Origin of the sequence: Bacillus infantis, from assembly GCF_008180445.1 — a bacterium.
Classification (GTDB): domain Bacteria; phylum Bacillota; class Bacilli; order Bacillales; family Cytobacillaceae; genus Bacillus_AB; species Bacillus_AB infantis_B.
Genome location: NZ_VTER01000001.1, coordinates 222632 through 278145, shown reverse-complemented (window position 1 = coordinate 278145; position 55514 = coordinate 222632). Strand labels below are relative to the sequence as shown.

The 55514-nt window shown below is 45.3% G+C and carries 66 protein-coding genes, 2 pseudogenes and 2 riboswitches (2 of these 70 running past the window's edge); of the genes and pseudogenes, 59 read left to right on the top strand and 9 right to left on the bottom strand.

Annotation, left to right across the window (positions count from 1 at the left end; genetic code table 11):
• Positions 1-536 carry the beginning of a transglutaminase domain-containing protein gene (locus tag FZD51_RS01570; protein ID WP_262380618.1) on the bottom strand. It extends 1165 nt beyond the left edge of the window, so 536 of the gene's 1701 nt are visible here — the first part of the coding sequence; it begins with the start codon at positions 534-536; its stop codon lies beyond the left edge, outside the window.
• A 231-nt stretch (positions 537-767) separates the two neighbouring features.
• Between FZD51_RS01570 and FZD51_RS01565 the strand changes: the two genes are divergently transcribed.
• The 20 genes and pseudogenes from FZD51_RS01565 (at position 768) to FZD51_RS01475 (ending at position 19092) form a co-directional block, all read left to right on the top strand.
• Entirely contained in the window at positions 768-2234 is a 1467-nt protein-coding gene (locus FZD51_RS01565) for an aldehyde dehydrogenase family protein (protein WP_148973129.1), read from the top strand.
• Between the two features lie 99 nt (positions 2235-2333).
• Complete coding sequence (locus tag FZD51_RS01560) at positions 2334-3521, top strand: MFS transporter (RefSeq protein WP_148973128.1); 1188 nt, start codon at positions 2334-2336, stop codon at positions 3519-3521.
• 74 nt (positions 3522-3595) lie between these two features.
• Positions 3596-3985 (top strand): CidA/LrgA family protein, encoded by a 390-nt coding sequence (locus tag FZD51_RS01555; protein ID WP_187445584.1) that lies wholly within the window; start codon positions 3596-3598, stop codon positions 3983-3985.
• Entirely contained in the window at positions 3963-4655 is a 693-nt protein-coding gene (locus FZD51_RS01550) for an LrgB family protein (RefSeq protein WP_148973127.1), read from the top strand. Before FZD51_RS01555 ends, FZD51_RS01550 begins: the two co-directional genes overlap by 23 nt.
• Before the next feature lie 75 nt (positions 4656-4730).
• Positions 4731-4934 carry a ChaB family protein gene (locus FZD51_RS01545; protein ID WP_009793247.1) on the top strand — a complete coding sequence of 68 codons (204 nt, stop codon included), beginning with the start codon at positions 4731-4733 and terminating at the stop codon, positions 4932-4934.
• 102 nt (positions 4935-5036) lie between these two features.
• Positions 5037-5471 (top strand): DUF4362 domain-containing protein, encoded by a 435-nt coding sequence (locus FZD51_RS01540; protein ID WP_148973126.1) that lies wholly within the window; start codon positions 5037-5039, stop codon positions 5469-5471.
• 87 nt (positions 5472-5558) lie between these two features.
• A complete protein-coding gene (locus FZD51_RS01535) occupies positions 5559-7157 on the top strand; it encodes an ATP-binding protein (RefSeq protein WP_148973125.1) in 1599 nt (532 codons plus the stop codon).
• Positions 7154-7831, top strand: coding sequence for a response regulator (locus FZD51_RS01530; RefSeq protein ID WP_148973124.1), 678 nt, complete (start codon positions 7154-7156; stop codon positions 7829-7831). The genes FZD51_RS01535 and FZD51_RS01530 overlap by 4 nt, the downstream gene beginning before the upstream one ends.
• A gap of 199 nt (positions 7832-8030) precedes the next feature.
• On the top strand, positions 8031-9035 hold the full coding sequence (locus tag FZD51_RS01525; RefSeq protein ID WP_148973123.1) for a tripartite tricarboxylate transporter substrate binding protein: 1005 nt from the start codon (positions 8031-8033) through the stop codon (positions 9033-9035).
• A gap of 15 nt (positions 9036-9050) precedes the next feature.
• Positions 9051-9509, top strand: a complete 459-nt coding sequence (locus FZD51_RS01520) for a tripartite tricarboxylate transporter TctB family protein (RefSeq protein WP_148973122.1) — start codon at positions 9051-9053, stop codon at positions 9507-9509.
• Positions 9510-9521: 12 nt separating this feature from the next.
• Complete coding sequence (locus tag FZD51_RS01515; protein WP_148973121.1) at positions 9522-11030, top strand: tripartite tricarboxylate transporter permease; 1509 nt, start codon at positions 9522-9524, stop codon at positions 11028-11030.
• Between the two features lie 202 nt (positions 11031-11232).
• Positions 11233-11502, top strand: coding sequence for a 30S ribosomal protein S14 (rpsN, locus tag FZD51_RS01510; protein WP_022544009.1), 270 nt, complete (start codon positions 11233-11235; stop codon positions 11500-11502).
• Positions 11503-11547: 45 nt separating this feature from the next.
• A complete protein-coding gene (locus FZD51_RS01505) occupies positions 11548-11889 on the top strand; it encodes a hypothetical protein (RefSeq protein ID WP_148973120.1) in 342 nt (113 codons plus the stop codon).
• Positions 11890-12189: 300 nt separating this feature from the next.
• Positions 12190-13965, top strand: a pseudogene (gene ggt, locus FZD51_RS01500) (gamma-glutamyltransferase).
• Between the two features lie 65 nt (positions 13966-14030).
• Positions 14031-14513 carry a hypothetical protein gene (locus FZD51_RS01495; protein WP_148973119.1) on the top strand — a complete coding sequence of 161 codons (483 nt, stop codon included), beginning with the start codon at positions 14031-14033 and terminating at the stop codon, positions 14511-14513.
• A gap of 119 nt (positions 14514-14632) precedes the next feature.
• Positions 14633-14776, top strand: coding sequence for a hypothetical protein (locus tag FZD51_RS25995; protein WP_187445583.1), 144 nt, complete (start codon positions 14633-14635; stop codon positions 14774-14776).
• Positions 14777-15126: 350 nt separating this feature from the next.
• Positions 15127-15993: an ABC transporter permease subunit gene (locus FZD51_RS01490; protein WP_148973118.1), complete on the top strand. Its 867-nt coding sequence runs from the start codon at positions 15127-15129 to the stop codon at positions 15991-15993.
• Entirely contained in the window at positions 15990-16907 is a 918-nt protein-coding gene (locus FZD51_RS01485) for an ABC transporter permease (protein ID WP_148973117.1), read from the top strand. Before FZD51_RS01490 ends, FZD51_RS01485 begins: the two co-directional genes overlap by 4 nt.
• A gap of 115 nt (positions 16908-17022) precedes the next feature.
• A complete protein-coding gene (locus tag FZD51_RS01480) occupies positions 17023-17601 on the top strand; it encodes a TetR/AcrR family transcriptional regulator (RefSeq protein ID WP_262380616.1) in 579 nt (192 codons plus the stop codon).
• A 36-nt stretch (positions 17602-17637) separates the two neighbouring features.
• Positions 17638-19092 carry a DHA2 family efflux MFS transporter permease subunit gene (locus FZD51_RS01475; RefSeq protein WP_420886204.1) on the top strand — a complete coding sequence of 485 codons (1455 nt, stop codon included), beginning with the start codon at positions 17638-17640 and terminating at the stop codon, positions 19090-19092.
• A 202-nt stretch (positions 19093-19294) separates the two neighbouring features.
• On the opposite strand, the gene FZD51_RS01470 is transcribed toward FZD51_RS01475, so the two are convergent.
• Positions 19295-19552, bottom strand: a complete 258-nt coding sequence (locus tag FZD51_RS01470) for a YueH family protein (RefSeq protein WP_262380615.1) — start codon at positions 19550-19552, stop codon at positions 19295-19297.
• 150 nt (positions 19553-19702) lie between these two features.
• Here FZD51_RS01470 and FZD51_RS01465 point away from each other — a divergent pair, with 150 nt between their 5' ends.
• From FZD51_RS01465 to FZD51_RS01455, 3 genes are all read left to right on the top strand, one after another.
• A complete protein-coding gene (locus FZD51_RS01465) occupies positions 19703-19951 on the top strand; it encodes a hypothetical protein (protein ID WP_009793267.1) in 249 nt (82 codons plus the stop codon).
• 2 nt (positions 19952-19953) lie between these two features.
• Positions 19954-20229, top strand: a complete 276-nt coding sequence (locus FZD51_RS01460) for a hypothetical protein (RefSeq protein ID WP_148973115.1) — start codon at positions 19954-19956, stop codon at positions 20227-20229.
• Positions 20230-20343: 114 nt separating this feature from the next.
• On the top strand, positions 20344-20541 hold the full coding sequence (locus FZD51_RS01455) for a hypothetical protein (protein ID WP_148973114.1): 198 nt from the start codon (positions 20344-20346) through the stop codon (positions 20539-20541).
• Between the two features lies 1 nt (position 20542).
• Here the strand turns inward: FZD51_RS01455 and FZD51_RS01450 are convergent, their stop codons facing one another.
• Complete coding sequence (locus FZD51_RS01450; RefSeq protein ID WP_148973113.1) at positions 20543-20770, bottom strand: hypothetical protein; 228 nt, start codon at positions 20768-20770, stop codon at positions 20543-20545.
• Between the two features lie 82 nt (positions 20771-20852).
• Between FZD51_RS01450 and FZD51_RS01445 the strand changes: the two genes are divergently transcribed.
• The 4 genes from FZD51_RS01445 (at position 20853) to FZD51_RS01430 (ending at position 22920) form a co-directional block, all read left to right on the top strand.
• The gene (locus FZD51_RS01445; RefSeq protein WP_148973112.1) at positions 20853-21251 is read left to right on the top strand and encodes a hypothetical protein; all 399 of its coding nucleotides are present in this window, start codon (positions 20853-20855) and stop codon (positions 21249-21251) included.
• Positions 21251-21583, top strand: a complete 333-nt coding sequence (locus tag FZD51_RS01440; RefSeq protein ID WP_148973111.1) for a hypothetical protein — start codon at positions 21251-21253, stop codon at positions 21581-21583. Before FZD51_RS01445 ends, FZD51_RS01440 begins: the two co-directional genes overlap by 1 nt.
• A gap of 84 nt (positions 21584-21667) precedes the next feature.
• A complete protein-coding gene (locus FZD51_RS01435) occupies positions 21668-22417 on the top strand; it encodes a hypothetical protein (RefSeq protein ID WP_148973300.1) in 750 nt (249 codons plus the stop codon).
• A 32-nt stretch (positions 22418-22449) separates the two neighbouring features.
• A complete protein-coding gene (locus FZD51_RS01430; RefSeq protein WP_262380614.1) occupies positions 22450-22920 on the top strand; it encodes a GNAT family N-acetyltransferase in 471 nt (156 codons plus the stop codon).
• Between the two features lie 56 nt (positions 22921-22976).
• Here FZD51_RS01430 and asnA read toward each other — a convergent pair whose 3' ends face one another.
• Complete coding sequence (asnA, locus tag FZD51_RS01425) at positions 22977-23960, bottom strand: aspartate--ammonia ligase (RefSeq protein WP_222928605.1); 984 nt, start codon at positions 23958-23960, stop codon at positions 22977-22979.
• Between the two features lie 216 nt (positions 23961-24176).
• Here asnA and FZD51_RS01420 point away from each other — a divergent pair, with 216 nt between their 5' ends.
• On the top strand, positions 24177-25022 hold the full coding sequence (locus FZD51_RS01420; RefSeq protein WP_148973109.1) for a manganese catalase: 846 nt from the start codon (positions 24177-24179) through the stop codon (positions 25020-25022).
• A 76-nt stretch (positions 25023-25098) separates the two neighbouring features.
• Here FZD51_RS01420 and FZD51_RS01415 read toward each other — a convergent pair whose 3' ends face one another.
• A complete protein-coding gene (locus FZD51_RS01415; RefSeq protein ID WP_148973108.1) occupies positions 25099-25365 on the bottom strand; it encodes a hypothetical protein in 267 nt (88 codons plus the stop codon).
• Between the two features lie 222 nt (positions 25366-25587).
• On the opposite strand from FZD51_RS01415, the gene FZD51_RS01410 reads away from it, so the two are divergent.
• From FZD51_RS01410 to FZD51_RS01350, 13 genes are all read left to right on the top strand, one after another.
• Positions 25588-26193: a DedA family protein gene (locus tag FZD51_RS01410; RefSeq protein WP_148973107.1), complete on the top strand. Its 606-nt coding sequence runs from the start codon at positions 25588-25590 to the stop codon at positions 26191-26193.
• 56 nt (positions 26194-26249) lie between these two features.
• Positions 26250-26360, top strand: a riboswitch (TPP riboswitch).
• A gap of 238 nt (positions 26361-26598) precedes the next feature.
• Positions 26599-26709, top strand: a riboswitch (TPP riboswitch).
• A 79-nt stretch (positions 26710-26788) separates the two neighbouring features.
• Positions 26789-27340 (top strand): energy coupling factor transporter S component ThiW, encoded by a 552-nt coding sequence (gene thiW, locus FZD51_RS01405; protein WP_148973106.1) that lies wholly within the window; start codon positions 26789-26791, stop codon positions 27338-27340.
• Positions 27306-28661 carry a solute carrier family 23 protein gene (locus FZD51_RS01400; protein WP_262380613.1) on the top strand — a complete coding sequence of 452 codons (1356 nt, stop codon included), beginning with the start codon at positions 27306-27308 and terminating at the stop codon, positions 28659-28661. Before thiW ends, FZD51_RS01400 begins: the two co-directional genes overlap by 35 nt.
• Positions 28624-29727, top strand: coding sequence for a LuxE/PaaK family acyltransferase (locus tag FZD51_RS01395; RefSeq protein ID WP_148973105.1), 1104 nt, complete (start codon positions 28624-28626; stop codon positions 29725-29727). Before FZD51_RS01400 ends, FZD51_RS01395 begins: the two co-directional genes overlap by 38 nt.
• Positions 29690-31183, top strand: a complete 1494-nt coding sequence (locus tag FZD51_RS01390; protein WP_262380612.1) for an acyl-CoA reductase — start codon at positions 29690-29692, stop codon at positions 31181-31183. The genes FZD51_RS01395 and FZD51_RS01390 overlap by 38 nt, the downstream gene beginning before the upstream one ends.
• Positions 31184-31197: 14 nt before the next feature.
• A complete protein-coding gene (locus FZD51_RS01385) occupies positions 31198-31968 on the top strand; it encodes a 3-oxoacyl-ACP reductase (RefSeq protein ID WP_148973104.1) in 771 nt (256 codons plus the stop codon).
• 74 nt (positions 31969-32042) lie between these two features.
• Positions 32043-32306, top strand: coding sequence for a hypothetical protein (locus tag FZD51_RS01380; RefSeq protein ID WP_148973103.1), 264 nt, complete (start codon positions 32043-32045; stop codon positions 32304-32306).
• A 39-nt stretch (positions 32307-32345) separates the two neighbouring features.
• Positions 32346-32555 (top strand): hypothetical protein, encoded by a 210-nt coding sequence (locus FZD51_RS25990; RefSeq protein WP_187445581.1) that lies wholly within the window; start codon positions 32346-32348, stop codon positions 32553-32555.
• Positions 32556-32813: 258 nt separating this feature from the next.
• Positions 32814-34175, top strand: coding sequence for an MATE family efflux transporter (locus tag FZD51_RS01370; protein WP_148973102.1), 1362 nt, complete (start codon positions 32814-32816; stop codon positions 34173-34175).
• A 14-nt stretch (positions 34176-34189) separates the two neighbouring features.
• Positions 34190-34690, top strand: a complete 501-nt coding sequence (locus FZD51_RS01365) for a GNAT family N-acetyltransferase (protein WP_148973101.1) — start codon at positions 34190-34192, stop codon at positions 34688-34690.
• Positions 34691-34923: 233 nt separating this feature from the next.
• Positions 34924-35169: a hypothetical protein gene (locus tag FZD51_RS01360; protein ID WP_187445599.1), complete on the top strand. Its 246-nt coding sequence runs from the start codon at positions 34924-34926 to the stop codon at positions 35167-35169.
• A gap of 119 nt (positions 35170-35288) precedes the next feature.
• Complete coding sequence (locus tag FZD51_RS01355; RefSeq protein WP_148973100.1) at positions 35289-35909, top strand: YdcF family protein; 621 nt, start codon at positions 35289-35291, stop codon at positions 35907-35909.
• A 15-nt stretch (positions 35910-35924) separates the two neighbouring features.
• Positions 35925-36635 (top strand): Type 1 glutamine amidotransferase-like domain-containing protein, encoded by a 711-nt coding sequence (locus FZD51_RS01350; RefSeq protein ID WP_187445580.1) that lies wholly within the window; start codon positions 35925-35927, stop codon positions 36633-36635.
• A 358-nt stretch (positions 36636-36993) separates the two neighbouring features.
• Here FZD51_RS01350 and FZD51_RS01345 read toward each other — a convergent pair whose 3' ends face one another.
• On the bottom strand, positions 36994-37569 hold the full coding sequence (locus FZD51_RS01345) for a YhcN/YlaJ family sporulation lipoprotein (protein WP_148973098.1): 576 nt from the start codon (positions 37567-37569) through the stop codon (positions 36994-36996).
• 167 nt (positions 37570-37736) lie between these two features.
• Here FZD51_RS01345 and FZD51_RS01340 point away from each other — a divergent pair, with 167 nt between their 5' ends.
• From FZD51_RS01340 to FZD51_RS01310, 7 genes are all read left to right on the top strand, one after another.
• On the top strand, positions 37737-37949 hold the full coding sequence (locus FZD51_RS01340; RefSeq protein WP_420886201.1) for a helix-turn-helix transcriptional regulator: 213 nt from the start codon (positions 37737-37739) through the stop codon (positions 37947-37949).
• Positions 37946-38416: a hypothetical protein gene (locus FZD51_RS01335; protein WP_148973097.1), complete on the top strand. Its 471-nt coding sequence runs from the start codon at positions 37946-37948 to the stop codon at positions 38414-38416. Before FZD51_RS01340 ends, FZD51_RS01335 begins: the two co-directional genes overlap by 4 nt.
• Before the next feature lie 119 nt (positions 38417-38535).
• Positions 38536-39102 carry an RNA polymerase sigma factor gene (locus FZD51_RS01330; protein WP_148973096.1) on the top strand — a complete coding sequence of 189 codons (567 nt, stop codon included), beginning with the start codon at positions 38536-38538 and terminating at the stop codon, positions 39100-39102.
• Positions 39080-40684, top strand: a complete 1605-nt coding sequence (locus FZD51_RS01325; protein ID WP_148973095.1) for a DUF4179 domain-containing protein — start codon at positions 39080-39082, stop codon at positions 40682-40684. Before FZD51_RS01330 ends, FZD51_RS01325 begins: the two co-directional genes overlap by 23 nt.
• 264 nt (positions 40685-40948) lie before the next feature.
• A complete protein-coding gene (locus FZD51_RS01320) occupies positions 40949-42094 on the top strand; it encodes a hypothetical protein (RefSeq protein WP_148973094.1) in 1146 nt (381 codons plus the stop codon).
• A 23-nt stretch (positions 42095-42117) separates the two neighbouring features.
• On the top strand, positions 42118-42573 hold the full coding sequence (locus tag FZD51_RS01315) for a hypothetical protein (RefSeq protein WP_148973093.1): 456 nt from the start codon (positions 42118-42120) through the stop codon (positions 42571-42573).
• A 433-nt stretch (positions 42574-43006) separates the two neighbouring features.
• Positions 43007-43621 (top strand): GAF domain-containing protein, encoded by a 615-nt coding sequence (locus FZD51_RS01310; protein WP_148973092.1) that lies wholly within the window; start codon positions 43007-43009, stop codon positions 43619-43621.
• 100 nt (positions 43622-43721) lie between these two features.
• On the opposite strand, the gene FZD51_RS01305 is transcribed toward FZD51_RS01310, so the two are convergent.
• Positions 43722-44066: a YlbF/YmcA family competence regulator gene (locus tag FZD51_RS01305; RefSeq protein WP_148973091.1), complete on the bottom strand. Its 345-nt coding sequence runs from the start codon at positions 44064-44066 to the stop codon at positions 43722-43724.
• 140 nt (positions 44067-44206) lie between these two features.
• On the opposite strand from FZD51_RS01305, the gene FZD51_RS01300 reads away from it, so the two are divergent.
• From FZD51_RS01300 to FZD51_RS26795, 6 genes and pseudogenes are all read left to right on the top strand, one after another.
• Positions 44207-45043, top strand: coding sequence for an alpha/beta fold hydrolase (locus tag FZD51_RS01300; protein ID WP_148973090.1), 837 nt, complete (start codon positions 44207-44209; stop codon positions 45041-45043).
• Positions 45040-45924 carry a GNAT family N-acetyltransferase gene (locus FZD51_RS01295; RefSeq protein WP_148973089.1) on the top strand — a complete coding sequence of 295 codons (885 nt, stop codon included), beginning with the start codon at positions 45040-45042 and terminating at the stop codon, positions 45922-45924. The genes FZD51_RS01300 and FZD51_RS01295 overlap by 4 nt, the downstream gene beginning before the upstream one ends.
• 14 nt (positions 45925-45938) lie before the next feature.
• Complete coding sequence (locus FZD51_RS26445; protein WP_262380609.1) at positions 45939-46067, top strand: hypothetical protein; 129 nt, start codon at positions 45939-45941, stop codon at positions 46065-46067.
• Positions 46052-46951, top strand: a complete 900-nt coding sequence (locus FZD51_RS01290; protein WP_148973088.1) for an NAD-dependent epimerase/dehydratase family protein — start codon at positions 46052-46054, stop codon at positions 46949-46951. The genes FZD51_RS26445 and FZD51_RS01290 overlap by 16 nt, the downstream gene beginning before the upstream one ends.
• 112 nt (positions 46952-47063) lie before the next feature.
• Positions 47064-47849 (top strand): annotated as a pseudogene (locus FZD51_RS26800) (HAMP domain-containing protein); the annotation flags it as partial.
• Positions 47844-48794, top strand: coding sequence for a methyl-accepting chemotaxis protein (locus FZD51_RS26795; protein ID WP_420886203.1), 951 nt, complete (start codon positions 47844-47846; stop codon positions 48792-48794). The pseudogene FZD51_RS26800 and the gene FZD51_RS26795, both read left to right, overlap by 6 nt.
• 36 nt (positions 48795-48830) lie before the next feature.
• Here the strand turns inward: FZD51_RS26795 and FZD51_RS01280 are convergent, their stop codons facing one another.
• Entirely contained in the window at positions 48831-49166 is a 336-nt protein-coding gene (locus tag FZD51_RS01280; RefSeq protein WP_148973086.1) for a hypothetical protein, read from the bottom strand.
• A gap of 312 nt (positions 49167-49478) precedes the next feature.
• On the opposite strand from FZD51_RS01280, the gene FZD51_RS01275 reads away from it, so the two are divergent.
• Positions 49479-50066, top strand: coding sequence for a DUF2441 domain-containing protein (locus FZD51_RS01275; protein ID WP_148973085.1), 588 nt, complete (start codon positions 49479-49481; stop codon positions 50064-50066).
• A 40-nt stretch (positions 50067-50106) separates the two neighbouring features.
• Here the strand turns inward: FZD51_RS01275 and FZD51_RS01270 are convergent, their stop codons facing one another.
• Positions 50107-50433 carry a hypothetical protein gene (locus tag FZD51_RS01270; RefSeq protein WP_148973084.1) on the bottom strand — a complete coding sequence of 109 codons (327 nt, stop codon included), beginning with the start codon at positions 50431-50433 and terminating at the stop codon, positions 50107-50109.
• 238 nt (positions 50434-50671) lie between these two features.
• Here FZD51_RS01270 and FZD51_RS01265 point away from each other — a divergent pair, with 238 nt between their 5' ends.
• The 4 genes in view from FZD51_RS01265 to FZD51_RS01250 are tightly spaced (at most 12 nt apart) and all read left to right on the top strand, a layout consistent with a single transcriptional unit that may run on beyond the window.
• The gene (locus tag FZD51_RS01265; protein ID WP_148973083.1) at positions 50672-51388 is read left to right on the top strand and encodes a response regulator transcription factor; all 717 of its coding nucleotides are present in this window, start codon (positions 50672-50674) and stop codon (positions 51386-51388) included.
• Positions 51378-52853 carry a HAMP domain-containing sensor histidine kinase gene (locus FZD51_RS01260; RefSeq protein WP_148973082.1) on the top strand — a complete coding sequence of 492 codons (1476 nt, stop codon included), beginning with the start codon at positions 51378-51380 and terminating at the stop codon, positions 52851-52853. The genes FZD51_RS01265 and FZD51_RS01260 overlap by 11 nt, the downstream gene beginning before the upstream one ends.
• Positions 52843-53904: a LolA family protein gene (locus FZD51_RS01255; protein WP_148973081.1), complete on the top strand. Its 1062-nt coding sequence runs from the start codon at positions 52843-52845 to the stop codon at positions 53902-53904. Before FZD51_RS01260 ends, FZD51_RS01255 begins: the two co-directional genes overlap by 11 nt.
• A gap of 12 nt (positions 53905-53916) precedes the next feature.
• Positions 53917-55514, top strand: the 5' portion of a protein-coding gene (locus FZD51_RS01250) for a M56 family metallopeptidase (RefSeq protein WP_148973080.1). 106 nt of this gene lie beyond the right edge of the window; the window shows 1598 of its 1704 coding nt (coding positions 1-1598); its start codon is at positions 53917-53919; its stop codon lies beyond the right edge, outside the window.

Below are 55514 nucleotides of genomic sequence, written 5' to 3'. Positions count from 1 at the left end.
GTGACATCGCGGACGATCTGCGGATTCACATTATGGACCGTGAAAGATGCAGTATCATAATAGTAGTTTTCCTGATCCATGCTCGGAATCTGCACTTTTATCTGATACTCTCCCTCACCGTTGAAGAAGTGCAGTTCCTGCTTAAATTTTCCGTCCTCAATCGCTGTGTAATATTCGTGCTCACTGCCTGCCGGACCTTCTTCAGCTGCATGGACTTTGATCCAGACAAAGTCAGATTTCAGGCTGGCTGATTTTTCAATCGTCCCCTCGATAACCGCCTTTTCATTGACGGTAAATTCCTTGTAGACCGGTTCCTTCAGTTCCAGCCCAACCTCTTCGCTGTAGGAAGTCAATTCAATCGGCTCCAGCTCTGATTCCTTATTCTGATCCTTTGCGAGTTTTTCGTATTTATTTTCCTCCTGCTGGGCAGCCTGCGTTTTGTCTTTATCAGCTTCCGTATTGCTGCAGGCAGAGATGATCAGAAAACTGCTCAATATACTTGATAATAATAAATACCTTCGTTTGTATACCTTCATGCTTTCCTCCTCAGACATTTGTTTCAGTATAGCTTATTTACGGCCGGTGTCCTCCTTAAGTTTCTGGGTATAAACTCCTGATTAAAAAGGTTTGCCAGCTAAGCATATAAGTTGTTATAGCAACTTTATGTGTGTTAAGATTCTAATGCTGCTGATGAAGTAACCCGAAATGTTGCTATAGCAACCTGGTAATCTTTCTTTGCAGTAAGTTTCAGGGAGAGGGAGAGATTTATGGTCAATTTTAAGGATTACACAAAACAATATATTAACGGTAAATGGCTGGATGGGAGCGGCGCCAAAACAATTGATGTATTGAACCCATATGACGATTCCAAGCTTTATACTGTAAAAACTGTAAATGAGGCTGACATTGATCAGGCTATGCTTACAGCTGAAAAAGCACAAAAGAAATGGGCAAAGACAACCCCCGGGGAACGCAAAGAAGTTTTAAGGAAAGTAATTGCCTATCTTGAAGAACATAAAGAAGAAATCATAGATATTTATACTTCAGAAACAGGCGGAACCATTCTTGCGGCCAATATTGCCCTGCAGATTACATTTGAGGAGCTGGAGGAAGCGATCAAGTTTGCAGATGAAGTGAATGTCGTGAACCAGGTTCCGGCAACCATCCTGGGGAAGGAAAACCATGTGTACCGAGTGCCGGTGGGTGTTATCACAAGCATCTCGCCATTCAATTTCCCGCTTAATCTGTCGGTAAGGACAATCGCCCCTGCCATTGCTTTAGGGAATGCAGTTGTGCATAAGCCGGATGTGGCAACAGGCATCACAGGCGGCGTCATCCTGACAAAAGCATTTGAAGAAGCTGGCCTGCCGGCAGGCGTGCTGAACCTTCTGCTGACAGATCCGAAAACAGATGGGACAGGCGACTATCTGCTCGAACACCCAATTCCACGCTTCATATCATTCACAGGCTCAACCGCTGTCGGTAGACACGTCGGGGAAATTGCCGGAAGGAATCTGAAAAAAGTGGCATTGGAGCTTGGCGGAAACAATCCATTCATCGTCCTTTCAGATGCAGATGTCGATCGTGCAGTTGATGCTGCTATCTTCGGAAAATTCGTCCACCAGGGCCAGATCTGCATGATTACAAACAGGATCATTGTTCATAAAGATATCGCTGAAGAATTTACCAATAAATTCGTTGAAAGAGCAAAAGCACTTCCTTATGGCAATCCAAAGGACCCTGCCACTGTCGTTGGGCCGCTGATCAACGATAGGCAGCTGCAGAAGGCTCAGGCAGTCATCGAAGCAGCAATTGCAAACGGCGAGAAAGTTGCGCTTGAAGGACAAAGGGTTGGCAACATCCTGACTCCTTACGTTTTCAAAGATGTGAAAAATGATTCTGCCCTTGCACAGACTGAAGTCTTTTCGCCAATCGCAACGATCATTCCGGTTGAAAGTGATGAAGAAGCGATCAAGATTGCCTCTGAAACAGAGTATGGACTGTCATCATCCATCTTTACGCAGGATCTTGAAAAAGCGCAGCAATATGCACTGCAGATTGACAGCGGTGTGACGCATATCAACGATCAGACTGTTAATGCGCAGCCGGATATTCCATTCGGCGGCAATAAAGCTTCAGGTGTCGGCCGTTTCGGAAATCCTTGGCTCATTGAAGAATTTACGACAACCAAATGGGTATCTGTCCAAAAAACATATCGTGAGTTCCCATTCTAATAAAAGACAGGAATATATCCTATACTATAGGGAAAAGCTCCTCAGATCAATTTGGGGAGCTTTTCCAGCGTTAAATATGTGGAGAAAGATGTGAAATAGTTGGAAAAAGCTCAGCTGTGGACAAAGGATTTTATCTTTATTTCCTTTGCCAGTTTTTTTGTATTTGTGATTTTTTATATGCTTACCGTCACACTGCCGGTATATGTAGCAGATGAACTGCAGGGCGGAGGGCAGGATATAGGGCTCGTTATTACGGTATTCGTGCTTTCTGCGATTGTATTCAGGCCGTTTTCTGGAAAATGGCTTGATACCTTTGGCTCAAAGAAAATTTTGATCATCGGTTCCTCTATTTTCCTGGCTGGATCAATCCTTTACCTTTTTGTAGAATCACCGCTTGTGCTGCTGGTTATCAGGGTCATCCACGGGGCAGGCTTCGGGATGGCAACCACCGCAACAGGAGCAATTGCTGCAGCTATTATTCCGTCATCCCGGCGCGGGGAAGGGATGGGCTATTATGCCACTTTCATGAACCTTGCCATGGTCATAGGTCCATTCGCGGGGCTGACCATTATAGGAGCAGCGAGTTATACCGTACTGTTCGCCGTTTGCATTGCCTGCTCCTTGCTTGCCTTAATCTGCGGATTGATGTTGGACCTGAAAGAACTGCAAAACGTGCAGACTCAGCAGGCAGCAGCGGTGAAAAACATGAAGCTGTCGGACTTTTTTGAACGTAAGACAGTGCCCATCGGATTTGTTGCTTTTACATTATCTTTTGTCTATTCCAGCGTTATATCATTCATCTCGGTGTATGCGAGAGAGCTGGACCTCGTCCAGGCAGCAAGCTATTTCTTTGTCGTTTATGCCGCGGCTTTATTGTTTTCCCGACCATTCACTGGAAGATGGTTTGATCAATTTGGGGAAAACAAAGTGATCTATCCTTGCATCCTCTTCTTTGGGATCGGTGTCTGGATGCTGAGCCAGGCATCATCAAGCTTTCAGCTCCTGCTTTCAGGAGCATTTGTCGGCATCGGCTTTGGCACGCTGGTATCGTGTTTTCAGACCATTGCAGTGGAAACGGCCCCTGCAGGCAGAAAGGGGACGGCAACCGCGACTTTCTTTGTCTTTTTTGACGGCGGTTTTGCCATTGGCTCTTTTATCCTCGGAACTGCAGCGGCCCAATCAGGCTACAGCATGATTTACACGATAGGAACAGTGATTGTCCTGATTGCTGCAGTCCTTTACTTTATCCTCCATGGAAGGAAAGCCGCCCGCCGGCTAAATGTATAGGATGAAATTCTAAGCAATTTTGCACTTTTTCCTCTATTATAAATAGTAGATTATCTAGTGGAAGAAGGATTAGAATGTTGAAAAATGCACTTATCTTTTTATGGCAGCTTTTTCTGCTGTGGCTTATTTACGCTGCTTCAGATTTTATCGTTGAAATTCTTCACCTGCCCCTTCCTGCAAGCGTACTTGGGATGATGATTTTATTCATCCTGCTGCTTACCGGTGCCGTCAAGGTGAGCCAGATCGAAAAGGGAGCTTCATTCCTGAACCGGCATCTGGCTTTCTTTTTTATCCCGATAGCAGTAGGCCTGATGAGTTACGGCGGACTGATACAGACGAGCGGCTGGCAGCTGCTCGTTATGATTATTGGCAGCACAGTCATCGGGCTGATCGTAACTTCCGGATTGGCAGCTTATTTTTCAGGAAAGGGGGCGGAAAAGGGTGAGCGGGATCACACTCATTAGCATCCTTTTGACGGTCATCGTCTATATCGGGGCAAAGGCTCTTTCCGCCCGGCTGCTCTCCCCATTCGCCACGCCTGTTTTTACAGCTACAGCTGTCATGATCCTTCTGCTGCTGGCTGGAAGGATTCCCTATGAAGAATACACGCCGGCAAAGAATATCATGACCTTTATGCTTGGTCCTGCCACTGTAGCCCTTGCTGTTCCTCTGTATCATAACCGGCTGGTGATCAGGGAAAGATTGAAGCCTGCTGTCATCGGACTGACGGCTGGAACCTTGTCGACCATCACATCGGCCGTACTGCTGGCAAAAGTGCTTGGTCTGCCGGAAAAAATCCAGGCTACCTCTGCCGTCAAAGCCATCACAACTCCGGTGGCAATCGAAGCGGCAAAAATCATCGGCGGAGACCCGCCGCTGGCCGCTGTGTTCGTCATCTCGGCAGGTATCTTCGGGGCCGTCATGGGCTCTGTTATTCTATCTTTTATAAAAATCAGCGATCCTTTCGCAAGAGGGCTTGGCATAGGAACGGTGGCCCACGGGATCGGCACAAGCCAGGCTGCGATTGAAGACCCTGTTCAGGGAGCAGTCTCCAGCGCAGCCATGGGATTCTCCGCCATTCTAACTTCTTTGGTCATTCCCTGGTTATATCCCTTCCTGCAGTTCCTGTTATGATTTCTTCTTCTGGTGTTTAAGAAAATGCCATTCAGGAAAAATACCTAACAGGACAAGAGAAGAGGAGGAATCATCATGCCATACGATAAACTAAGCGAACTGCCGGATTCCGTCAAAGACAATCTGCCGCATCACGCCCAGGAAATCTTCAAAGAAGCCTTCAACTCAGCAAGTGAAGAATACGACGAAGAAGAAACAGCCTTCAAGGTTGCCTGGAGTGCGGTGAAGAAAAAGTATGAGAAGGACGATGATGATAACTGGGTGGAGAAGGAAGAATAGAGGGAAGCTTGATCCTTAGAAAGGGTCAAGCTTTTTTTCATTTAATAGATCAGCTTTCAAATGGTATAATCTGAAATAATCGTATATTTGGAGGGCTGCTTCTTGAAGAAACTCTTCCCTATTTACATATTGCTGCTGCCGCTTCTCCTCCTTGCCTGTCAAACACAAGAGGAACCTGCAGCTAAACTGCCAGACTACAAACCTTCTGAAGATGATATTGTTTCCATGCACGGAGAAATCCAGAATATGGACCGGTTTAGTTCATTTATAGAACATGTGCAACAAGGCAGTGAAGACACCATCAGGGTTGTACGTTACACAGAAGAAGGTGCCCCGATTCTGCATGATCTTGAATATGATGGGCAAGTCATCCATTTTATTCTTGATACAAGAAGAGACGGTTTTGGACCGAGAACGATTGAAGAAAGAGAATGCAGGTCTGTTAATGTAGAGAAAGGGGAAAAGCGGACAGATTATGCCCTTACAGGCTGCGGATGGAGCAAAGAGGACTACAGTATCTTGACCATCTCGAAATAATGGGCGTCCAGTTTTACCAATACATATGAAAACTCTATAAAAAATCATCAATTATATTAGACTACATATACTTCGGGGTGCCAGCTTATGAGAAATAAGAAAGCGGTTACGATGCGCACGAAGATCATCGTATTGATTGTGATGCTGATATCGGGTGTGATAGCCCTTTTGTCCGGGTTATACGCTTATGTGGAATTTGAACAGACAGAAGAAAGCATGGGCAAGCAGGCCCTTTATGTGGCGCTGGCGGTTTCTCATATGCCTGGTGTGAAGGATGCATTTGGGGAGGAAGATCCTTCAGAAAAGATTCAGCCGCTTGCAGAGAAAATCAGGGAAGATATTGGTGCTGAATTTATTGTGATAGGGAATGCGGACAGCATTCGCTATTCACATCCTGATACCGGCAAAATTGGCGGGCGGATGGTCGGAGAAGATAATGAGCGCGCCCTTGAGCAGGGTGAAGCGTATGTATCGAAGGCTACAGGCACGCTTGGACCTTCGATAAGAGGGAAGGCGCCAATAGCGGATGAAAATGGGGAGATTGCAGGCGTCGTGTCAGTAGGTTTCCTTTTGGATGATCTCGAGGAGGAGGCTCTGAGCAGGCTGAAGAAAATCGGACTCATTTCTTTTGGTGCCATCCTCCTTGGTGTAGCCGGCGGGACTTTGCTTGCTAGAGATATCCGGAAAGATATGATGGGCCTGGAGCCGCATGAAATTGCCGCCTTATACCATGAAAGAAGCGCCATCCTGGATTCTGTGAAAGAAGGGATCATCGCTGTGAATCGTGACGGATTCATCACGATGATGAATCCTTCTGCCCGAAGGATTCTCTCTCTCAAGGAAGACGGGGTGAATAAGAAAATCACTGATGTGGTCAAGGGAACGGGCATGAACCATGTATTGGATACAGGTGTGCCGGAAAAAGATGTGGAAGTTCTGCTTGAGGAAAAACCAGTCGTGGTGAACAGGACGCCTATTTTCGAAAATGGTGAGGTTATAGGTGCAGTCGCCAGCTTCAGGGACAAAACTGAAATCAATGAGATGCTCAATACTTTGTCAGAGGTGAGGCGCTATTCTGAGGACCTTCGCGCCCAGACGCATGAATTTACAAATAAATTATATGTGCTGTCCGGTCTGATGCAGCTGGGTCAGTATGATGAAGCGGTCCGCATGATCCAGGAGGAATCAGGGGCCCATGATCAGCAAAATCACATTCTGTTCGAGCAGATCAGGGACAGCCGCCTGCAGGCAGTCCTGCTCGGAAAATTGGCGAAAGCCTCTGAAAAGAAGATAAGCTTTACGATTGATGACAGCTCGGCGGTGGAACCGCTGCCGGAAGGAATGACCATTACCCATTTGATTACCATCATCGGCAATCTGATTGATAATGCTATAGAAGCGACAGATGGGATGCCGGACAGGCGTATTTCCTTCTTTGCTACAGATATCGGCAATGACATAATCTTTGAAGTGGAAGATAATGGCGGTGGAATCTTGCCTGAGGATGAGCAGCGTATTTTTGAAAAAGGCTTCTCGACAAAAGAAAAGGACGGCAGGGGTTATGGGCTTGCTCTCGTCAGCCAGGCGGTCGGGGAGCTGGGAGGAACGATTGAGATGAAGACTGGAGAGGCAGGGACAATCTTTACTGTCTTTCTGCCAAAACAGATAGAGGATGATGGAGAATGATCAAAGCAATTATCGCAGAAGATGATTACCGGGTGGCTGACATCCATGAGCAATTTATAGAAAAAATTAACGGCATCGAGTGTATTGGAAAGGCGTTGAATGCAGCAGAAGCGCTGAAACTGCTTGAAGAAACGGAAGCAGATCTCCTGCTTATGGATATCTATATGCCGGACGAGCTTGGAAGCAGCCTTCTTCCCAGAATAAGAGAGAGCTTTTCTAATATCGAAGTGATCATGATTACGGCATCCAATGAAAAACAGATGGTAGAGGAGTCCTTGAGATACGGAGTGATCGATTATATGATCAAGCCGGTAACCTTTGAACGATTCTCAGAGGCAATCCGCAAAGTGAACAAAAAGAGAGATCTTCTGGAATGCCGGGATAGTGAACTGACGCAGGAAGCAATCGACTATTATTTAAGCAGCAGTTCAGCGTCAGTAGCGGCTTCCGAAAAGATGCCAAAAGGAATCGATTCGCTCACTTTAAGAAAAGTGAAAGAAATTTTGGAGGAAATGACGGAAGGCGTTAATGCAGAAGAGCTTGGAAAGGAAATGGGCGCTTCAAGGACGACTGCCCGCAGATACCTGGAATACCTGGTAGCTTCAGAGGAAGCGAAAGCTGAGCTGGAATATGGGATCGTCGGAAGGCCCGAGAGAAAATATTATCGATTATAGTCTATAGTTCACAAGAGCTGCACCCCTATGTTAGCTGATGGGGGTGCAGCTTTTTTGTGTGCAAATCCGTGAACAAAATGAACAAAAAGCCCGCAAAGTTCTTAACGCTCAATACTTGTTTAATAGATACAAACTTTTCTGATTTTTTTACAATAACAAAAAGAAAACGTTTTCAACCATGGGGAGGAGCATATAATCGATGAAAAAAATGATTCTGGCAGCAGCACTGCTGCTATGCATGGTGATGATGTCAGCCTGCTCAAGCAAGGAAGCTGCAGGCATTTATAAGGATGGCAAATGGATGCCAAGCAGGCCGATTGAAGTTGTGGCAACTGCTGGAGCCGGCGGAGGCTGGGATACCACGGCCCGCATGGTTGCCCAGACGCTTGAAAAGGACGGGCTTGTTGATCAAAGGATGCCTGTCATCAATAAGCCGGGCGGAGGCGGGGCCGTCGGCTGGGCGTATATGATGAAAAAGGAAGGCAACCCTCATAATATCTTTGTCTCGTCACCGCCTATTATTCTTGTACCTTTGAATGGGCAGTCAAAATACGGAGCAGATGACTTTACCCCGCTGTCCAATCTGATTGCCGACTATGCAGCATTTGCTGTCAGGGCCGATGCAAAATGGGATAATCTGAATGATTTGTTTGATGATATGAAAAAAGATCCTTCCAAAATCTCGGTTGTTGGCGTTTCATCTCCCGGAAGCATGGACCATATCCAATTTATCAAGATTGCCAAAGCCGCAGGTGTGGATGTGACAAAAATCAAATATGTTTCAGACCAGGATGGCGGAGCATTGACACAGCTCCTCAACGGAAGTGTCGATGTTTATTCTGCCGGTACTTCAGAAACGATCGAGCAGGTGCGAGCCGGAAAAATCAAGGTGCTTGGAGTAAGCTCTCCGGAAAGACTGAAGGGTGATACACTCGAGGATTTCCCGACAGCCATAGAACAGGGCATCAATGAAACCTTTGTGAACTGGAGGGGCTTCTTCGGGCCTCCTAATATGGATGAAAAGCAAATTCAGTATTATGAAGAAAAGCTAAAAGAGCTGAATGATTCGCCGGAGTGGAAAAAGATCCGCGAGAAATATGGCTGGAATGAGCTTTATATGGACAGCGGCGAATATAAGGATTTTCTAAAGAAAGAAAACGATGAAATGTATAAACTGCTTGATGAGCTGAAGCTGATCAGATAAAAGGGGGAATCATCCATGCTAAAGCCGATCAATCGAAAAATTGGCCTAGTATTAATAGGATTTGCACTGTTTTACCTCATATTGAGCTTCCGGCTGCCAGAATATCCTTATGCAGCAATAGATGCAGACTTTGTGCCAAAAGCTCTCGGGCTCCTGCTTCTCCTGCTTTCTGTACTGCTGTTTTTTTCTAAAAAGCCCGAGACGGCAGAAGAAAAGAAAAAACGGAAGATACCGGAAGGCGAAGCCAAGACACTGCTTACAGTCTGCGCATTTATTTTGGTCTATATCTTCTTTTTTGAAATGATCGGATTTGTGGTCATGACGGCTCTTTTCATTTTTATCACAACCTGGTATCTGGGCTATAAGAAGAAATGGACAAATGCAATTGTCTCGGTCGTCTTTTCGCTGTCCATTTACATGATGTTCAATTATCTGCTGCAAATCTCACTGCCGGCAGGCATTCTGCCATTTTAAAGGAGGGATCTTATGGGTTCGTTTGAAGGATTATTATCAGGTTTTCAGGTTGCACTGAGCCTGCAGGGGATCTTATTTGTATTCCTCGGTGTATTTATCGGTACATTCATCGGCATGATGCCGGGCCTGGGCCCTATCAGTGCGATTGCCATCATGATCCCGGTCACATACAATATGGATCCTGCCATTGCTTTAATGATGATGGCCGGTGTCTATTATGGAGCGATTTTTGGAGGATCATCCTCATCCATCCTGCTGAATGCTCCGGGAGTCTCGGGGACGGTTGCCACCGCATTCGATGGCTACCCGATGGCCCAGCAGGGGAAGGCGGGCAAGGCGCTGGCCATTGCCGCTATTGCATCGTTCTTTGGAGGGACAGTCAGCGTTGTTCTATTGATGCTGTTTTCCCCGCTTCTTTCCTCGGTTGCCGTTTCATTTGGCCCCGTCGAATACTTTGCTTTGATGCTTTTGGGACTGACGGCCATTTCCAGCTTGTCGGAAGGATCAACACTAAAGGCTTTTATCTCGGCTACTCTTGGCGTCATTGTCGTGACCATTGGAATCGATGGGCAGACAGGCACAGCCCGATTTACCTTTGACAATGCCTATCTGCTGGAAGGCATCGATTTCCTTATCATCGCTCTTGGGCTTTTTGCCCTGGCAGAGGTTTGTACATTGATATTTAATAGAAAGAATGCTGCTTCATCGGAAAATGAGAACATCGGCAGCCTGAAAATCACCAGGGAAGATTTCCGTGAGATGAAGGGACCGATGGCCCGCCAGTCGGTACTGGGTTTCATCCTTGGCGTCCTTCCTGGAGCAGGAGCGACCATTGCCTCTTTCATCGGCTATATCAGTGAAAAAAAGCTGGCGAAAAATCCTGAAGAATTCGGGAAGGGCTCCATCAGAGGGCTGGCTGCTCCGGAAACAGCCAATAATGCAGCAACCGGCGGGGCCTTCGTTCCGCTTCTGAGCCTGGGGATTCCGGGGTCCGGTACAACTGCAGTCCTGCTGGGGGCCTTCCTGGTGCTGGGCATCCAGCCGGGACCCCTGCTGGTTCAGGATCACCCGGATGTATTCTGGGGCATTATTGCGAGCATGTATATCGGCAATGTGTTTCTTTTGATTTTGAATCTGCCCCTTGTGCCGTATATAGCTAAGGTGCTTACGATTCCGAGGCCGATGCTGATTTCACTCGTTATAACTTTCAGTATGGTAGGCGTATATGCCTTGAGCTTCAACACGTTTGATTTGTACCTGCTTCTGATTTTCGGAGTAATTGGATTTCTTATGAGGATTTTTTCTTTCCCCGCGGCTCCTTTTATCCTTGCCTTTATATTAGGCGGGATGATGGAGCAGGCGCTGAGGCAGACACTGACTATCTCCGACGGGAGCCTGGCCATCCTGCTGGATCGCCCAATCGGCCTTACATTGATGATCATCGCTGTACTGGTTATGATTGTGCCGTTGTTCCGGAAGAAGAATAAGTCAGGTTCTGCTGATAAATCACATGCTGCATAGTGAAGAGGGAGCTGCCTTTTGGCAGCTTTTTTGTGTTTCCGGGCATGCTGGTTTACACGAAAGGCTGATTCATGGTACGATATGTTTTGTTATAGATAGTAATGGTTACGATTTATCCTTTTCCGATCTCTCTGTTCTATCTTTATTTTATCTTGTTTAAATCGTAATTGTTACGTATTAATTCATGGAGGTATTCGTTAAAATGGCAAAAAAATCAAAAGTAGCAAAAGAGAAAAAGCGGCAGGAGATGGTCGCTAAATATGCTGAGATCCGCAGGGAACTGAAGGAGAAGGGTGATTATGAGGCACTGAGAAGGCTGCCGCGCGATTCCTCCCCGACCCGCTTGAAAAACCGGTGTGAGGTGACAGGCCGTCCGCGCGGATACCTGCGCAAATTTAAAATGTCCCGGATCGCTTTCCGTGAATACTCGCATAAAGGGCAAATCCCCGGAGTCAAAAAAGCAAGCTGGTAATATGATAAACTAAAGGGACAAATCTTACATGGCGGGGTGTTTAGCATGAATGAAAGACTCGTCGATATAATCATAAGGGAGATTGTCTCGGGGCTGCCTCCTGAAGACCGGGATCTCTACCAATATGTCACAAACATAGAGGACCGTCTTGCACAGCAGTCCGAAACCTCCGACCAGTTCATGAGCCTCCTGGTCAAGCACTCTCCGCATAAGCAGGCGGCAGAAAAGTTCAGCCTGGGTGTGACGGAAACCTATCAAAGGATGCAAATGATCGAGCGGGAGATTAACAAGCTGGTTGAAGAACGGAGAACCCGAATGAAGTGGGTAGATCTTACTGATAGGCTTGATGCCAATGGGAAGAGGCAGCTGTTTTTGTTTATTTCTTGAAGAAAGAGCCTGAGGGGGCTCTTTTTTTCGTATATAGGGAACGTGACGGAATGCGGTGTGTGGTTTATTAGCAAGTTTTCCATTTTATTAGCAAGAAATGGATTTTATTAGCAGCTTTTTTTGTATATTAGCAAGTATCGGTTTTTATTAGCAACTCTCAGATTTTCAATGCATTTGGGCCTAACTATTATTTATCTTAATAGGAAAACATATTTAAAATTCTAAATTTTCTGCTATAAATTTGCCAATCCAGCCTTCCTTCTTTTAAGTTAGACATGAACCAACAATAGGAGGGATAAGATGAAAAAAGCCGCCAGTGTTTTATTTGTGTATTTGTCCAGTTTTTTATTGGTATTCGCTCCTCTTGCTGCTGCAGATGCAAAGCCTAAGCAGGACCCCTATGAAAAATATGGAGAAGTTGCCGTAGGTGAGGATGGCATGGTTGCCACAGCCCATCCGCTTGCTTCAGAAATAGGGGCTGATGTATTGAAGAAAGGCGGAAACGCGGTTGATGCAGCTGTGGCAATCCAGTTTGCCCTCAATGTAACTGAGCCGATGATGTCAGGCATCGGAGGCGGCGGATTCATGATGGTGTATGATGGAAAAACAAAGGAAACAACAATCATCAATAGCCGTGAGCGTGCGCCGGCCGGAGCAGAGCCGGACATGTTCCTTGATGAAAAAGGAAAGCCGATTCCCTTTTCAGAACGATCTTCGGGCGGAACAGCAGTCGGTGTACCGGGAACCTTGAAAGGGCTTGAAAAAGCACTGGATATGTGGGGAACCATCCCCATGAAGAAATTAATCCAGCCTTCTATTAAACTGGCTGATAAAGGTTTTCCAATCGATCCGGTACTGGCAGCGGCAATAGAGGATAATAAAGAAAAGCTGTCCCGGTCAGCAGCTGCTGAAGTGTTTCTCCCAGGAGGGGAGCCGCTGGAGGAAGGCGACATTCTGGTCCAGAAAGATCTTGCCAAAACATTTAAGTTAATTCGGAAAGAGGGAAGCCATGCGCTTTATGAAGGGCCGATTGGGTATGCCCTTGCCAAGGAGGTCCAGGATTTCGGCGGATCTATGATGAAGGATGATTTAGAAAAATATGAAGCAACAATAGATAAGCCTGTGTGGGGGGAATATCAAGGCTATCAGATTGCCAGCATGCCTCCGCCAAGCTCTGGCGGTGTCTTCCTCCTGCAGATGCTGAAAATACTTGATGGATTCAATCTCTCCCAATATCCAGTCCGCTCCTGGGAAAAATATCACCTCATGTCAGAAGCGATGCATCTTGCCTATGCAGACCGGGCAGCTTATGCAGGGGATCCGGAATTTGTGGAGGTTCCAGTCAAAGGGCTTCTTGATAAAAACTATATTAAAGAACGGCAGCAGCTGATATCGCTTGAGGAAATGAATACAGACCCTGAAGCAGGCGATCCATGGAAGCATAATAGCGGGAAACCCTATTACAATGCAGCAGCACAGCCTGCAGACAGACAGTATGGAGAAACCACCCATTTTACGGTAGCAGACCGGTGGGGGAATGTGGTTTCCTATACAACAACGATTGAGCAGGTTTTTGGTACGGGCATCATGGTGCCGGGCTTTGGAGTGATGCTGAATAATGAACTGACTGATTTTGATGCTGTGCCAGGAGGGGCAAATGAGGTCCAGCCTAATAAGCGTCCGCTCAGCAGCATGACCCCGACGATCGTCTTTGAAAATGACAAGCCGGTACTGACAGTCGGATCACCGGGAGGGGCGACCATTATAACCTCTGTTCTGCAAACAATCATTCATGCAATAGAGTACGATATGGAACTGAAAGCAGCAGTGGAGGAACCGAGGATCTATACGAATAACCCATCTTCCTACAGATATGAAGAAGGGGTGCCAGCTTCTGCCCTGCAGAGGCTGAAGGAAATAGGCCATCGATTCGGAGAAAAACCAGAAACGATAGGCAATGTCTAAAGCATCCTGATTGATCACAAACAAGGAATATTCAAGGGAGTTGCCGACTCCAGCAGAAGCGGAGCAGCGATTGGGGTTGACCTGAAAGGAAAAGGCAAGAAGAAGCATTAGATACTAAAGGGCTGCGGAATTCCCCGCAGCCTTTTTCTGGTAAAATAGTTGTCGAGGTGATTTTTATGAGCGGATTTATCCATATGGAGGATGAGGAGATCATCTATCATGTTTACAATTTGAACTGGCATCTTCCTATAGAGACGCAAAAAGAAGCGGCTGATATCTTATTACAGCTCCCCGCAGACAAAGTAGGCATGATTATCCCAAAGTATGGCAAAGCCTGCTGGGAAAATGGAGTAGCAGTCATAAGGAAAATAGGCTATCCAAGAAATGAAAAAGCGCTGCAGCGGCTGGCAGGTCTCCTTCAGGACAGGAACTGGCCTGGTGCCCTGGATGCGGTAGAAATTTTCAGGGAACTAGGAAAAGAAATCAGTACTCCTTATATTGAACGGGAATGCGAAGAAGCAATCAGATGCGGGGATCATAACTGGCTGGAGCACCTTTACTATGCGGTTGAAAGCCTGGGCCTGGAGGCTGCGGATTTTCAGAAAGAGGAGACATATGCAGAGATGCGGAAGCGGGCAGAGGAACTTCGGGAGATATAGTGTGTGGACATCTGAGTCACTCTGATGGGGGAGAAGGCCGGTCAGAGTGACTCAAGAAGAGAATATGAGACACTCTGATGGGGGAGAAAGCCGGTCAGAGTGCTTCAAGAGGAGAATATGTGTCACTCAGATGGCGGAGAAAGCCGGTCAGAGTGTCACAAGAAGATGATATTGAGTCACTCAGATGGCTGAGCAAGCCGGACAGAGTGCTTCAAGAGGAGAATATGAGTCACTCAGATGGCGGGGAAGGCCGGACAGAGTGATTCAAGAAGAGGATATGAGACACTCTGATGGGGGAGAAAGCCGGACAGAGTGCCTCAGGAGGAAGATATGAGTCACTCTGATGATAGAAAGCCGAACAGAGTGACTCAAGAAGATGATATGAGTCACTCAGATGGAGAGAAAGCCGAACAGAGTGCTTCCTCTGAAAACATGAATCACTAAGACTGCGGAAAAACCATTCAGTGCCTCAAATAAATCCCCCATGGCGATCACCCCGACATAACAATTCCTCAGTGCCCTGCACTAATCTCAATCTCCTGCATAAATCTCCTCCCGCAGCAACCTCCCATGATATATAATAGAAACCGACTTTATAAAAGAAGGAGTTACTATGGGGACTATTTTTCGCAGCTTGACGAGTGTTCTTCTCATTTTAATTCTGGCAGCGCTTCCGCTTGGGCTCCATAATGGCGATGCGAAGTTGGTATTCAGCATATTTCCTATGTTTGAGGCTGTCAGGAATTTTATCCATGGGCTGCTGTCAGGGGAATCGTGGCAGTATTTGCAAGGAGAGCGGGAAAGGCTGCTCCTTGAGGATTTGATTCCATATTGGCTTTCTTCCTTTATTTATCTGACTGTAAGTGCAATTATTGCTGTCATTCTGTCCGTGGTATTTGGTGTGTTTTTATGGGAAAAAGGGGGCAGGGTGCTGAATGCAGCTCTAGGTTTCATGGGAATGCTGCCTGACTTTATCCTTGTTCTGCTTTTGCAGCTGCTGACGGTAGCTGTTCATAAAGAAACCGGTATAAAGACAGTAAAGGTGGCTTCATCTTCCATGAGTGAACCGGCTATATTTTTGCCGATAATTACACTTGTTATCATTCCCTTGTTCTATCTTCTGCGCTCCCTGTCAGAGCGGAGCCATGAAGTTAAAGGGGAAGACTACATACTGACTGCCAAAGCAAAAGGATTAAGAAAGGGGAATATCTATCTCTTCCATATATTTTCCAATGTGCTTCCGTTTTTGAAGGCCGATCTTCACAAAATTTTAAGCATCATGTTTGGGAATCTTTTCATTATTGAATACTTATATAACACAAGGGGAATCACAGCTCTGCTGTTTGTCCAGCAGATTCAATTTGGGTATCAATATAATCTGGTTATCTTATGCTTGTTGAGTCTTTTTTTACTATATCTCGTTTCTTTATATACTTTAAAGCTATTATTATGGCTGGCTGAAAGGGGGCTGCAGGGATGAAAAAAAGGAGGAATCTTTCTTTAGCCGCAGGTTTATTGATGCTTGCCTTCTTCCTGCTGGCCGCACTAGCCGGGCCTGAATTTGCACCCTATGATGTGAACGAATCAAAAAAGATCGATCATATCATAGATGAAGAAGGAAACAGGAAACTAGTGAGTTCGCCGTTTCCGCCTTCTGCGCAGCATCCTTTTGGGACAGATAAATGGGGTTATGATATATTGACCCTCCTGCTGCATGGTGCTAAATATACTGTTTTCACTGTGTTGATTGTCGCGCTTGTGCGGCTGGTCATAGGAGCAGCATTTGGGATATTTCAGGGGATCCGAACGAAAAAAACGGCCAGGAAACAGTTGAACATTTCATTATTCAGCGGAATCCCTATATTTATCATCATCTATTTCATCATGCTTGGCATCAATATTGAACCTACGCTTTCTCCGCTTCAGCTGACCGTTATACAAGGGGCTCTATTGACCATACTTGGCATCAATGGGGTTTACAATGTTATTTTCAATAAGACGCTTGAGCTTAAAAAAATGGCTTATGTGGAGGCAGCAAGGACGCTTGGAGGCAATAGTTCACATCTTTCTCGCAAACATATCATTCCATCATTGCGGGCTGATTTCTCGGCGATTTTTGTAAATGAATGCATCCAGGTTCTGCACATCATTGGACAGCTGGGTATCTTTAATTTATTCCTGGGCGGAACGGAAAAGCAGTATTTTCCTACCATTTATTTATCAATAACCAATGAGTGGTCAGGCTTAATCGGACAGTCGCGTTCTTTTCTTTACCACTCCCAGTGGATCATTATCTTCCCTCTTGCAGCTTATGTTCTGCTGCTGGTATCATTCTATCTGCTGTCTGCAGGGTTGAAGGATAGGAAAAAACTTAACAGGCCTACTCATATTTAAAAGAGCACATTCAAAGAAATGTGCTCTTTTAGTTTTGTTTTGTTGACTTTCCTCATGATTTCCCATAAATTTATCTAGACCGGTTGTTATAATTTTTTCCGAAAGGAGAATGAATTTGGAGGGTAAGCGAAAGACACGAGAGTCGATTTTGTGTGCGGCATCGAATCTGTTCAAGTGCCAGGGGTATAATGGCACCGGATTGAATCAAATTATAGAGGTAAGCGGGGCTCCCAAAGGGTCGATTTATTATCATTTTCCCGGCGGCAAAGAGGAGATTGCAGTGGAAGCTGTTAAGCATGTTGGAAATGAAATAAAAACGATGATAAAGAAAGAGCTGGCATCTTCTGAAGATGCGGCAGCAGCCTTCCGCTATCATGCCGAAAAAATTGCTTCATATTTTGATGTGCCCCTGAGCCATGAAAATAGCGGCCTGCACATCGGACTGATTGCTTCGGAAACGGCTCTGACGAGTGAGCCAATCCGGCAGGCCTGTCAGGAAACTTACAAGGAATGGCAATCGCTGTACAAAGAAAAACTGCTGCTTTCCGGATTTTCTGAAAAGAGGTCGAAGGAGCTGGCCCTGCTTGTGAGCTCTATGATTGAAGGGGCGGTCATACTTTCGAACACCTATGGAAATGGCAAGCCGCTGCGGAATATAGCTGAACATTTTACATATGTAATCAGAGTCCAGTAAAGCAGCGCAGAAGTTGAGAGGAGAATCATTGTGCAAATTACAAACCAAGGCGCAGCTGCGCCGAATGCATTAAAGGATATCAAAGCGGTTCCTATTATTATTTCTTTCCTGATAGCAGGATTTATCGGCCTGTTCAGTGAAACTGCCCTGAATATGGCAATCAGGGATCTTATTGTGATTTTTGAAACGGATGCAGCTACCGTTCAATGGCTGACAACAGGGTATTTATTGACCCTTGGAATATTGGTGCCGATTTCTGGACTGCTGCTGCAATGGTTTACGACAAGGCAGCTATTTGCAGTATCGCTCGTTTTCTCAATCATCGGGACATTCATTGCAGCAATCGCACCTGTGTTCAGCATCCTGATGCTGGCTCGTGTCATCCAGGCAATCGGGACAGCGCTTCTGCTGCCGCTCATGTTCAATACAATCCTTGTCATCATACCGCCGCATAAGCGCGGAGGGGCGATGGGGATCATCGGTCTGGTCATTATGTTCGCTCCTGCAATCGGGCCGACGATATCAGGATTGATTCTGCAGAATCTGACATGGCATTGGATTTTCTGGATTTCATTGCCGTTCTTTGTTTTAGCTCTCATATTTGGACTATTTTATATGCAGAATGTTTCCACCCCTGCCAAGCCAAGGATCGATCTGCTGTCCATCCTTTTATCAACAATCGGTTTCGGTGGAATCGTATTCGGATTCAGCAGTGCCGGTGAAGGAGAAGGCGGATGGGGGAGCCCGAAAGTTATCATTGCCCTTGTGCTTGGAGTAGTCGGTTTGATTCTTTTCTGTATCCGCCAGACAAAGATGAAGCAGCCTATGATCAATCTTCGCACCTTTTCATACCCTATGTTCAATTTAGGCCTGCTGATGGTGCTGATCGCAATGATGGTCATATTATCATCAATGATCATGCTTCCTCTCTACTTGCAGAATTCACTTCTGCTGACTACATTTGCGGCTGGGCTGATTTTGCTGCCCGGAGGAGTGGTCAATGGAATCCTGTCCCCTGTAATGGGACGCTTGTTCGATAAATATGGTCCCACATGGCTGGTCCGCGGCGGTCTTGTGATTGTCACGATCGTCATGTTTGCGTTCTCCGGAATAACAAATGATACCTCATCCGGCTATATTGTTATGCTGCATATCTTCATGATGGTGGGGATTGCGATGGTGTTCATGCCCGCTCAGACAAATGGCCTCAACGAACTGCCGCCTGAGCTGTATCCTGATGGGACGGCTATCATGAACACCCTTCAGCAGGTAGCAGGTGCAATCGGAACAGCTGTTGCGATTTCCATCATGACAGCTGGGCAAAAGAGCTTTATGGAAGAATCAGCAAACCCTCAGGATCCTGCATTATTGCCGCTCTCATTGACAGCAGGCATCCAGGATGCTTTTATATTTGCCATTTGTGTGGCCATCTTGGGATTGATTGCTTCATTCTTTATTAAGCGTGTCAAGGTTGAGCATCAGGAAAGTTAAATACTGTAAAGCCCGGGATATATTCCGGGCTTTTCCTTTTACAGAAAATAATTTATAGAATATGAAAAAGCACGGATATCCTCTTCCGTGCTTTCTTTATGGGTTTTTTAGCAAAGTAAGAGAATGTAGGGTAGGATCGAGGGGGTTTATGATGTTTATACACCTAACAGAGTCACTCTGCCAGGCGGTTTTTAAAAGAGAATCAGAGATGTTTTTCTGCTTCTTTGATAATTGCGGCAGCAAGCTCTTCCGTGTTCCCTTCGAACATATGGAAATTGAGCGATGACTGAAGGTGAGCAAATTGTTCCTTTAGTTCATCCAGCTGACTGATTTCGGCTGACCAGCTGATGGAAGGTATGGAAATAATGAATCGCTTGTCTTCCGTTATATTCAGGAAGACCTCGGCATATTTATTCCCGGAAATGGTTATTTTCTCGTAAGAGGTTATCAAATTGGTCATCCTTCCCTTATGAGCCGTTTCATCTATTATAACATCATTTGGATGCAGAATCGAATTTTCGGGATGTAAGCTTCTGTTAAAAGCTGCAGGGCCGCGGCACACAAACCTTTCTGATCATGCATATAGTAGCATTACAAGCAGAAAGGAGGGATGGAATTGCCTGTTTCGGTCATTTTTAATCAGGTTAATGTTATTAGCATGTCATCCAATTCCATCATTTCCACGGGGCAGAACAGCCAGCCGGACTGGAACGCTCAAGGGAAATTGAATACTGGAAACGGGGTATATATCAACGCTGCCTCTCTTGGCAACTTCAGCTTTGTCAATGATCCGGATGTTGCGGATACGCCGATTGCCCAGCCGGAAAACATCAATCCTCAGCCTGTCTCCCAGATATAAAGATGAAGTCAGCTTTACGGAATATCTCAATAAAATTCAATAACATTAATATAACCTCCATGGCGGCCAATTCCGGCATCTTTACGGGAGACAATACACAATCCGGATGGCAGGTGAACAGGAAGGATAATACAGGCTTCGGGTCGGTGACGGGAAGCCAGAACGTCTCAGCCTATAATGTCAATATAGTTGATGACAGCGATTTTATGGATGCCTTCTTTTACCGGATTGAAGGTGAGGAAGAACAAGGTCAGGAACAAGGGGATCAAAATCTTTAAGCCATTTCCTATGGCTTTTTATTTTTTCCTTCAAAAGCTTTAGAGCATAGAGGGTCATAATTTCCTTGCCGGCAAAATAAGATTATAAAAAAGTCCGGTTTGAAATGGGGTAGGATGTTGACAACAGTCCAATTCAAAACATTAACAGTGAATCAGATTAAAAACAGTTCCGGAATTTTCTACGGACAGAATACACCTGTATACTGGCAGCATACCGGTAAAATCTCTGAAGGATTTGGCAAAGTGGCGGGAAAAGGGAATAAAATCAGCCGGAATTATACAAGGGTGGCACAAAGCAGAGAAGGTTCATAGCCTACTTTTGGCTTTCTTCTCCCTTTTTGCCTTCTGGCTGGACAAGGTGGAGATTACCCGAAATTTTATTAAGATCTCCCTCTATAGAGCCAAAGCCTGAGGTGCCATTCATATGGGAGGACCAATTCTTCTGTCTGTTTCTGCCCATGAATACGCCAGAGCTGTCAGTGATTTGTCCAATGGAAAGATCGTCAAAATGGATTTTTGCTGTTCCAATCATTTTTTTCATGCTTACTCCTCCCGGTCTTTATGCCTCTTTTACCATATGCCTTCAAAAGCAGAAGATGTGACACTAAAAAGGATGAACTCTTATGCAATTGGATGAAAAAGCTCTGATTACCATATTGGGAAAATTGAACGGCCGCCTTGCTGATATGGAGGGCCGTTTGAAAGAGCTTGAAAAAGAAAAATCCAGCGGGCATAACATCCACTTGGAGATAAATGAAGTGAATATAGAGAGTTTCCAGCTGGATCAGCTTTCTTATTTTCTCGACAGGATTGACGTTAAAAGCTTGAGCGGGATGATGAATCTCGGAAACAGCTTTTACACCCCAGCAAACAAACAGAAGCCGCAGACCGGGAAAAAAGGAAATGCAAAAGGGACTAAAGCAGCAGAAAAAAACAGCGATTATGCCGGCATTCGTATCCTTGTCAACGGAAAAGAGACTCCATATGCTCTGGAAAGCACCACGGGAACGGAGGAACTGTGATGAGATATTTTTCTCCTTTGTTTAAAATCAACAGCATTCATATAGGGTCCATCGAGGATGCTTCATGCGTTAACTTCGGAAACAGCTTTCCAACAGGCTTTACCAGCCTTAAGAAACATAATCAGGGATTCGGCAATGTACTGGGAGACCATAATGATATTCATGATATCATGTCCAGGCTGGAAGAAAAGGATGTAACCGAAGTGTTTTATAAGAACGGAGAAGAAGAGATTCCTGAATGGATAGGGAAGCTTCTGCAGGAAGATGGGGAAGAAGAAAATATGGAGATGGATGCAGAAGAAAGCGATGATTTTAGTGAAACTGGCCAATAGCCGGTTTTTTTATTTTGAATGTAAAAGGAAAACCTTCATTGATTGTCGAATTAAGCAAACGGACAATTAGAGGAGAGTGGCATGATGAAAGCACCTGAAAGCATTTTGTCAGTATGGAAAAGATTCGACAGCTTTCCGATGGAGACGCTTACAAAACTATGGCTGCACCATAAAGGGATAGGGCAAAGGGAAGTTTCCCAGATGAAAGAGCATCGGGAGCAGTTCGGGATCACTGGAAACTGCTTTGATCTTGCCCTGTGGCTGCTTGATGAGTTTGATAAAGAAGGAATCAGGGCCTATCCTGTCGGCAGTAGCTTGCATACGGAAAAGGCGCATGCCGCCGTTGTAGCCGAGGATGATAAAGGCAGCCGCTTTTTATGCGACCTTGGCGACCAGTGGCTGCAGCCAGTACTGATTGATAGAGACACGACAGTTCCGCAAAAAGGGTATTTTCCGGCGGCAGGCATTGAGATTAAAAGCAGCGGCAATGCAGCAGAAATCACCTATCATAGGCCGGGCGGGAAGCAGTCAATGCAGACGTATCATCTGGAGCCGGTCGACAGGGATGAATTTTGGATAGCTGCGGGGCATTCAAGCCGCCAAATACACCCTATACCGCTCTTGGAATGCCGCGTTCCCATAACAGGTGTAACGACCCATTGGGAGTTTTATGATTGGAAAAGTTTTCTCAGCACAGAAAATGGGCTGGTATATGACCCTCCGCTTGAAGAGCTTGATGCATGGGCGGAACGGATTTACGAAAAGACAGGCTTTTGTAAGATTTTTCTTAAAGAATCATTGGAGCTTTATAAGACGCTTGGAGAGGTAAATTAATAATAACATGGTGACTGTTGCCAATGGGGGATATGATGGATATCAGACTTGCGGAAGTAACGGAAGAAAACTTCTTTGATGTAATCAATCTTAAATCAGATGAAGTGCAGGAAACACGAATCCAGATTTATGAAAGGTGGGTAGGGTCGAATGCCTTTTTCCTTGGCGCCTGCCAGGTGTTTGGGTATACGCCAAGAGCTATTTACGATGGCAGCAATTTGATCGGGTTTGCTTCATATGGATTCAGGAAGGAAACAGAGTGGTATGAATTGGTCAGTTTAATGATCGGCCATCAGTATCAGGGCCAAGGATACAGCGGTCCCGTCCTGAAGGCCGTCATTGATGAGATGGCAGAGTCCATGGAGTGCAGTGAAATTTATATCACTGTGATCCAAAACAATGACAAAGCGATAAAAATGTACGAAAAAGCCGGCTTCGTCCCAACCGGAGAGGTAGAGGAAGGGCATCATCCAGAGCCGGTTTATTGTTTGAAGCTGAGATAGCAGTAGTGACAGGCACCTATACCAGTTGGCTGACTGGTATAGGTGCCTGTCACCGTTTATAAAAGAGGGATATTGGCTTCCTGGCATTCCTTCCTGATCCTGCTGTTCCACACGGATGCCTGAACTTCGCCTATATGGGCTTTTTTGAGCAGGAACATGCATAATCTCGACTGGCCGATTCCTCCGCCGATTGTGAAAGGAAGCTTGCCGTCCAAGAGTGCCTTGTGGAAGGGAAGCTCAAGTCTTTCCTCATTTCCGCACTCTTTGAGCTGGCTTCTGAGTGATTTTTCGTCAACCCGGATTCCCATGGATGAAATTTCAATGCTTCTGCCCAGAGGTGCATACCAAAAGATCAGATCCCCATTCAGGCTCCAATCATCATAATCCGGGGAACGGCTGTCATGTTTGCTGCCTGAAAGGAGAGTGCCGCCGATATTCATGATGAAGACTGCGCCCAACTTTTCTGCGATCCTGTCTTCCCGCTGTTTTGCAGGAACCCCGGGGTACAAGTCCTCTAGTTCCTGGGAAGTAATAAAGCTTATTCGCTCCGGCAAAACTGGCACCAAATGTGAGCAGGAAAGGAAAAGCTTTTTTTCTGTTTCCTTGATGCTTTCATAGATGGAAGCAACTTCAGCCGTAAGTGTCTGCTTGTTTCTTTTATTTTTCGATATCACCTTTTCCCAGTCCCATTGGTCTACATAAATGGAATGCAGCTGATCGAGCTCTTCGTCTTTTCTGATTGCCCGCATGTCGGTATACAAGCCTTCTCCTTCTGAAAAACCGTACCGTGCAAGGGCCATTCTTTTCCACTTTGCCAGTGACTGGACAATTTCTAAAGTTTCAGCGAGGTCTTTTGCTTCAATTGTGGCCATCCTCTCGACCCCATTAAGATTATCATTGATGCCGGTCCTGCTTTCAAGAAGCAGCGGGGCTGATACCTTTGTAAGGTTCAGCCTTTCAGAGAGCTCTTTCTCAAAGCAGTCTTTCACATTTTTCAATGCTTTTTCAGTGTCAATTAAGTTCAATACAGGTGCATACAAATGAGGAACAGGCAGTCGGTTATTCATGATGGGCACCTCCGTTTTCACTTTTCTTGCCATGTATATAGGCCGCTTCATACTTTATGTCAGGAAATTTCATTTGTTCCTGTACCACTTTAATGTATATCAGAGTATGATTTATCAAAAAAGCAAGCATGTTTCCCGGCCAATTGGTAAAGCTATCCTTGATACTAAAAGACAAGAGAGGTGACCAGCATGTTTTACCATGTAAAAGAGCTCCAATACAATGCAAAGCCAGAAAAACCGGATGCGGTCTATGCGAGAAAGCTGCAGGAAATCCTTGGCGGTCAATTCGGAGAAATCAGCGTGATGATCCAATACCTTTTCCAGGGATGGAATTGCCGGGCAGACCAAAAATACCGCGATATGCTGCTTGATATCGGAACTGAGGAAATTGCTCATGTCGAAATGCTTTCTACAATGATTGCGCAGCTGCTTGATAAAGCGCCTGTTAAAGAACAGGAAGAAGCAGCACAGGATCCAATCATCAGGGCAGCTATGGGCGGTATGAACGTGCAGCACGCGATTGTTTCCGGCCTTGGTGCGAAGCCGGACGACAGCATGGGATATCCTTGGACAGCCCGCTATACAGTGGCAAGCGGGAATCTGCTGGCTGACTTCCGCGCGAACCTTAATGCCGAATCACAAGGGCGTCTTCAGGCGGTCCGTCTTTATGAAATGACAGAAGACCGCGGGGTCAGGGACATGCTGTCTTTCCTGATCGCCCGTGATACCATGCACCAAAACCAATGGCTCGCAGCGATCTCAGAACTTGAAGCACGGGACGGCAAGGTCGTGCCTGGCACATTCAACCGCCAGCAGGAAAAGCAGGAAGTCTCTTATTCGTTCATGAACTGCTCGAAGGGGACAGACAGTGCAGAAGGCCGATGGGCAAAAGGGCCGAGCATGGATGGCCAGGGGCAGTTCGAATATATTGAAAACCCGGAGCCGATGGGGCAGATCCCAATATTGGCGGCAGGCCCGCTTTATATTCATGGAACAATGCCATCTGGACAGACACCTCCTCCATCCCAATTTTAATTAGGTTAAAAAGACAAGATCCGCCCCTGATCACTGGCGGATCTTTTTTTCGGTTCAGGGAAGTTCTTAACAAAAATTAATAATAAGCCTTCAGCAGCTTTAGCTTCCGATCTAGGACAACGTAAAAATAAGCGGCAGGACTTTTTGCAGGCTGGCATGATTTCATTTTCCTCATGAGTACCCTTAATGATTCTACAGCAGCAGGCAATATAGCTTCCTGGTCATTTTCCATCCCGTTCCTTTTAGCAGCAAGAAGTACTTTATTCCACAATTCTGCAGATGCTTCATCATCCTCCATAAGATAACGTGCCATGCAGGCAAAAGCATCAGGGATAGCTTTCATGGACATCCTCCTCATTAAGAGTCTCCATAAAGTATATGCAGTTTAAGAACGTATGTTCTTGTTTTTGGCCTTGTGCCAGTTATTGTTTGATTATTTCGCAGGATGAGTTATTCTAATTTCATCTGTATTGGCCTGAACCTATAGGAAATTCCTTTTCCTGAAGGGGAGGAATCAGAAGTTGACGTTAATTAACTGATATGCTTTTTCGTCTTGGGAGGTATTATGGAGAACTGGATTAAAGATGTGATTGAACAATTCGGCTATGCAGGAATTTTCCTGCTGATTGCGCTAGAGAACATTTTTCCCCCTATACCGTCTGAAATTATATTGACATTTGGCGGCTTCATGACGGCACAAACAAATATTACTGTTACTGGAACGATTGCAGCGGCTACCCTAGGCTCGACAGTGGGCGCTGCTTTGCTTTACGGGGCGGGCCTTTTACTGAGCCGAAACAGGTTTGAGAGAATGATAGACAGGTGGGGAGGCATACTCCGACTGAAAAAGGCTGATTTGGATAAAGCTTTTGGATGGTTTGACCGCTACGGCTATTGGACAATTCTGATATGCCGGATGATCCCGCTGGTAAGAAGCCTGATTTCGATTCCTGCCGGGATGGCAAAAATGAATTTTCCGCTGTTTCTGCTATTTACAGTCATCGGCACATTGATCTGGAATACCATCCTTGTAAAAATTGGAGCGGCCTTTGGCGATTCATGGGAAACGGCATTGAGGTATCTGGATATGTATTCTAATGTGGTGTATATGCTGATTGCGGCGGCTATTATTGGCGCAGCTTTCTTTTTGTTCAGGCAGAGGAAGAACTGAACATTGTCTTTACTTTTGACAAGAACAAAGTTATGATGATTCTTAATTGGATATTGTATAACTGCTAGGGGTGTCCGCACAGGCGGGCTGAGAGGAAAACCGTTGTTTTTTAACCCTTTGGACCTGAACTGGATCATGCCAGCGTAGGAAAGTAGAATGAGCAGCATTACTTTTTTATGTGTGCAAAAGCCTGGTCCTTCTTTCCATATGGGGACCGGGCTTTTTTATTGGGGGATCAGAAGAGCTGTAATCGCAGAAATTGATTGGAAGCCTACACCAGTTCCTTCCTGATAGATTCCTGTACCAGCAGGAATCTACGGTAAAATGGCCGGCACTTCATTTTAAAAACTCTAAGCAAGGCCGTTAAAGATCTAAACAGCCTTATATCCAAGATAAGTTAATACATAAAAGCACTGGGGGAGCCGGAGGAGTCCGGCTGAGAGTGGGCCTGTTCCGGCCCTGACCCTTATACCTGATCCGGGTTATGCCGGCGGAGGGAAGTGCGGGATTATATGCTTCGGCTGGCAAAGAGCCGGCCTGTTAATCCCTCCGCCTCCATTCCCTCAGTGCAAATTAGCATGGAGGGATTTTTTTTATGGGTAAAACACAAAAATTGACTGCTGCTGCAATGATGGCTGCAGTGGGTACGCTGTCAAGCAGCATGCTGTATATTCCGCTTGGCTTTACAAAAGTATTCCCGGTCCAGCATCTGCTGAATGTGCTGTCAGCGGTATTGCTTGGCCCTTATTACGCCGTGGCACAGGCGTTCTGTATATCGCTGCTCAGGAATCTGATGGGAACCGGCTCAGTATTTGCTTTTCCGGGGAGCATGGCAGGTGCGCTGCTTGCAGCGCTTCTCTACAGCAGGACAAAAAAGCTGTCGATGGCCTTTACTGGGGAAGTGATTGGCACCGGCATCATCGGTGCGCTCCTTTCATATCCGCTTGCCACAATGATCATGGGGCAGAAGGCCGCACTATTCGGCTTTATCCCGCTCTTTATCTTCAGTTCGACTGCCGGAGCCCTTCTGGGAATCATTATTTTGGCTATTCTGAAGAAAAAACGGACACCGATTTTTGAACAGGTCAATTTAAAGGATGAGGAGAATGAAGATGGACGAAAGAAGAACAGAATCCGCCAAGGATGAGTTATTAATAGGATTGGAAGAAAAGCTTCCGCCGGGGAAAACCGTTTTATATGGGCTCCAGCATGTTTTTGTATCGAATGTCTGGCTGGATCCGATCTTTGTGGCAGCTATGATCGGACTTCCATTTGCATTATCGGCCAATATGGTGAACAGCATCTTCATAGCAGCCGGAATCGTCACCTTTATACAGGCAACAAAACTGGTGAGACTTCCGATCATTCAGGGCCCCTCGGCTGCTTTTGATAGCATTATGATTTCTGCAGGGAAAGCGAATGGGCTTGCTGCAGCTACCGGGGGCATCCTGGTGAGTGCCGCCATTGTGTTCCTTTTATCAATAACCGGGGTGCTTGGGCGCTTGAGGGCCCTGTTCACACCAGTCATCTCCGGGACCGTCATTTTCTTAGTCGGGATCTCGCTTGCCGGGTTCACTTTGCATGAATTTCTGGGAGGCTCACCGGGTGATGAAGGTTTTGCCAGTCCATCAACCCTGCTGCTGTCGATAACGACTGCTTTGATTGTCCTTGGCCTTTCTTTGTTCGGAAAAGGGCTTTGGAAGTCTTTTTCGTTTTTGATTGCTTTGATTGCAGGCGATGCTCTTGCTTTTTCGCTTGGAAAAACTGATTTTGCCATGATCAAGGAAAGCGACTGGTTTGGGCTTCCCCAGTTTCTTCCTTATGGACTTACCTTTGAATGGGGAGCCTTCCTGACTTTTTTCATTGCATATCTTGTGGCTGTGATAGAGGCAATGGGCGTTTATCAGGCGTCCTCTGCCATGCTGAAAACAGAGCTGACTGCCAGAAGTATCCGCGGCGGTTTTTCAGGAGAGTCTGCAGGCTCTTTTGTGTCAGCCTTGATCGGCGGATTTCCGACTACAGCTTATGCGCAGAATGTAGGCCTGCTGCGTTTGACCGGGGTCGGCTCAAGATACCCGGTCATGGCGGCAGCTGTCATTTTCATGGTGCTCGGGCTTGTGCCTAAAGCGGGCGCACTCCTGGCTCTGACGCCGGCCCCTGTTGTCGGCGGAATCTTCCTGCCGGCTGCCGCAACGCTGGTGTTCACAGGAATTTCAATTCTGGCAAAGGCGGAAGCTACCCAAATCAACTATATGATTGTCGGGCTTTCCATGCTGCTGGCCATCTCACTGCCGGCATATGCGGTGAATGCGTCAGGAATTGCAGGGACATTCCTGACGAACAGCATCTTAATCGGAGCATTCACTAGCATCTTTCTTCAGCTGTCTTTAGTCAATCTCCCAAATCTGTTTAAGAAAGGAGCGGCAAGTGATGAAAGAAGAATCGATCAGTTTGATAGCGGAAATTAAAGATTTTATCGAAGCCGGAAATGATTCTGAGGAGAGGTTTGGCAGGCTGGCGCTGAAACTTTTCCGCTACCAGTATGAGAATAACGTATTCTATAAAAACTTTTGCCAGGCAAAAAGGAAGACTCCCTTTACAGTGCACACATGGGAAGAAATTCCCCCTATGCCGGTTCAGGGTTTTAAAGATCTGACACTAACCTGCGAACCGGCTGAAGAGGCAGAGGCAGTCTTTATGACAAGCGGGACGACCAATCCTGATGCTAAGGGTAAGAACTTTCATCCTGATTTATCCTTGTGGGATCTCTCCATGAAAGGCCCTTTCAAAAACTTTGTACTGCCTGACCGGGAAAAGATGGCCATTTTTGTACTGTCACCATCAGATGAGTATAACAAAAACTCTTCTCTCTCCCGCTACCTTACCAATGCTGTCTTTTATTATGGCAATGAGTACAGCCGCTTCTTCCACAATGAAGAGGGCCTCGACTTTCAGGGTGCAGCAGAGTCGCTCGGCCGGATGGCAGAAAGGGGAGAGCCTGTCCTGATTATGGGGGCGACATTTGCTTTTGTTCATTTCTTGGATTATATGAATGAAATGGAACAGTCTCTCCTTCTGGCTGAGGGAAGCAGAATATTTGATACTGGCGGGTTCAAAGGCCAGGCAAGGGAAATAACGCCGGAAGAAATGACTGCTCTTTATAAACGTTTCTTTGGAATAGAAAAGGATATGCAAATCAATATGTACGGCATGACGGAGCTCAGCTCTCAGATTTATGATCAGACGATTCTTTCCAGGCATTTGGGGAGACAGGGATTAACCGATAAAAGCGGTCCAGCTTGGCTGAAGACGAGAGTGCTGGACCCAGCCACTTTTGAACCGGTAAAAGAAGGAGAAGCGGGAGTGCTTGCACACTATGACCTGGCCAACTGGAATTCCTGCCTGGCTGTCCTGACGGAAGATCTTGGGTTAAAAACGGGGTACGGTTTCAAGCTGCTCGGGAGAGTAAAGGGTTCTGAGGCAAGAGGCTGCTCCATTGCAGCCGATCAGCTTCTCTCAAAGGGCGGCCGGTAAGGTGGCGGATACAGTCGATATCTACCTTTTGCCGTCATCAATCAAGCCCGCTGTTGTAAAAGAGAAGATTTATAACGCGGAAGGAGAAACTTTCTCGCTCAGATATCCCCAACTCAGCGGCGAAGAAATGAAACATGCAATTGAAGCTGTACTGGAAAAGCGCAGTCAATACCTTAAGGATTTGCCGGTTTCAAGCATTATCAGCAAAATTGATGCAGCGGTCCAGCTATGGCTGGATCCTGATTATCATCTGAGAAAGTTAGCCGAAAAGCTCCTTCCTGCCGTTACAGGCTATGACAGTGAAATGATCCGGCTGGAGCTGAAAAGGTATATGAGGACATTCCGGAAAAAAGAGCTCTTGCGCTTCCTGGAAGAAGAATTTGATTCTCCGGAGATGCTGGACGAATTCCGGCCAAGAAAGTCGGGAGGACTGAGCAGGGCTTACGGGCCAGACCTGATTTTTCACGTGTTTTCCGGCAATGTTCCGGGTGTCCAGCTATGGAGCCTGATCATGGGATTCCTTATGAAATCTGCACACCTTGGAAAAACTTCTTTTTCTGAGCCTGTCCTGCCGGTTTTATTTCTGAAATCCCTGGCAGAAATAGATGAAAGTCTTGCAGAGGCCGCAGCGGTTCTTCCATGGCATGGCGGGAATTCCCAATTGGAAGCGCCGGCTCTTGAATCAGCCGAAGCTGTCATTGTATATGGATCAGACAAGACAGTAAATAGCATTAAAAAGAGGCTTCCGGAAGGAAAGCGACTTCTGGCATATGGGCATAAAATCAGCATCAGTATGATCGGAAAAGAAGCTTTAACTCCTGATCTGTATGCGAGGACAGCCCGCAGGCTTGCGGAAGACATCTGCATCTATGACCAGCAGGGCTGTCTCTCTCCGCAATCCGTTTACATAGAAGAAGGAGGGACGGTTGAGCCCCGGCGTTTCGCCCAGCTGCTCGGCTCAGAGCTTGCCCGGTACGAAAAAAAACGGCGCAGGTCCGTATTATCAGAAGAAGAGCACCTGTCAATCCAAAGAACAAGGGGAAAATATGAACTGGAAAGACTGAAAGGCAGCAGAACCACAGTTTATAAAGATAATATGAATACAGGCTGGACAGTGGTTTTTCATGAAGGAAGCGGTTTTGAAGCTTCTCCTTTGAATAGATTTGTTCATATTTTTTCTGTCCCGGAACTTGAAGGATGCATAGGCAATCTTCAGCCATATAAAAAGTATATGCAGTCATGCGGGCTGGCGGTCCTGCCTGATAGGCTAATGGATATATGCGCCAAACTCGGTGAGGCCGGAATCAGCAGAATCTGCCCGGTCGGCGAGATGAACAGGGCAAAGCCTGGCTGGCATCATGACGGAAGCTTCAATCTGCTGTCGCTTGCAAGAGTCATAGATATTGAAAGAAATGCAGAAGAAGATATGGAACGCTATGATCCGGATGTTGAATAGGAGGAGGGGAAACTATGCTTGTAAAAAACAAAGTGGTCCTTGTTACCGGTGCGAGCAGGGGAATCGGCAGAGCAATTAGCAGGAAGATGGGTTCTGAGGGAGCTTTAGTCATCCTTAACTATCTTTCCAGCAGGGAGGCCGCCGAGTCGGCTGCAAAGGAAATAAGGGAGTCGGGCGGCCAGGCTGCTGCCATGCAGGCAGATGTAACTGATGAAGAGCAGGTCAGCAGGATGATGGACGATATTATCGAGAGTTATGGGGGCATCGATGCTGTCATTAATAATGCCTTAAGCCATTATTCTTTTAATCCCAAGAAACGCAAGGCAGCCTGGGAGCTTGAGTGGGACGACTATAACCGTCAGTGGGAAGGAAGTGTCCGCGGCGCTTATAATGTATGCAGGGCAGCCATTCCCTTTATGAAAGAGCAGATGAGCGGTAATATTGTAAATATAGCGAGCAACCTTGTAAGTTTTCCAGTGATTCCCTATCACGACTATACAACCGCCAAGTCAGGCTTGCTCGGGTTTACCAGGAATCTTGCAAAGGAGCTTGGCTGTTTTGGAATCACTGTCAATGCAGTTGCCCCAGGGCTGACCTATCCGACCGATTCGAGCGCCGGGACAAAGGAGGATGTAAGAAACAGTATTATTGAACTCACTCCGATGCAGCGCCTTGCAGCACCGGAGGATATTGCAGATGCTGCCCTTTATTTCGCATCCCCGCTCTCAAGCTTTGTGACAGGTCAGTGCCTGTATGTCGACGGCGGCCTGGTCATGGGCGGATGAAACTTTTTAACATCTTGTCCGTATAATAGTCAGAGGACATATAATCAAGATCTTGTTAGAAAGAGAGGAAATCTATGATTCCGATCCTGCTGACTATTATACTCGTTATAGGTTTGCCTATTTCTATACCAATTTTAATGAAAAAAAGAAAAGAAGCAGGCGTTACCGGCTTCAAAAGTGCCCTGACATCCATCTGTTTCTTCCTGATTGCCATTGTCAATCTTATTTCGTACTGGATGGGCTGGCTTGGGATTTTCAACTGGATGATGACATTTATCCTGCTGCTGGCCGGAGCCTATTTCACAAAATATCTGCATCCGGCGGGAACTGGGAATTAGCAGGGGGGAAGGCATATGCAATGGAAGAAATATTCATGATTGGCTCCGTGGGCACTGCTTGCGAGTATAGGCATGCTCTTGTATGCCCCTTTCCGCAGCTTTGCCATCCTGCCGATCATGATTATGTGGGTTTTCTATTATTTGTGGATCTATGTTGAGAATAAGAACACAGCAGCAGGCTTTTTTGCTTATAAATGGGGGCAGTTGATTTCCGTTCCAGGCACTTCGCTTTCCGCGGGGCGGCGCTGAGCCTCCTCTTCGCTTCGCACATGCGGGGTCTCAGCCCTGCCGCTGTCTCCCGCAGGAGTCTGCGTGCCTTCCACTCCAATCAACAGGCTCTAAAACTTGATTAGCAAGAGCTATCCTTACATTTGTAAAAGCTATTTCAACAGCAGCCTGTCTTTCTTTGCCACAGGACATTTTCAAACAATTACATATTTTCCGCCCGCTGGTGCTTTCTTTGGCTTATAATTATCCTTGTGACTTTCATTACCAAGGAGTACCAACATGAATCAGACTTTTACCGTTAAAGAAAAAATTAAACAAATCTTCATTTTATTGATCCCAATCCTGATTACTCAGCTTGGGATGTTTTCAATGGTTTTCTTCAATACCATTATGTCAGGAAAATATAGTGCATCCGATCTTGCGGGAGTGGCTATCGGGTCATCGATCTGGAATCCGGTATTTACGGGGCTAAGCGGTATCCTGCTGGCTGTATCGCCAATTGCCGCTCAGCGATTTGGTGAGAAAAAGCCTGGGGAGGTTGCATCAGTTGTCAAGAACGGCATGTATCTTGCCGTCATGATAGCACTGGCTGTCATTGCGGCCGGTTTTTTCCTGATAGGCCCGATTTTGGACAGAATGAATTTGGAGAGCGGTGTTGAACAGACAGCAAGAGGATATCTGATTGGTTTGAGCTTTGGGATTATCCCCCTATTTTTGTTCAATGTCCTCCGGTCTTTTATTTATGCTCTAGGAAAAACGCGCGTTGTCATGGTGATTCTTCTGTGTGCACTTCCTGTTAACTTCTTCCTGAATTTTGTCCTGATCTTTGGTTATTGGGGCTTTCCGGAGCTTGGCGGGGCAGGGGGAGGCTATGCTACTGCTGCCACCTATTGGGTAATACTTGCGCTGACGATTTTCATAATCAGGACACAGCAGCCATTTGCGGTGTTCAAAGTATTTTCTAATATGGGTGACTTCTCCTGGATTCAATGCAAGGAGATACTGAAAATTGGCGTTCCAATGGGATTGTCGATCTTTTTTGAAACGAGCATGTTTGCGGTTGTGACGATTCTGTTGAGCCGCTTCAGTGTGGAGACGCTTGCTTCCTATCAGTCGGCACTCAATATCGTTTCCTTCCTTTATATGATTCCAATCAGCATTTCGATGGCACAGACTGTACTGGTCGGATATGAGGTAGGAGCTAAGAGGAATAGAGATGCGAAGGCATACAGCTGGATCGGCATCTATTTGTCCATCGTCATTGCCCTTGTCACCGGCCTTCTGGTTGTCCTGTTCCGCTACCAGGTTGCAGGCTTTTATTCCAATGATGCGGCAGTGATTTCGCTGACGGCACATTTCCTGATTTATGCTCTATTTTTCCAGATTTCAGATGCCATCCAGGCAACTGCCCAGGCAGCTTTAAGAGGCTATAAGGATGTTAATCTTGCATTCATCATCACGCTTGTTGCCTACTGGCTGATCTGCCTCCCCCTCGGATATGGGCTGGCCCATTATACGAGCCTCGGTGCCCCAGGATATTGGATCGGGCTTACCGCCGGTCTTTTGGCAGCAGGCATCTGCCTGTCAGCAAGGCTGATTTATATTCAAAAGAAAAAATTCGCTCCAGCTGAAGGGGTATAATGGGAGGGAATGACATGAAAGTCCGCAAGCTTGAACCAGAGGATGGAGAAGCTTTTGCCGAGCTTATTAAAGATGTGGAAAATGAATCGTCATATATGCTGTATGGTCCAGGGGAACGGAAAGTTTCCGCAGACATTCAAAGAAAGATGATCGAGGCGCTTTCCAGCCGGGATAATGCCGCCATTTTCGCAGCAGAAGACAGCGGCCGCCTGGCGGGCTATTTGATTGTCAATGGCGGAATGGCCGGCAGGGTGCGCCACTCTGCTGCCCTTGTTATAGGCATTAAAAAAGACTTTCGGGGACAAGGAATTGGCTACAGCCTTTTTCAGAAGCTTGACAACTGGGCGAAGGAAGCCAGCCTGCACAGACTTGAGCTTTCAGTCGTCAGTAAAAATGAAAGGGCGCTTGCGTTATATAAAAAAGCTGGATTTGAAATTGAAGGTGTCAAAAAAGACTCATTATTCATTGATGGGAACTATCATGATGAATATATAATGGCAAAGCTTTTAAAATAAGGTCTGGCAAGAACCTGTCTTTTCAGCAGGTTCTTTTTTAAATTGTCCTGAAACAGGAATTTATAATTTTTGCCTCTAATCCTGGGTAAATGTCTATTCAACGAGGCCTTCTCTGACATATTCTAGACTGAAACCTATACGATGAGGGGGCTTGACATCTTTGTTGCTGCCCCTCATATGGAAAATAAAGATAGAATATGAGAGGAGAAGGCATGATGAATCAACAGCAGTTTATGTATCGCCCTGAAGCAGCAGCTTCTCATGGAGATTTGAGCCGCTTTGGCTTTGGCCGTCCAGGCTTTGGCAGATTCGGCTTCGGCCGTCCGTTTGGATTCGGTTTTGGCCGTCCATTTGGCTTTGGTTTCGGATTCCCATTCCTGGGAGGGTTAGCAGGAGGCCTGCTATTGGGAAGCGCTCTCGCCGGACCGTATGGATACGGCTATCCTTACCCTTATCCGCCTTACCCATACTATTATTAAAAATGGTTTTAGGCGGGACGGCGGAAAAGCAGCCCGCCTTTCTTACATAAAATATAAATATGACAGGAATTTCAGAGAGGCTGGAGAATAATATACTAGTGAATAAAGAGGGGCAATCCATGAAAACATTAATATCAAAGCTTGATTTCAATCAGTTATCAGACAGGCAGATTGGTGATCTTCTTTATAAAAATACCGCGGATGACAAAAAATCGGGAGAATGCATATTCGTCCTGGGAAGCAGCAAGGCTGTTGAATACAGACTGCCAAAGGCGCTCGAGCTGTATAACAGCGGCAGGGCAGGCAAGCTTCTTTTTTCCGGCGGAGTAGTCTGGGCACCGTCCAGGCTATGCGAGGCAGAGCTTTTAAAAGAGAAAGCACTGGCACTTGGTATCCCGGCAGCAGATATTTTAATAGAAAATCAATCTCTCCACACAAAGGAAAATGTGCTTGCTTCACTGCTGGTCCTTGACCGGGAATTCAATCTCCACAAAATAAAAAGGATATTGGTTGTTACAGCTTCCTGCCATATAAGAAGGGCATATCTGGCCATGAAAACCTATATGCCGGACTGGATAGAATACTCGCTTTGCCCTGTGGACGACATCCATACAAAAGAAGGGAACTGGCAGCTGTCAGAAGGAGGCAGGCTGAGGGCAAAGGGGGAAGCGGAAAAACTGATCTACTATGTTAAACAAGGCATCATAACAGACACTGAAGTTGAGATATCAGATTCTTAAAGAGAGGAAATGAAAATGAGGCAGATCATCGCAATAGGAGGAGGAGGATTTTCCATGGAACCTGAAAACCTCCTTCTTGATCAATATATCATTGGGCAGTCGCAAAATAAGAAACCAAAAATATGCTTTCTGCCAACGGCAAGCGGAGACCAGCAAAATTACATAGACCGATTTTATGAGGCTTTTGAAAAAATGGAGTGCATACCGGCCCATCTGTCGCTGTTTGAGCCAAACTTCAATGATGCTGAAGAATTTTTGCTTGGACAGGATATCATCTACGTTGGAGGCGGGAATACCCGCAATATGATGATTCTTTGGAAAGAATGGGGACTGGATAAGCTTCTGTTGAAATGCTATCAAAAAGCAATCATTTTGGCCGGCATAAGCGCAGGAAGCATCTGCTGGTTTGAAGAAGGCCTTACAGATCCTCTTAACGGACCGCTGTATCCCATTAAAGGTTTGGGCATCCTAAAAGGCAGCCATTGCCCCCACTATGACGGGGAGAATAAGAGAAAGCCAGCTTACAGAAATTATATCAGGGAAGGGCTCATGAAGCCCGGCTTTGCAGCTGATGATGGGGCTGCACTTCATTTTGTGAATGAGAAGATTTATAAAACGGTCAGCTCCCGAAAGAAAGCCAGCGCTTATTATGTAGAAGTCAATGATAACAAAGCTGAAGAAACAAAACTCGATTGCATTTATCTGGCAGACCTTTCCTATACATGAGTGGCTTCTTTTGATGGCCGTCATGCATTAATTGCACCATGATCTATACATGAGTGGCTTCTCTTGAGGGTTGTCATGTATTGAATGGGTCTCTTTTTATACATGAGTGGCTTCTCCTGAGGGTTGTCATGCATTGAATGGTTCTCTTTTTATACATGATCGGCTTCTCTTAAGGGTCTTCAAGCATTGATTAGGCCTCTTTCTATACATGAGTGCTTCTTTTATATGCCATGATGTATCGACTGGCTCCCTTCCTATCTTTCAGAGTGACTCAGTGCAAATAGGAAATACTATTGTTTGAACCCTGCAAAATCAAATAAAATCGCCCGCTTCCTATTTGGAAACGGGCGATTTACTGTTATCTTGATTCAGGGAATATTCTTTGCACTGTTTCGGAAAATTGATCAAACAATCCTCTAACAGGTTTTCCATTCTGAATGTCATCCCTATACCCGCGCATACGTTCCATGAAATCAGGATTGCTTGAGACAAACACTTCATTGATATTCTGATCTGCTGCCTGAACCTGATCAGAAACCTTCTTTTTCATTTCATCATTAACATCACCATTTTCCCCATTTGCGAGATTTACAGCTGCATATGCCTTGCTTCCGGCTGTAATGACTACCGCCTTATCAACTTCTTTCATAGCTTCAACCTTCTGCTGGGCATCTTCGGAATTACGAAGATTTTCATGATCGCTGTCATTTTGCCCATTATCTTCCAGTCCATTGTTATACTGCTTGTTGTTATTCTGTTCGTCGTCCAATAAGTTATTGGCATCGTCGGTTGCATCGCTGTCTGTGACATTCCTCATGGATAATGTGCCAGATTGGCCGTCTTTTCCATCCTGGCTGCCCTGGTTGGATGAGGCACAGCCAGTAATCAGCACAGACGCAGCAGCGCCTATTAAAAGCCATCTTAATTTTTTCATTCTAATACCTCCTAATTTTTATTCATGAGTAATTTTTCCAAAAACATAAATGTTATACATTTATTAAGAATAATGTTAAATAGGCTTTACATAATGTAAACTCTTCTATACAATTGACTTAATTGATGTTAAGTTGACTTAACAAGAGACGGTGAATGAGGTGTTTTATGGAAATCGGCAATCGTGTCAAAGAACTTCGTGCGAGAAACAGCTGGTCACAGGAAAAGCTGGCGCAGGCTTCAGGTGTGACGAGGCAGACAATCGCAGCGCTTGAAAAAGGGGATTATATCCCGTCCCTGCTGCTTGCCCTGAAGATATGCGAGGCATTCCAGCTGAAGATGGAAGAAGTATTTTGGCTATTAAAGGAGGAAGAAAAATGAAAACGAATCGGACAGTCTTATTAAGTTTTGTTTTATATGCCTTATTTGCCTGGGCTATGATAGCAATGTACGATGCCCAGACCCAGTTTGCAGAAGTGCTGCGGAATCCTGAGCCGCCCTGGTCATTGACGATTAATATCACACCGGTTGCCGTTTTTTTGCTGATAGGGGGTTTGATCAGCTGGTTCCTTTACAGCAAGAATAAGAAAAAGCGGTCAAGTATCGGTGCTCTGCTTCTCCTGCCGCCTGAGTTCGAGGAACAGGACGAACGGGAAAAAATGATGACTGCCAGAGCCTGCAGAAGCTCCTATATCTCCCTGTATTTTGCGGTGCCGTTTACTGCAGCCCTTATGCTCTTTTATCCTTTGCTCGAGGATAAGATCCCTTTCTACCCGATTCTGGTCATTCTGCTGATCCCGGCCATTCAGATGCTTTCTTATTATCTGTCGATACGAAAAAGTCTGTGAAGAATAGCAAGGCAGCTGCTAATATCCTGCAGCTGCTATTTTTTTTTGCAAAAACTTGAGATTTTTTTACCATAGTTTCCGTTATTATAGAAGAATCGGAAAAAAGGCGGGAGATACATATGGAAGAGGAAGCAGTGTGGATAAAGCAGGTGCTGGCAGGAAACAAGCAGGCTTACGAACATATCATTAACAAATACAAAAATCCTTTGTATGCAACGATACTCAGGATGACAAAAAACCCGCAGGATGCCCAGGATCTGGTCCAGGAGGCATTTATCAAAATTTATCATCAGCTTGGCAAGTATGACCAGAAAGGGGCTTTTTCAAGCTGGATGTACAGGGTAGCGGTGAATCACTGTATGGATGAATTCAGGAAGAAAAGCTCTCAGATCAAGCAGGCGGAAATGAGCGAGGCCTCTGCCATCAACACAAAGCACCCGGAAGTGATTCTTTTGAAAAAAGAGAAAAACAGGCAGATGGAAAAGCTGATCGGCACATTGCCGGAGGATGAAAGGATCATTATTCTCCTTCGCTATGCCAATGAAATGCCATATGAGGAAATCGCAGAAACGACCGGCATTCCCTTATCGATGGTGCGGAACAAGCTTCACAGGGCCAAAAAGAAAATGAGGGAAACAGTCAAAAAACAGGGAGGCTTTTATAATGAATTGTCCAACGGCGGATAAAATTTCCCAATATATCGATCAGCTTTTGAACGAAAAGGAATATTCGGAACTGAATCGGCATATCGCAGGCTGCCCGTCTTGTGCAGAAATTGCTGTAATATTTGAGAATGAAGCTGAATTTATGAAAGAGACACTGCAGACACCGAAGCTTCCTGACGATTTTGCTGAAGGCATCATTGGGCAGCTTGAATCATACAAACCAAAAAGGAAGTATGTCCCGGGGAAACGGATGGGCGCAGCGGCAGCCGGACTGCTTCTTGCTGCAGGAATCAGCACGGTCCCTGGCTTTGCAGACTGGGTCGGAGGGTTATTCTCTTCCAGTGAGGTAGATGACGGGCTGAGGATGGCATCACAGGAAGGACTTGCGAGCCGGGTGGATATCGCAGCAACGGATAAAAACACAACATTTAAAATAGAGGATGTAGTCGCGGATACATCAAGAATTGCACTCTCTTTTAAAGTTTTGGATTCAAATGGCAAACCGCTTGATACAAGTCTCGACATGGAGGAAACTGGAAACAGCATTGCGGCCTATGACCAGGACGGCAAAGAAATCGAAGGATATGGGATGGGCTGGTCAGAAGGCTCCGAGTATGGATTGATAGAGTTTTCATTAAGGGATATGAATGACTTGGAAAAGGTTCTCGTTAAAGTCGATCTTAAGGAGCTGAACGGAAAGCAGGGGAACTGGAATGTTGAAGTGCCTGTTGACTTGAAGGAAAGGCAAAAGTATACGAGCAGGCTGGCGCTCGATCAGCACAGCACCACTTCCAATGGAGTCTCCATTAACCTCAAGGAAGTGCAATTTGCTCCTTCCTCAAACGAGCTGATTTATGAGACAGCTTTTACGAAAGAGGAAAAAGCTGACGTGGAAACCAGGATTAAAGGCCTTGAAGAACAGTTTGGCAAGGAAAATGTCGGAAGGTTCTCTGGATTCGGTACCGCGATTCAATATCATATTGTGAATGATAAAAATGAAGCCGTTTATAAGCATAATACCTTTGCTGAGGGGCAGGGCCATCCAAGCGATGTGGGTTCTATATCCGGATCCGGCAAAGATCTTGACGAACTTGGGGCAATGCGCTGGAATGAATCATTCATCCCGCAGAAAGATAGAAGCAGCTATACCCTTGTACTCGATGGCGTAATCAAAACCCTGCCAGCCGATTTTTCCATTAAGATTAAACCTGACGATCTCAGGAAGAAACCCGTCAGCTTTGAATACGAAGGCAATCACTTAACAATTAAAAAAGCAAAGAAAAAAAATGATTACTCGCTGCGTAAGTCACTGCTGCCAATCCAAAAGGAATCCTATTTCGAAATTGAGATGGAGGGCGGAAAAGAAGTGCCTTCCGCTGATTTTGGATCATGGGTGATGACGGATGAAAAAGGAAATGTCTATCCCCTATTTCATAGCGGTTCCATTTTAGACGAAAAAGACAAAAATGGACGTTTCAAAACTACGCTCGACCTTAAAGCATATGATCTGGACAAAGCACCGGAAGAACTGACATTGCATCTCACTTCAGTAACCAGATATTATAAAGCAGAACAAGAATGGAGAGTCCCGCTCTTTAAATAAGTTTGTAAGAAAGCAGGCTCGTATAAGCCTGTTTTCTTTTTTGAGTAATTATGAGAAAATTTGCAACTTTCCTAAAGTCTGTACGTATATAAAGTATCTTTATTATGTTGTACAGCTACAGGGGGGATTTTCTTGGAAGAGAAAGGTACAAAGAAATGGACAAAACGGCAGCGTCTTATTTTATGGGGGTCCGCAGCAGTGATGATCATTATGGCTATGCTGTATTTTGACAGAGAAAAAGTTTATAAGGAAGAAAAGCCGCCGATGCCGGTGATCACAGTTGGAGATACAGAGGTGCAGGCAATCATGGGTTCTTACCGGTGGAATGACGGACTGGTGGAGAGAGAGATGAAGGATATTACCAAATCTCTGAAAAATCAGCATGTATACGAGAATGAGGAAATGAAGGTTGAATTTCCCGATGAAGCTGACAGCCCTGTTTTTATAGGAAAAAGCACTCTGATGCCTAACGGAAAAAAATTCCCGGATATATTGCCGAGTATAATGGGAGAAAACGGCTTAATCAGTGAAGGTGAGGGAATTAAAACAGCAGTTCTACAGGCATATTGGAAGGATGGAAAAACGGCTGAGTATTATCTTCCTATTAAAGTTGAAAAACAGCCACAGATAAAACCTTATTTTCCAAGGTCTAAAGGCCAGTATTCCATTGTGGTAACAGAAAAAGAGGCCACGCTGGAAAAAGATCTGGAGTTAAGAGGGAAGTTATCAAAGCAGTATCCCTCTGCATTTATAACAGTAGGGGCGTATACAGATTTACAAAGAGCGGAAGAAGAGCTATCGGAATTAAATATTAAAGAAGTACCTTCCTATATATTATTGGACGAGGAAGGAGAAGTATTCCGCAGCAAAGATATCGGGTTAATGGAAAAATATATAGATGAAAATGTACTTCCTCAAGCAACCAGCCAGGAAGGTATTGTAACCGAAGTCAATCGTGAACTGGGCTTTATAAAAATAGATGGGGTTCCGTTTTGGATTGATAACGGAGCAAAGTATCATACAGGCCAGAAACTTGCATTTAATGCGAGATATCCAGAAGACGGTCAATTATGGTTTCCAATTCTGGAAGAAGTCAGGGTTCTCGAGGAACAGGATAAAATCTTTTATGGCAGTAATTGGATGTCGAATGAAAGTGGTAAACTGTCCATACTTGCTATTGGAAAATCAAAAGAGAAAATGGAATCTTTGAAAAAAGAGGGGATTAAAACTGTTGTGAAGACTTCAGCTGAAAACTCTCTTAAAATGGAGAACGGAAAAGAGCTGACCGATTTTACAATTTTTGTTTTTAACGAAAAAGAGCTTATTTTTCAAACAGATGCTTATGATGAATTGCTTAAATTTCTATACTCTAAAGAGAACTTAGATACACGAATGAGTATCATTCAATAATGAAGGTATTTAGGAGCGTTAAAATGAAAAAGGTTGTTATGAAAAGAAAAGTCCAGCAAGCCTACCAAAATAAAATGCTGTCCAAAAAGAAAAGCCGCAAGCAGACATTTGAAACAGGTGTGGTATTTATAGGGATTGTCCTCCTTTTTTCAATAAGCGGACCGCTACAACAGGAAACTGGCAAGGCTTATAGAATGAAAGGTGAGCAGGTAGGCACATGGAGTATGCCCGCTTCTGAAATCCAACATAAACTTAGTGAGTTTGAAGGTTTCAAAGGCATTGCCATTGATACACATCCCAAACCGGTTAAATATATTATAAAAACTTCTTTCAATTCTGATGCTGCATCAGCAGCCAGGATGATCGACGAAGCACACAGCATAATTAGTACAGCAAATGATGAGGCCCATAAAGAAGTCTACCAAATCGTTGTGCGGGGAATGGAAAATGAGGTTTTAGAAAGAAAGGAGTATCCCTGATTAGGGATTCATGAGTCACCCTGATGGAGTGTGAAACTATTCAGAGTGACTTAAAAAGAGAATATGAGTCACTCTGATGGAGGGAAAAGCTGGTTAGAGTGTCTCAAGAGGAGAATATGAGTCACTCTGATGGTGGGGAAAGCTGGTTAGAGTGACTCAAGATGAGAATATGAGTCACTCTGATGGAGGGAAAAGCTGGGTAGAGTGCCTCAAGAGGAGAGAAATGAGTCACTCAAACAAAAAAGAAAGTCAAGAAGGCGCCTGAAATAAGGAGGAAGCAATAATTGAAGCTTAGAAAGCTCATCCAGAGAAAATTGACTGCTTCGTTTGCTGTCTCAGCAGCGGTCTCCATATTGTTTGCTTTTTTACTGTCTATGATTCTGAACCTGCCTATGGACTTGGAACCGCCTTTCTTGGCTGGCTGCTTTTAGTTATGCTGTATGCAGGAGCGATTGTCTTTTTTTACGGGAACCTTGTTTCGTTTCTGCTTGAAGTTTTGCAGAAGCGGGTAGCTGTCCTTAGGAAAGACTGGTTTTATATCCTTCTCCACGGGCTTTTCGGATTGGCAAACGGACTGCTTTTTCAAAATACGATTGCAGCACTATATGGTATGGGAGCAGCTCTTTTATACGCCTTACTGGACAGGCGGATTTTCAGGAGAGAAGGCAGCATCTTATTTATAGTACTTCCGCTTTTCTGCGCCGGTTTGCTTTGGGGTTATCTTTTACTGATATCAGATCCTCAGCCCCCTTTTACTGAGACGGAAGCGCTAGAGTTTGCTTCACTGGGAGAAGGATCGATCACTGACCACTTCCCTGAGAGAGAAGGAAAATGGGAAGGAGAGATTAAAGGATATCAGGTGGTAAAAGAAACGTCAGCAGAAAAAATAGGGAGGGAAAAATTCATTATTACATACAATGAATCGTGGGAAAAAGAAGGAAAGTCCGGCTCATGGTTTTTTTCTTATGAAGTTGGCCGTCAATCCATGTCTGCCAAAGGAGGGAGAGGAGAAGAGCCGCCATATTATAAGGAAATGGGACGGCCATAAGCGGGACCGGCTTGTACCTCATAAAAAAGGGAAGCAAATAGGCTTTCCTTTTTTATTTCTTTCTTAAAATAGGGTTCTATAAAGCTTATTGCCTCCCGTTCTACACTCCGCTATAAATCTCATCCATCGGCCTGGCCAGCATCATATTCAGTTCCTGGATTGCCTGGAAGATTTGTTCTTCTGCCTGCAGATAAGAAGCGGTTTTAGGATTTTGCATCAGACCGGATTCCAGCACCTGCAGTTTCTGGATATCAGCAGGACTCAGGTTTTCTCCGCGGATTTGCTTTTCCTGCAGCAAGTGGTGGATGCTGCGGAAATCCTCGATCAGCTGCCTTGCTGCCGGGTCGGCATTAATTTCTGCTGCCAGCTTCCTCAGCAGCTGATACTCCCTGCTTCCGCGAATAATGGTTTCCAATGCAGGCCCCTGCTCTAATAAAGCTTTCATTATTTCCCCTCCATTAGCCTAGATATTACAGCGTATGTGCAAATGAAAAAAAAGTTCGAATAACTAAAAATAACTGGATAAAATTCAGAATAGAATGATAATATTAAATAGACTAATTAGTTTATTTAGGGGGAATATCTGTGGGATCAGCTCTTGTTACGTTAAGAAATGAGTCTATTTTTGTAAAGCAAATGGGGGAAGGAGAACCAATCATTTTTTTGCATGGGGGACCGGGTGGGGAGCATGGATATTTTCTCCCCCATCTTGCACCCTTGTCTTCACAATTCAAGCTGGTGTTTTATGATCAGCGCGGCTGCGGCAAGTCATCTTTTCGTGAAGAAGCGGTTTATACCATGGAGGATGAAGTTGAAACGTTAGAAGCGCTTAGGCAGCATCTTGAAATCGGCAGGCTGTATCTTGTTGGGGAGTCATGGGGATCCATGCTTGCACTGCTGTATGCCTCAAGATATCCGGAAAACGTTAACAGGATTTTTCTGACAGCGGCAGTCGGAGCAAAAACAGAAGGATATATTAATTTTGGCCGCCTGCTGATGGAAAGGCTCTCTGAAGCAGAGCTTGAGCGGTTCCATCAAGTTACAGAGGATTATAAAGAAGGCAAGGCAGCTGCAGCAGATATCTTTCAGATCATCGATCCATATTACTTGTTTGATAGTGCCAATCTTTCCAGGAAAACTGAGACGAAAAGCAATGCTATAGTAAATTCACAAATCGGGGAAGATATTCTGCAAAATTACGAATCCAGCATCAATCCAGCTGCTCTTGCTGATATTCCTGTTATGGCAGCACAGGGTGAAAGGGATATCCTGACTCCCGATATGCTGGAGGAGCTGCTGCTTCCTCTTATTCCCCATGCAGCCATTGAAGTGATACAGGAATGCGGCCACTGGACAGCAATCGAACAGCCGGCAATGCTAATGGAAAAAATAATAGCTTTTTTCAAAGGAGAAGAGAAATGATTGAAATCAGGCGCTTGTCGGATTGCACGTTGAATGAAGCAGTAACAGCCTGGAACAAAGGGTTTGCAGGCTATTTTTTTGATGCATCGACAACACCGGAAAAGTTTGTTGCACGGATGGCGGCTGAAGGACTGTCGCCGGATTTGTCCGTTGTCGCTTTTGGGGAAGGAGAGCCAATCGGAATTGTAAAAAGCGGCATACGGGATTTCAGGGGAAGGAAGATTGCCTGGAATGGCGGCACAGGTGTTGCTTCTGCCTGGCGCAGCAAAGGGGTCGGACGCAGGCTGATTGAAGAATCTATTAAAATATACCAAGAGGAAGGAGTCCAGCTTGCCACACTTGAGGCAGTCAGCGAGAACAGCAAGGCAATTGCCCTTTATGAAAAACTGGGCTACCAGAAAGCTGATAGTCTGGAATATTTGGAGCTGAAAGGCAGCCTTGAGAAAAATCCTGTCACATTGCCACATCAGCAGGTTTATCTAGGAGAGTCTGTTTATCCCCAGGAGGTTTCCTCACTGAGCTTCTACAAAGGAACTGCCCCTTGGCAGACTTGCTGGCAGAATGCAAAGGACGGTGAGGCTCATATTGCAGTGGATGAGGGCAGTGCAGCTGGCTATGCTGTCTTCCGTAAAGGTTTCACAGCTGAAGGAAGGCATGCCGCAACCACCCTGTTTCAAATCCAAGCTGACCCAGGAAGAAAGGATCAGCAGGAAATTATCGCCTTTATGCTGTCTGAAATTTTTGGGGACTTCAGCGATGAAATTCGAAGAGTCATACCCAACTTTCCTGTTGAGGACAACAAAGAAACTTATGAACTATTGTCAGGTATAGGATTTACGGCTGCCGTAAAGCAGGTTTATATGATAAAAGAATTAATATAAAGGGGGCCATGCAAATGAAGGTATTAATCATTGGCGGTACAAAATTCATGGGTCCATATGTGATAGAAGAGCTTTATCAAAAAGGCCATAGTGTTCAGTTTTTAACAGAGGGCAGACTGAAGTATCCATGCCGGAGGATATAATCCGCTTCCATGGAGATATCAATGAAATCATTCATCATAAAGATGAGCTAAGGGGCTTCCGTCCAGATATAGTCCTTGATATGATTCCGTTTACTGAGAAGCACGCTGAGACTGTGAGGGGTATTTTTGAGGGAACAGCAGACCGGCTTGTGGCCATCAGCAGTGCAGATGTGTACCGGAGTTTTGGCCGGCTGCTCGGAACGGAGCCGGGGGAACTGGTTCCTGCACCATCCAAAGAAGATTCTCCACTAAGGGAAAAGCTTTATCCCTACAGAGAAAATGTAAGTGAGGAACACTTTTATTATCACTATGACAAAATTCCCGTGGAAAAGGTCTATATGGAAAGCGAAAAGCTGAAAGGCACGGTCCTGAGGCTTCCGATGGTGTATGGGCCAGGTGACAGACAGCACAGACTTTATCAATATATTAAGAGAATGGCAGATAAAAGGCCTTATATATTATTGGATGAAGTTCACAGCCGGTGGAAGACCTGCAGGGGATATGTTGAGAATGTCGCACATGCCATTGCAGCGGCTATTGAAAACCCCAAGGCTGCAGGAAAAATTTATAATGTCGCAGAAAATAATTTTTCGGAAAGAGAATGGGTCAGCAGGATTGCAGAAGCTATGGGCTGGCAAGGCTCGATAGTGGAGGTAGAGGAGGGGCAGCTTCCCTTAGGCATGAATGCCCGGCAGAGTATTGATCTTTCATCCGAAAAGATCAGAATTGAACTGGGCTATAAAGAACGCATTTCATTTGGGGAAGGGCTTCAAAAGACAATTGAATGGGAGCTTAACCATTCGCCTGCAGAACAAGCTGCGGAAAATTTTAATTATGAAAAAGAAGATGAGATCATCAGGGAATTTCAAAAAAGAATTCAATAATGCAGGGAAGTTAGAGGCATGATTTTGCTGAGAAATAGGCTTAGTATTTACTTCATTAACTGAATAATTCGAATTCAGTACATTAACTGAAAAACCTGCAAAATCTGCCGATATGTCATATGAACAAGCTGACAACAGAGAGAGAGGGAGCTTAATGAGAATGACAATCGGGAGAAAGCTGTTTGCGGGATTTTCAGGGGTGCTGATACTGCTGGCAGCGATGTCGGTGATCAGTATTACGCAAATTAAATCAATCGACAGCCAATATTCAGAGCTGATAGATGACCGGGCTGCAAAGCTCATGAAAATCAAAGAGCTCAACATTAATATTGCAGAACAGCAGAGCAATCAGGGCAGCTACCTGGCACTGGGCGAAGAGAAGTATTTGAAGCAGTTTGAGGAAGGTCACTCTGCCTATTTAAAATTAAGCAAAGAGCTTCAACCCGCAATCAAACGGGAAAAATCGAAGGAATTATTTAAGGACCTGAATAAACTTGAACTGCAATATTATCTTTTTTCCCAGTCTGTTTTTCAATTAAAGCAGCAAGGAGAAACAGAACAGCTGGAGATGCTTGTATCCAAACAGCAGATCGTGGAGAATTTTAACAAAAGGGTGAAAGAACTGTCCCTATTCCAGGAAGAGCTGATGGCAGATGGGCAGTCTGCTGTGTCTAAGGATTCCGCAGGGATTATGCTTGCCGTCTCCTTAATCGGATTTGCGGCCATCCTCATAGGCATCCTGGCCGCTATTCTGACAGGAAGGACCATTACCAGGCCAGTCAAGCTTCTTGCGGCTGAAGCAAAGGAAATTGCAGGCGGAAACCTGGCAGTCCGGAAGCTGAACGTCCGGAACAAAGATGAAATCGGCCTATTGGCGGATTCTTTTAATCTGATGGCACATAATTTGAGAAAAGTCATCCAAAATACTGCAGAGAATGCCGAACAGGTTGCAGCTTCGGCCGAACAGCTGACAGCAGGGGCAGAGCAGTCAGGGGCTGCAGGAAGGCAGATTGCCGCTGCCATGAATAACGTGGCGTCAGGTTCTGATAAACAGGTGCAATCGGTAGAGCAGGCTTCTATTACAGTAGGGCGCATGTCTGCCGGTGTAAGGCAAATTGCAGATAATGCCGCTGCTGTTTCCGAAACTGCCGCTGGTGCAGCCAGCCTGTCAGCAGAGGGCGGCAAGGCGATCGGTTCTGCAATCGAACAAATGAGTTCTATTCATGAAACCTTTGCAGGGCTGGAAGATGTCATTAAAAAGCTTGGCCAGCGGTCACATGATATTACACATATAATAGAAGCCATTACTGGTATAGCAGATCAGACCAACTTGCTTGCATTGAATGCAGCAATTGAAGCTGCACGTGCTGGTGAGGCTGGAAAAGGTTTTGCAGTGGTTGCAGATGAGGTCAGGAAGCTGGCTGAGCAGTCGGCAGATTCCGCCCGGCAGATTTCCGGGATCATTTCAGCCATTCAGCAGGATACAGGCAAAGCCATTTCGTCGATGGCCGATGCAGGCAAGGAAGTAGAAAGAGGAATCACGGCAGTTGGTGATGCAGGGGGAGCCTTTAAAGAGATCGGGGATTCTGTATCAGGGGTTACAGCACAGATTGAAGAGGTTTCAGCCGCTGTGCAGCAGCTTTTAGCAGGAGCCGAACATATTGTGCAGGCGATAGATGACATAGCTGCTGCAGCCGAAGAGTCAGCTTCAAGCACCCAGGAGGTTTCTGCGTCAACAGAAGAGCAGCTTGCTTCCATGGATGAAATGTCTGATTCTGCAGCATCGCTTGCAAAAATGGCAGAAGAGCTGAATGAGTCAGTCAGCCGGTTCAGATTGAAATAGCAAAGCAATTGAGCATCGCATTAGCGGTGCTTTTTTTTAACATCCTTTAATCGTGATGGAAATAGGTTCGGCGGCAGGAATGATGGGCAGGTCTTCAGGTGGAGGGTCAAAAACAAAGGGGCTGGGATTGTCATTATTAAAAAGAATCTGTTCAATGGCACTTGCGGCATAATCAATCGATTGAAACCTCAAGGTCCGCTGATTGAATACAGATTCTACAGGCACGGAAACCAGCAAGGAATAACAAAAGCTTTCTTTTAAAAAACTGACCTCCATACGCAAATTCCGCTCCGTAAAGATATGGGTTATGTCACAATCCCTGTAATACATAAGATTCAGAAGCATATTCCGGATTTCTTTTTTAGTGGTCATCCTGATTCCTCCTATCCAGTGTGGGATGGGACTAAGAAAAGTCTGAAGGATCCCCTGTCATTACTTAATTTAATACTAACAGTCTATTTCCGCATAATCGATAAGGATTTATGTCTATTTATAGGAGTGATTGGAGATATTTGACGATAGTAGCTGAAACGCTACGGTATCTGCAGAAAAATGCAGGAGAAAAGAAAAACTGGAATCAGTTTAATGCGTAATTTTTGTATCATTTGTAATTTTCCTGAAAACAAATCTATTATAAAAACAATTATAATTAGAACAAAAAGGAAGTAGCAGAGGAGACGGAAAATGGATCTAGCGTTTTATGTTTTTCACCTTGTGACTAACAGTAAAATGGAGATTGGGCAGCGGATCTATTTCGACAGCAGTCAAAAGAATACATTATACCGGTTTTTCTTTGAAAGGGAGCAAACTAACTCCAAAGGTGAAGACTTTATTAAGATCTTATTTGGGAACTATACAAATGAAGGGCTTAATCTGGACAAAGAAAATGCAGATACAGCCATCAAGTATATGGGCCGGACCATCAGAGCTATTAGAGAAGTGATAGTTGAAATGGTCAGGCTTCAGGAGTATCCCCAGTATCCTTCCAGATTATCATGTCTTTATGCAGCTGAAAGCTATGAAGACGTTTTAAAATGGAAGGGAATATTTGAGTCTTATAATAGAAAAGTTTTGCAGATAGTAAGGCTTCGAGTACTTGGTAAATCTTTTAAAGGTGATGGAGATCTTCTGCCGAAAGAAGATGGAGCTCCTTTTGCCCGGAAAATTGAACAAGCCAGAGAATATTGGAAGGGCAGCAGCAACAGCGTACTTCCGGAAATATTAATAGATGGCCGAATTGAAGTGACAGAAATATTGGAGGATTTTTCATAATTCATGAAAAAAGATGGGCTATAGATGCCCTTCTTTCACTCTACTGACAGCTGCAGCGGTGTGCCTGGCAATAGAGTCTGCCGCAGCGGATGCAAATCTCATATTCGGCAGCTGGTATTTGCTGCCCGCATTCCCCGCAGGCAGCTTCATGGGACACGTGGGTGCCAGTATTAAAAAATAGATCTGCTTCCAGAGAATGAACCTGGTTTTTTTGTTCAGCAGGAGAAAGGCATTGAAAATCAACAAAATAATCTTCTGTTATAAGATCCTCCATTTTCTTGCTCCCCATATAAACTTCCTTGGCCAACCTGACAAGGCTGTAATTTCCGCCGCTATCTTTCATAATATATAATTCTCCCGATTTCACTGAACCACTCCTTTATATACTGTTTTCTGCAAAAAGGGGCGAATCCCTTTTTGAACAGAATTAATAGTGTTGTAATATATCAATATAATAATTAAAATAAAAGGTAAAAGATGGTTTGAAATTTGAACTGCTGGGAATGGGCCTGGCAGTTTTATTTTTATTGAAATTATGAAGTGTTTATAAAGTTTTCTTAGATATATGTATCATTTTTTATAATGGACTGGAAGGGGAGGGGCATATGGCAAAGCAAGCAAGGCTGCTGCTCGTGGAGGATGATGGGCAGATCGCCAAAATCATTTGTGATCACTTACGTAAGGATGGTTTCAGTGTGGCATGGGCATCTACCGGAAAAGAGGGGCTGGAGGAATTTGCTTCGGAGGACTTCGATCTTGTGATTGTCGATCTTATGCTTCCTGAGCTGGACGGTTTCACGCTGCTGCGCACCATCCGGAAAACACATGATATTCCGATGCTGATCATCAGTGCAAGGTCGGAAGATGAAAGCAAGGTGAAAGGCTTGAACCTGGGAGCGGATGACTATATCACAAAGCCGTTCAGCCTTGAAGAGCTGAGTGCCAGAATTTCTTCCCATTTACGCAGGTACAGAAGATATCAGGGAGTACATGATACCAGCCAGTTGAATGTCTATCAAAATGGCCTTTCAATCGACTTTTCTCAAAAAGTTGTTCACTTGGACGGTCAATTGCTGAATTTGACTGCAAAGGAATATGAGCTGCTTCAGCTCCTGGCTAAAAATCCGTTTGAAACTTTTTCGAAAGAAGCTCTGCTTGAAATGGTCTGGAAACAGGAGGATATTTCTGCAAGCAATACGGTAACCGTGCATATCAAAAGCCTGCGCAGCAAGCTGAAGGATACTTCCAGGTCAGCTGTTTTCGTCCAGACTGTATGGGGCTCCGGCTACCGTTTCATTGGAGAAGAAAAGGATGAAAATTAAAACCTGGCTCAGAATCAGTTATCTCGCAGTGATGCTGCTTCCGCTGCTCTTTCTTTTTCTGCTGTACTCGAGCATATCTGAGTGGGACAAACAAAGAGATATTACGGAATACATGGAAGTGCAGCAAAAAATGCAGGAGCTCAGCCCCAAACTGGATAGCAATGATCTTTATCAGATCCAGCCGGCCAGCCGGTACGAAGAAATCAAACAGCTTTCCAGTGATAAGCTGAAAATTTCTCTTTACCGCCCGGATGGAATCTCTCTTTTTTCCTCCCTTGAAGACCTGTCAATGAACAGGCTCCAGCAAAGAAGGCCGGAAGATCTGTATAAAGGGCTCAATGAAATGGAAAAAAACATGAGATCTTATGTGGTGAAAAAACCGGTATTTGAGGATGGCAATTTGATAGGGATATATGAGGTCACCTTTGCCAGACAGACCTGGATGGAAGGCGTTGAAAACCGCACCCTCCTTTACGGGGCGTCATTAGCAGGCTTCCTGCTCGCAGTATATGCAGCAGCAGCGGTCCTGATAAACAGAAAGCTGAATCGTCCCCTGCAGCGGCTGGAAAACCAGATGGAACGTTTTGCCGGCGGGATGCCAATTGAAAAGGAAAAGGCTGCAGGAGATGAAATTGGTGCACTTTACGAAGGCTTCTATCAAATGAAGGCCCAGCTGGAGAAGTCCCGGGAGGAAATCATTCAGCAGCAAAAAGAAAAGGAATTTATATTAGCAGCATTATCACATGATATGAAAACACCGCTCACTGTTATCCAGGCCTATGCAGAAGCATTGACTGGCAGCCGGCCATTAAGTGCAGAGGAAAGCAGTGAATATAAAGAAATACTGCTGGAGAAGCTCGGCTACATGAAGCAGCTGATCGATGATCTCGCCCTTTATGCATCCCTGCAGACCGGCCAGAAAAGAATTGAATTGGCAGAGGTGGAGGGTGAAGAGTTTTTTGAATATCTATTGTCCGGATTTGAAGAGCCCTGCCTAAAAAAAGGAATCAGGCTGCAAGTGGAAACAAAGGTCAGCGGGATGTACATGCTGAATGCAAGCCAAATGATAAGGATAGCTGACAATCTAATGGCAAACGCCATCCGGCATACTGGTGAAGGCAGCTCCATCCTGGCAGCAGCTGTCTCTGAAAATGAATCACTGCCTGATGCTGTTTACCTTCCATTTAGAGAGGAACTGGAAGAGTGGAGAAAAGATGGAGCCATACTCCTGGTACAAAATGAAGGAAGCTATATCCCGGAACACCTGCAGAAAACGATTTTCCTCCCGTTTGTCCAGGGTGAAGACTCTAGGGCACGGGGAGGAAGCTCAGGTATCGGGCTGAGCATCAGCAAAATGCTGTTGGAGCAGCATGAAGGAAAAATCAGTGTATGGTCCAGTGAAGGTGATGGAACCCTTTTTGCCTGCTGGATTAGAGAAAGGAAGGAAACCAATAATGAGATTTAAAAAGATGATAACAGCAGCAGGTGCAGCGGTCATGATTCTATCAGGCTGCAGCGGTAGCATCAATGTTTCTTCAGATGAGATCGTTTCCAATGTACTGGAGTCCGGAAAAGAACCGGCAGCTTATTTTGGAAAAGGATTTTACAAAATATATAGTGATGGAGAACTAACTGAGAATGCTTCTTTTGAAGAATATGCAGACAAGGACGGTAAAAGAAAAATCATTATAGAGAATAGCGGGGAGAATGGGAAGAGGTTCATTGCCATTAATGACGGCAAACAGCTCATCAGCTTTGAGGAAGGAAGCAAGACGGCACAAACCATAGACATCAGTGGAGCAGAGCTTCCAGCCGCCACCACTCAAAAAGAGCAGATCACCGGTATGCTCGAAAATCTCAGCGGCACCCATTCATATGAAGTTGCCGGGGAAGAAGAGATGATCGGAAGGGATGTTTACCATTTAAAAATCAATGCCAAATCAAAGGAGAACCTGCTTGGCGATATGGAATTCTGGGTTGACAAAAAAAACTGGTTTCCGGTTAAGTCGGTTTCTCATTCAGGGGATAACCGGACAGAAGTCATCTATGAAAGTGTTGATTTTTCCCCGGACTTTGCTGCTGATGAATTTAAGGCAGATTTCCCCAAAGATGTAGAGATCGTATCGATTGATTCCAGTATGGAAGCAACTGAGGGCACTGCAGAGCAGGCTGCAGAAAAGCTGGGCATGCCAATTCTGATCCTGGAAGAAAGCCTGGAAAGAATTGAATGGACAGAGCTTGGCGGAGAATTGGCACGGACCGAGGTGACTGCTTATTATAGCAAAGACGATATTCCAAGCTTCAGCATTTCAACATTCCCGGTTCCTGAAGGAGAGGGCATGGATCTTGGCGGAGAGGAAGTCACTGTAAGGAATACAGCTGGTTCTTTTGAGGAAGAACTCCGCATGATCAGCTGGGATGAAGAGGGACTCCGCTATGTGCTGATGATTGAACATCCTGATTTAAGCAAAGAGGAAGTCATTAAGGAACTTGAAGGCATGGAGCCTGTCAGCTAAAGGAGGAGAATCATGCTGCCTAGTATAACTGAAATGCTGGTTCCGATATTTTGGGGATTTGCCATTGCCGGAATCGGTCTGCTGATCGGGATCAATCACCGAAAATGGGCAGCTGCTGCTGAAATCCTGCTGGCTGCTGCTTCTATCGGCTGGATGATTTATAAAAATGGATTTCTGGATAGCCTTTTGCTGATTTCCCTTCTTTCCACTGCCTATTTCTCCCTTTTTCTGGCTGGAATCGGCTATAGAAAGTACCGGGAGCTTAAAGAGGAGCTGGACAGGATAGAGGCGGAAGAATGGATGGTCATCCGGAATGCAGCAAGAATCTGGACTGATATTCTAATCAGCCTGGCCGTCTTTCTGGGTGCCATTTTGTTTCTGATATATGGCCCTGAGGCCAGTCCGCTTAAGGTGTTCCTCCTTTTCGGCCTAATAGCTGCAGTGGCTGAACTGGGAAAACGTGTAATAGTCTTTATTACTTTAAAAATCTATTTTTCTGAAGAAAACAATATGCTGTTCATTGTTTCTAAGCTCGATTGCCGAGAGCTGCCTCTGGATGCTTTGAAAGAATACAGGGAAGAAGAAGCGGCAGATATTCTGAGGCTGCACCCCCTGCTGACTCTTTTTACTTCAAACAGCGATTTTACAACCAGTCTGGGGCAAGTTCAGCGTTTAGGGGCTGCAAATGAAACGATCTACCTTAATATAGCCGATACAGACAGGCTGAAAGAAATGATCAGCTGCTATCCGGAATGTCAAACAGGAAAAGAAGCTGCAGCTGTTCTGCCTCTTTACCACTGGAAAAATTTGAAGCGGCTGGCGGGAAAGCTTTACTATGCAGTCACAGTCAAAGGAATTTCAGCATACACATCGATCATTCTTGTCCTCTATTTCCTGGAGGCGGACTCTTGGGCCATTGCAGCCTCAGCATTCCTGTATTGGCTCATCAATTTATACCTGTCTGATAGAGTTTTGAAAATAGCGATGGACGCAAAGGAAATTGAAAATGCAGAAATCAGGCAGATGGCTGAGAGGATTTTTGCAAAGGCGGGGATTCCGGGTGTAAAGGTCTATGAAACGGACTCTCCGCAATATAATGGCCTTGCCACTGGCATGAATATTGGACGAGGGATGGTAACAATAACAACAGCTACATTATCTCTGCCCCCATCAAGCATAGAAAGCATTCTTGCCCACGAAGCCATACATGTCAAAAAGAGGGACGTACTGTGGTCGCAAATATGGAGGATTGCCTACTTTTTGCTGCTGGGATCAGGCGTCTGGCTTCTGTTAGACAGGGTTCCTGATATTTCGGAATATCCTGTTCCAGTTTTTATCGGCGTCTGGCTCCTCATGATGTTTCTGCCTATCTATCAATCTTTTATTTCACAGTGGATGGAAGTAAGAGCAGACCAGCTGGGTGCGCAGCTTCTTGAGGGGGGCTATAGTCAGATGGCTGGCGGGCTTGCAGATCTGGCAGAAAGGCAGGACCATGAAGTTAATCAGTCAGCCGAATACCGTGCGGCTAAAGATGAAAAAAGGAGAGTCATCTCCTCACTTGAACGCGACAAGCTCATCTGGCGCCTCATTGAATTCCAGTTCATGCCCCA

Coding starts and splice junctions, on each gene's coding strand:
- FZD51_RS01415 (WP_148973108.1), bottom strand. CDS start 25,365: ATGAAAGCTATCCCTGATGCTTTTGCCTGCATGGCACGTTATCTTATG.
- FZD51_RS26795 (WP_420886203.1), top strand. CDS start 47,844: ATGGCACATAATTTGAGAAAAGTCATCCAAAATACTGCAGAGAATGCC.
- FZD51_RS01370 (WP_148973102.1), top strand. CDS start 32,814: ATGAATCAGACTTTTACCGTTAAAGAAAAAATTAAACAAATCTTCATT.
- FZD51_RS01555 (WP_187445584.1), top strand. CDS start 3,596: ATGTTGAAAAATGCACTTATCTTTTTATGGCAGCTTTTTCTGCTGTGG.
- FZD51_RS01255 (WP_148973081.1), top strand. CDS start 52,843: ATGAGATTTAAAAAGATGATAACAGCAGCAGGTGCAGCGGTCATGATT.
- FZD51_RS01340 (WP_420886201.1), top strand. CDS start 37,737: ATGGAAATCGGCAATCGTGTCAAAGAACTTCGTGCGAGAAACAGCTGG.
- FZD51_RS01470 (WP_262380615.1), bottom strand. CDS start 19,552: ATGACCAATTTGATAACCTCTTACGAGAAAATAACCATTTCCGGGAAT.
- FZD51_RS01315 (WP_148973093.1), top strand. CDS start 42,118: ATGAAAAAGGTTGTTATGAAAAGAAAAGTCCAGCAAGCCTACCAAAAT.
- FZD51_RS01380 (WP_148973103.1), top strand. CDS start 32,043: ATGATTCCGATCCTGCTGACTATTATACTCGTTATAGGTTTGCCTATT.
- FZD51_RS01490 (WP_148973118.1), top strand. CDS start 15,127: ATGGGGACTATTTTTCGCAGCTTGACGAGTGTTCTTCTCATTTTAATT.
- FZD51_RS01290 (WP_148973088.1), top strand. CDS start 46,052: ATGCCGGAGGATATAATCCGCTTCCATGGAGATATCAATGAAATCATT.
- FZD51_RS01515 (WP_148973121.1), top strand. CDS start 9,522: ATGGGTTCGTTTGAAGGATTATTATCAGGTTTTCAGGTTGCACTGAGC.
- FZD51_RS01280 (WP_148973086.1), bottom strand. CDS start 49,166: ATGACCACTAAAAAAGAAATCCGGAATATGCTTCTGAATCTTATGTAT.
- FZD51_RS01530 (WP_148973124.1), top strand. CDS start 7,154: ATGATCAAAGCAATTATCGCAGAAGATGATTACCGGGTGGCTGACATC.
- FZD51_RS01260 (WP_148973082.1), top strand. CDS start 51,378: ATGAAAATTAAAACCTGGCTCAGAATCAGTTATCTCGCAGTGATGCTG.
- FZD51_RS01355 (WP_148973100.1), top strand. CDS start 35,289: ATGAAAACATTAATATCAAAGCTTGATTTCAATCAGTTATCAGACAGG.
- FZD51_RS01535 (WP_148973125.1), top strand. CDS start 5,559: ATGAGAAATAAGAAAGCGGTTACGATGCGCACGAAGATCATCGTATTG.
- FZD51_RS01305 (WP_148973091.1), bottom strand. CDS start 44,066: ATGAAAGCTTTATTAGAGCAGGGGCCTGCATTGGAAACCATTATTCGC.
- FZD51_RS01360 (WP_187445599.1), top strand. CDS start 34,924: ATGTATCGCCCTGAAGCAGCAGCTTCTCATGGAGATTTGAGCCGCTTT.
- thiW (WP_148973106.1), top strand. CDS start 26,789: ATGGGTAAAACACAAAAATTGACTGCTGCTGCAATGATGGCTGCAGTG.
- FZD51_RS01325 (WP_148973095.1), top strand. CDS start 39,080: ATGAATTGTCCAACGGCGGATAAAATTTCCCAATATATCGATCAGCTT.
- FZD51_RS01295 (WP_148973089.1), top strand. CDS start 45,040: ATGATTGAAATCAGGCGCTTGTCGGATTGCACGTTGAATGAAGCAGTA.
- FZD51_RS01345 (WP_148973098.1), bottom strand. CDS start 37,569: ATGAAAAAATTAAGATGGCTTTTAATAGGCGCTGCTGCGTCTGTGCTG.
- FZD51_RS26445 (WP_262380609.1), top strand. CDS start 45,939: ATGAAGGTATTAATCATTGGCGGTACAAAATTCATGGGTCCATATGTG.
- FZD51_RS01385 (WP_148973104.1), top strand. CDS start 31,198: ATGCTTGTAAAAAACAAAGTGGTCCTTGTTACCGGTGCGAGCAGGGGA.
- FZD51_RS01520 (WP_148973122.1), top strand. CDS start 9,051: ATGCTAAAGCCGATCAATCGAAAAATTGGCCTAGTATTAATAGGATTT.
- FZD51_RS01495 (WP_148973119.1), top strand. CDS start 14,031: ATGAGCGGATTTATCCATATGGAGGATGAGGAGATCATCTATCATGTT.
- FZD51_RS01455 (WP_148973114.1), top strand. CDS start 20,344: ATGTTGACAACAGTCCAATTCAAAACATTAACAGTGAATCAGATTAAA.
- FZD51_RS01310 (WP_148973092.1), top strand. CDS start 43,007: ATGCTGTATGCAGGAGCGATTGTCTTTTTTTACGGGAACCTTGTTTCG.
- FZD51_RS01460 (WP_148973115.1), top strand. CDS start 19,954: ATGAAGTCAGCTTTACGGAATATCTCAATAAAATTCAATAACATTAAT.
- FZD51_RS01525 (WP_148973123.1), top strand. CDS start 8,031: ATGAAAAAAATGATTCTGGCAGCAGCACTGCTGCTATGCATGGTGATG.
- FZD51_RS01445 (WP_148973112.1), top strand. CDS start 20,853: ATGCAATTGGATGAAAAAGCTCTGATTACCATATTGGGAAAATTGAAC.
- FZD51_RS01565 (WP_148973129.1), top strand. CDS start 768: ATGGTCAATTTTAAGGATTACACAAAACAATATATTAACGGTAAATGG.
- FZD51_RS01275 (WP_148973085.1), top strand. CDS start 49,479: ATGGATCTAGCGTTTTATGTTTTTCACCTTGTGACTAACAGTAAAATG.
- FZD51_RS01395 (WP_148973105.1), top strand. CDS start 28,624: ATGAAAGAAGAATCGATCAGTTTGATAGCGGAAATTAAAGATTTTATC.
- FZD51_RS01400 (WP_262380613.1), top strand. CDS start 27,306: ATGGACGAAAGAAGAACAGAATCCGCCAAGGATGAGTTATTAATAGGA.
- FZD51_RS01450 (WP_148973113.1), bottom strand. CDS start 20,770: ATGAAAAAAATGATTGGAACAGCAAAAATCCATTTTGACGATCTTTCC.
- FZD51_RS01330 (WP_148973096.1), top strand. CDS start 38,536: ATGGAAGAGGAAGCAGTGTGGATAAAGCAGGTGCTGGCAGGAAACAAG.
- FZD51_RS01335 (WP_148973097.1), top strand. CDS start 37,946: ATGAAAACGAATCGGACAGTCTTATTAAGTTTTGTTTTATATGCCTTA.
- FZD51_RS01265 (WP_148973083.1), top strand. CDS start 50,672: ATGGCAAAGCAAGCAAGGCTGCTGCTCGTGGAGGATGATGGGCAGATC.
- FZD51_RS01505 (WP_148973120.1), top strand. CDS start 11,548: ATGAATGAAAGACTCGTCGATATAATCATAAGGGAGATTGTCTCGGGG.
- FZD51_RS01435 (WP_148973300.1), top strand. CDS start 21,668: ATGAAAGCACCTGAAAGCATTTTGTCAGTATGGAAAAGATTCGACAGC.
- FZD51_RS01485 (WP_148973117.1), top strand. CDS start 15,990: ATGAAAAAAAGGAGGAATCTTTCTTTAGCCGCAGGTTTATTGATGCTT.
- FZD51_RS01420 (WP_148973109.1), top strand. CDS start 24,177: ATGTTTTACCATGTAAAAGAGCTCCAATACAATGCAAAGCCAGAAAAA.
- rpsN (WP_022544009.1), top strand. CDS start 11,233: ATGGCAAAAAAATCAAAAGTAGCAAAAGAGAAAAAGCGGCAGGAGATG.
- FZD51_RS01440 (WP_148973111.1), top strand. CDS start 21,251: ATGAGATATTTTTCTCCTTTGTTTAAAATCAACAGCATTCATATAGGG.
- FZD51_RS01545 (WP_009793247.1), top strand. CDS start 4,731: ATGCCATACGATAAACTAAGCGAACTGCCGGATTCCGTCAAAGACAAT.
- FZD51_RS01430 (WP_262380614.1), top strand. CDS start 22,450: ATGATGGATATCAGACTTGCGGAAGTAACGGAAGAAAACTTCTTTGAT.
- FZD51_RS01465 (WP_009793267.1), top strand. CDS start 19,703: ATGGAATTGCCTGTTTCGGTCATTTTTAATCAGGTTAATGTTATTAGC.
- FZD51_RS01320 (WP_148973094.1), top strand. CDS start 40,949: ATGCCGGTGATCACAGTTGGAGATACAGAGGTGCAGGCAATCATGGGT.
- FZD51_RS01365 (WP_148973101.1), top strand. CDS start 34,190: ATGAAAGTCCGCAAGCTTGAACCAGAGGATGGAGAAGCTTTTGCCGAG.
- FZD51_RS01410 (WP_148973107.1), top strand. CDS start 25,588: ATGGAGAACTGGATTAAAGATGTGATTGAACAATTCGGCTATGCAGGA.
- FZD51_RS01350 (WP_187445580.1), top strand. CDS start 35,925: ATGAGGCAGATCATCGCAATAGGAGGAGGAGGATTTTCCATGGAACCT.